This window comes from Geodermatophilus maliterrae, assembly GCF_041018925.1.
Lineage (GTDB): Bacteria > Actinomycetota > Actinomycetes > Mycobacteriales > Geodermatophilaceae > Geodermatophilus > Geodermatophilus maliterrae.
This window is the reverse complement of the sequence record NZ_JBFNXQ010000029.1, coordinates 1-51,308: the sequence shown is the minus strand read 5'-3', so window position 1 is coordinate 51,308 and position 51,308 is coordinate 1. Positions and strand designations below refer to the sequence as shown.

48 protein-coding genes, 1 other RNA gene and 1 pseudogene are annotated in these 51,308 nt (G+C 75.3%); 34 read left to right on the top strand and 16 right to left on the bottom strand.

Annotation, left to right across the window (positions count from 1 at the left end; translation table 11 throughout):
- Positions 1 to 93 precede the first annotated feature (93 nt).
- The 14 genes from ABQ292_RS11275 to ABQ292_RS11210 all read left to right on the top strand — a co-directional run bounded on the left by ABQ292_RS11275 (position 94) and on the right by ABQ292_RS11210 (position 17,257).
- Positions 94 to 1,353, top strand: a complete 1,260-nt coding sequence (locus tag ABQ292_RS11275) for a four-carbon acid sugar kinase family protein (protein ID WP_369206278.1) — start codon at positions 94 to 96, stop codon at positions 1,351 to 1,353.
- Between the two features lie 32 nt (positions 1,354 to 1,385).
- The gene (gene pdxA, locus ABQ292_RS11270) at positions 1,386 to 2,432 is read left to right on the top strand and encodes a 4-hydroxythreonine-4-phosphate dehydrogenase PdxA (RefSeq protein ID WP_369206276.1); all 1,047 of its coding nucleotides are present in this window, start codon (positions 1,386 to 1,388) and stop codon (positions 2,430 to 2,432) included.
- A 10-nt stretch (positions 2,433 to 2,442) separates the two neighbouring features.
- Positions 2,443 to 3,315 (top strand): GntR family transcriptional regulator, encoded by an 873-nt coding sequence (locus ABQ292_RS11265; protein WP_369206274.1) that lies wholly within the window; start codon positions 2,443 to 2,445, stop codon positions 3,313 to 3,315.
- A 42-nt stretch (positions 3,316 to 3,357) separates the two neighbouring features.
- A complete protein-coding gene (locus ABQ292_RS11260) occupies positions 3,358 to 4,239 on the top strand; it encodes an SCO6745 family protein (protein ID WP_369206272.1) in 882 nt (293 codons plus the stop codon).
- Entirely contained in the window at positions 4,236 to 4,769 is a 534-nt protein-coding gene (locus ABQ292_RS11255; protein ID WP_369206270.1) for a carboxymuconolactone decarboxylase family protein, read from the top strand. The genes ABQ292_RS11260 and ABQ292_RS11255 overlap by 4 nt, the downstream gene beginning before the upstream one ends.
- A gap of 44 nt (positions 4,770 to 4,813) precedes the next feature.
- Complete coding sequence (locus tag ABQ292_RS11250; protein ID WP_369206268.1) at positions 4,814 to 6,427, top strand: SLC13 family permease; 1,614 nt, start codon at positions 4,814 to 4,816, stop codon at positions 6,425 to 6,427.
- A gap of 272 nt (positions 6,428 to 6,699) precedes the next feature.
- Entirely contained in the window at positions 6,700 to 7,848 is a 1,149-nt protein-coding gene (locus ABQ292_RS11245; protein WP_369206266.1) for a magnesium and cobalt transport protein CorA, read from the top strand.
- A gap of 141 nt (positions 7,849 to 7,989) precedes the next feature.
- Positions 7,990 to 8,363: a transfer-messenger RNA gene (gene ssrA / locus ABQ292_RS11240) on the top strand.
- Positions 8,364 to 8,675: 312 nt separating this feature from the next.
- Positions 8,676 to 10,070 (top strand): glycosyltransferase, encoded by a 1,395-nt coding sequence (locus ABQ292_RS11235; protein ID WP_369206264.1) that lies wholly within the window; start codon positions 8,676 to 8,678, stop codon positions 10,068 to 10,070.
- On the top strand, positions 10,070 to 10,633 hold the full coding sequence (locus ABQ292_RS11230; protein WP_369206262.1) for an acyltransferase: 564 nt from the start codon (positions 10,070 to 10,072) through the stop codon (positions 10,631 to 10,633). The genes ABQ292_RS11235 and ABQ292_RS11230 overlap by 1 nt, the downstream gene beginning before the upstream one ends.
- 44 nt (positions 10,634 to 10,677) lie before the next feature.
- Positions 10,678 to 11,514 (top strand): class I SAM-dependent methyltransferase, encoded by an 837-nt coding sequence (locus ABQ292_RS11225; protein WP_369206260.1) that lies wholly within the window; start codon positions 10,678 to 10,680, stop codon positions 11,512 to 11,514.
- Positions 11,511 to 12,689 carry a glycosyltransferase gene (locus tag ABQ292_RS11220; protein WP_369206258.1) on the top strand — a complete coding sequence of 393 codons (1,179 nt, stop codon included), beginning with the start codon at positions 11,511 to 11,513 and terminating at the stop codon, positions 12,687 to 12,689. The genes ABQ292_RS11225 and ABQ292_RS11220 overlap by 4 nt, the downstream gene beginning before the upstream one ends.
- A gap of 147 nt (positions 12,690 to 12,836) precedes the next feature.
- Positions 12,837 to 15,605, top strand: coding sequence for an ATP-binding protein (locus ABQ292_RS11215; RefSeq protein ID WP_369206256.1), 2,769 nt, complete (start codon positions 12,837 to 12,839; stop codon positions 15,603 to 15,605).
- Between the two features lie 77 nt (positions 15,606 to 15,682).
- Positions 15,683 to 17,257: an FAD-dependent oxidoreductase gene (locus ABQ292_RS11210; RefSeq protein WP_369206254.1), complete on the top strand. Its 1,575-nt coding sequence runs from the start codon at positions 15,683 to 15,685 to the stop codon at positions 17,255 to 17,257.
- A gap of 84 nt (positions 17,258 to 17,341) precedes the next feature.
- On the opposite strand, the gene ABQ292_RS11205 is transcribed toward ABQ292_RS11210, so the two are convergent.
- The 3 genes from ABQ292_RS11205 to ABQ292_RS11195 all read right to left on the bottom strand — a co-directional run bounded on the left by ABQ292_RS11205 (position 17,342) and on the right by ABQ292_RS11195 (position 19,435).
- A complete protein-coding gene (locus ABQ292_RS11205; RefSeq protein WP_369206252.1) occupies positions 17,342 to 17,587 on the bottom strand; it encodes a hypothetical protein in 246 nt (81 codons plus the stop codon).
- Between the two features lie 17 nt (positions 17,588 to 17,604).
- A complete protein-coding gene (locus ABQ292_RS11200) occupies positions 17,605 to 18,510 on the bottom strand; it encodes an LCP family protein (protein ID WP_369206250.1) in 906 nt (301 codons plus the stop codon).
- 526 nt (positions 18,511 to 19,036) lie between these two features.
- Complete coding sequence (locus tag ABQ292_RS11195; protein ID WP_369206248.1) at positions 19,037 to 19,435, bottom strand: winged helix-turn-helix transcriptional regulator; 399 nt, start codon at positions 19,433 to 19,435, stop codon at positions 19,037 to 19,039.
- A gap of 88 nt (positions 19,436 to 19,523) precedes the next feature.
- On the opposite strand from ABQ292_RS11195, the gene ABQ292_RS11190 reads away from it, so the two are divergent.
- Positions 19,524 to 20,381 (top strand): NAD(P)H-binding protein, encoded by an 858-nt coding sequence (locus ABQ292_RS11190; RefSeq protein ID WP_369206246.1) that lies wholly within the window; start codon positions 19,524 to 19,526, stop codon positions 20,379 to 20,381.
- Position 20,382: 1 nt separating this feature from the next.
- Here ABQ292_RS11190 and ABQ292_RS11185 read toward each other — a convergent pair whose 3' ends face one another.
- Positions 20,383 to 21,543, bottom strand: a complete 1,161-nt coding sequence (locus ABQ292_RS11185) for an acyl-CoA dehydrogenase family protein (RefSeq protein ID WP_369206244.1) — start codon at positions 21,541 to 21,543, stop codon at positions 20,383 to 20,385.
- Between the two features lie 69 nt (positions 21,544 to 21,612).
- Between ABQ292_RS11185 and ABQ292_RS11180 the strand changes: the two genes are divergently transcribed.
- Positions 21,613 to 22,317 carry a winged helix-turn-helix transcriptional regulator gene (locus ABQ292_RS11180; protein ID WP_369206242.1) on the top strand — a complete coding sequence of 235 codons (705 nt, stop codon included), beginning with the start codon at positions 21,613 to 21,615 and terminating at the stop codon, positions 22,315 to 22,317.
- 292 nt (positions 22,318 to 22,609) lie between these two features.
- On the top strand, positions 22,610 to 22,792 hold the full coding sequence (locus ABQ292_RS11175) for a hypothetical protein (RefSeq protein ID WP_204693246.1): 183 nt from the start codon (positions 22,610 to 22,612) through the stop codon (positions 22,790 to 22,792).
- A 13-nt stretch (positions 22,793 to 22,805) separates the two neighbouring features.
- Here the strand turns inward: ABQ292_RS11175 and ABQ292_RS11170 are convergent, their stop codons facing one another.
- A complete protein-coding gene (locus tag ABQ292_RS11170; protein WP_369206280.1) occupies positions 22,806 to 23,858 on the bottom strand; it encodes a potassium channel family protein in 1,053 nt (350 codons plus the stop codon).
- Between the two features lie 79 nt (positions 23,859 to 23,937).
- On the bottom strand, positions 23,938 to 25,692 hold the full coding sequence (locus tag ABQ292_RS11165; RefSeq protein ID WP_369206240.1) for a class I adenylate-forming enzyme family protein: 1,755 nt from the start codon (positions 25,690 to 25,692) through the stop codon (positions 23,938 to 23,940).
- Positions 25,693 to 25,793: 101 nt separating this feature from the next.
- Here ABQ292_RS11165 and ABQ292_RS11160 point away from each other — a divergent pair, with 101 nt between their 5' ends.
- The 3 genes from ABQ292_RS11160 (at position 25,794) to ABQ292_RS11150 (ending at position 28,726) form a co-directional block, all read left to right on the top strand.
- The gene (locus ABQ292_RS11160) at positions 25,794 to 26,645 is read left to right on the top strand and encodes a patatin-like phospholipase family protein (protein WP_369206238.1); all 852 of its coding nucleotides are present in this window, start codon (positions 25,794 to 25,796) and stop codon (positions 26,643 to 26,645) included.
- A 122-nt stretch (positions 26,646 to 26,767) separates the two neighbouring features.
- On the top strand, positions 26,768 to 27,910 hold the full coding sequence (locus ABQ292_RS11155) for a glycerophosphodiester phosphodiesterase (RefSeq protein WP_369206236.1): 1,143 nt from the start codon (positions 26,768 to 26,770) through the stop codon (positions 27,908 to 27,910).
- Between the two features lie 108 nt (positions 27,911 to 28,018).
- Complete coding sequence (locus tag ABQ292_RS11150; protein WP_369206234.1) at positions 28,019 to 28,726, top strand: DsbA family oxidoreductase; 708 nt, start codon at positions 28,019 to 28,021, stop codon at positions 28,724 to 28,726.
- 9 nt (positions 28,727 to 28,735) lie between these two features.
- On the opposite strand, the gene ABQ292_RS11145 is transcribed toward ABQ292_RS11150, so the two are convergent.
- The 4 genes from ABQ292_RS11145 to ABQ292_RS11130 are packed head-to-tail and all read right to left on the bottom strand — an operon-like array spanning position 28,736 to position 31,878.
- Positions 28,736 to 29,131 carry a type II toxin-antitoxin system VapC family toxin gene (locus ABQ292_RS11145; protein ID WP_369206232.1) on the bottom strand — a complete coding sequence of 132 codons (396 nt, stop codon included), beginning with the start codon at positions 29,129 to 29,131 and terminating at the stop codon, positions 28,736 to 28,738.
- A gap of 1 nt (position 29,132) precedes the next feature.
- Positions 29,133 to 29,366 carry a FitA-like ribbon-helix-helix domain-containing protein gene (locus ABQ292_RS11140; protein WP_369206230.1) on the bottom strand — a complete coding sequence of 78 codons (234 nt, stop codon included), beginning with the start codon at positions 29,364 to 29,366 and terminating at the stop codon, positions 29,133 to 29,135.
- Between the two features lie 47 nt (positions 29,367 to 29,413).
- Positions 29,414 to 30,979 carry a long-chain-fatty-acid--CoA ligase gene (locus tag ABQ292_RS11135; RefSeq protein ID WP_369206228.1) on the bottom strand — a complete coding sequence of 522 codons (1,566 nt, stop codon included), beginning with the start codon at positions 30,977 to 30,979 and terminating at the stop codon, positions 29,414 to 29,416.
- 53 nt (positions 30,980 to 31,032) lie between these two features.
- Complete coding sequence (locus tag ABQ292_RS11130) at positions 31,033 to 31,878, bottom strand: class I SAM-dependent methyltransferase (protein WP_369206226.1); 846 nt, start codon at positions 31,876 to 31,878, stop codon at positions 31,033 to 31,035.
- Positions 31,879 to 32,007: 129 nt separating this feature from the next.
- Between ABQ292_RS11130 and ABQ292_RS11125 the strand changes: the two genes are divergently transcribed.
- Genes ABQ292_RS11125 through ABQ292_RS11115 form a run of 3 tightly spaced genes read left to right on the top strand, consistent with a single transcriptional unit; the run spans position 32,008 to position 35,107 of the window.
- Positions 32,008 to 33,231, top strand: a complete 1,224-nt coding sequence (locus ABQ292_RS11125; protein WP_369206224.1) for an acyl-CoA dehydrogenase family protein — start codon at positions 32,008 to 32,010, stop codon at positions 33,229 to 33,231.
- Positions 33,228 to 34,220 carry an acyl-CoA dehydrogenase family protein gene (locus ABQ292_RS11120; RefSeq protein WP_369206222.1) on the top strand — a complete coding sequence of 331 codons (993 nt, stop codon included), beginning with the start codon at positions 33,228 to 33,230 and terminating at the stop codon, positions 34,218 to 34,220. The genes ABQ292_RS11125 and ABQ292_RS11120 overlap by 4 nt, the downstream gene beginning before the upstream one ends.
- Positions 34,217 to 35,107: an enoyl-CoA hydratase-related protein gene (locus tag ABQ292_RS11115; RefSeq protein ID WP_369206220.1), complete on the top strand. Its 891-nt coding sequence runs from the start codon at positions 34,217 to 34,219 to the stop codon at positions 35,105 to 35,107. Before ABQ292_RS11120 ends, ABQ292_RS11115 begins: the two co-directional genes overlap by 4 nt.
- Before the next feature lie 30 nt (positions 35,108 to 35,137).
- On the opposite strand, the gene ABQ292_RS11110 is transcribed toward ABQ292_RS11115, so the two are convergent.
- Complete coding sequence (locus ABQ292_RS11110; protein WP_369206218.1) at positions 35,138 to 35,650, bottom strand: cupin domain-containing protein; 513 nt, start codon at positions 35,648 to 35,650, stop codon at positions 35,138 to 35,140.
- A gap of 211 nt (positions 35,651 to 35,861) precedes the next feature.
- Positions 35,862 to 36,374: a MarR family winged helix-turn-helix transcriptional regulator gene (locus ABQ292_RS11105; protein ID WP_369206216.1), complete on the bottom strand. Its 513-nt coding sequence runs from the start codon at positions 36,372 to 36,374 to the stop codon at positions 35,862 to 35,864.
- Between the two features lie 89 nt (positions 36,375 to 36,463).
- On the opposite strand from ABQ292_RS11105, the gene ABQ292_RS11100 reads away from it, so the two are divergent.
- From ABQ292_RS11100 to ABQ292_RS11075, 6 genes are all read left to right on the top strand, one after another.
- A complete protein-coding gene (locus ABQ292_RS11100) occupies positions 36,464 to 37,030 on the top strand; it encodes a YceI family protein (RefSeq protein WP_369206214.1) in 567 nt (188 codons plus the stop codon).
- Positions 37,031 to 37,237: 207 nt separating this feature from the next.
- A complete protein-coding gene (locus ABQ292_RS11095) occupies positions 37,238 to 38,476 on the top strand; it encodes an FAD-dependent monooxygenase (protein WP_369206212.1) in 1,239 nt (412 codons plus the stop codon).
- A complete protein-coding gene (locus tag ABQ292_RS11090) occupies positions 38,473 to 38,826 on the top strand; it encodes a hypothetical protein (protein ID WP_369206210.1) in 354 nt (117 codons plus the stop codon). Before ABQ292_RS11095 ends, ABQ292_RS11090 begins: the two co-directional genes overlap by 4 nt.
- A 374-nt stretch (positions 38,827 to 39,200) precedes the next feature.
- Entirely contained in the window at positions 39,201 to 41,090 is a 1,890-nt protein-coding gene (typA, locus tag ABQ292_RS11085; protein ID WP_369206208.1) for a translational GTPase TypA, read from the top strand.
- Positions 41,091 to 41,357: 267 nt separating this feature from the next.
- Complete coding sequence (locus ABQ292_RS11080; protein WP_369206206.1) at positions 41,358 to 41,855, top strand: DUF5994 family protein; 498 nt, start codon at positions 41,358 to 41,360, stop codon at positions 41,853 to 41,855.
- Positions 41,856 to 41,923: 68 nt separating this feature from the next.
- Positions 41,924 to 42,910 (top strand): NAD-dependent epimerase/dehydratase family protein, encoded by a 987-nt coding sequence (locus ABQ292_RS11075; RefSeq protein WP_369206204.1) that lies wholly within the window; start codon positions 41,924 to 41,926, stop codon positions 42,908 to 42,910.
- Between the two features lie 202 nt (positions 42,911 to 43,112).
- Here the strand turns inward: ABQ292_RS11075 and ABQ292_RS11070 are convergent, their stop codons facing one another.
- The 4 genes from ABQ292_RS11070 to ABQ292_RS11055 all read right to left on the bottom strand — a co-directional run bounded on the left by ABQ292_RS11070 (position 43,113) and on the right by ABQ292_RS11055 (position 46,736).
- Positions 43,113 to 44,129, bottom strand: coding sequence for a sulfite exporter TauE/SafE family protein (locus tag ABQ292_RS11070; protein ID WP_369206202.1), 1,017 nt, complete (start codon positions 44,127 to 44,129; stop codon positions 43,113 to 43,115).
- 311 nt (positions 44,130 to 44,440) lie between these two features.
- Positions 44,441 to 45,442 (bottom strand): inorganic phosphate transporter, encoded by a 1,002-nt coding sequence (locus tag ABQ292_RS11065; protein ID WP_369206200.1) that lies wholly within the window; start codon positions 45,440 to 45,442, stop codon positions 44,441 to 44,443.
- Between the two features lie 5 nt (positions 45,443 to 45,447).
- A complete protein-coding gene (locus ABQ292_RS11060; protein WP_369206198.1) occupies positions 45,448 to 46,065 on the bottom strand; it encodes a DUF47 domain-containing protein in 618 nt (205 codons plus the stop codon).
- A gap of 104 nt (positions 46,066 to 46,169) precedes the next feature.
- Positions 46,170 to 46,736, bottom strand: coding sequence for a sigma-70 family RNA polymerase sigma factor (locus ABQ292_RS11055; RefSeq protein WP_369206196.1), 567 nt, complete (start codon positions 46,734 to 46,736; stop codon positions 46,170 to 46,172).
- 67 nt (positions 46,737 to 46,803) lie between these two features.
- Between ABQ292_RS11055 and ABQ292_RS11050 the strand changes: the two genes are divergently transcribed.
- The 5 genes and pseudogenes from ABQ292_RS11050 to ABQ292_RS11030 all read left to right on the top strand — a co-directional run.
- Complete coding sequence (locus tag ABQ292_RS11050; RefSeq protein ID WP_369206194.1) at positions 46,804 to 47,451, top strand: zf-HC2 domain-containing protein; 648 nt, start codon at positions 46,804 to 46,806, stop codon at positions 47,449 to 47,451.
- Complete coding sequence (locus tag ABQ292_RS11045) at positions 47,448 to 49,253, top strand: copper resistance CopC/CopD family protein (protein WP_369206192.1); 1,806 nt, start codon at positions 47,448 to 47,450, stop codon at positions 49,251 to 49,253. The genes ABQ292_RS11050 and ABQ292_RS11045 overlap by 4 nt, the downstream gene beginning before the upstream one ends.
- Before the next feature lie 31 nt (positions 49,254 to 49,284).
- Complete coding sequence (locus ABQ292_RS11040) at positions 49,285 to 50,034, top strand: YcnI family copper-binding membrane protein (RefSeq protein ID WP_369206190.1); 750 nt, start codon at positions 49,285 to 49,287, stop codon at positions 50,032 to 50,034.
- Entirely contained in the window at positions 50,031 to 50,696 is a 666-nt protein-coding gene (locus ABQ292_RS11035; protein WP_369206188.1) for an SCO family protein, read from the top strand. Before ABQ292_RS11040 ends, ABQ292_RS11035 begins: the two co-directional genes overlap by 4 nt.
- Positions 50,697 to 50,698: 2 nt before the next feature.
- Positions 50,699 to 51,308, top strand: a pseudogene (locus ABQ292_RS11030) (hypothetical protein); the annotation flags it as partial.

Here is a 51,308-nt window from a genome sequence, read left to right as displayed (position 1 = left end):
CACCGGCGGGGCCACGGCCGGTGCCACCGCGCCGGACGTCCGGGACGGTGCCGGCCGCCCGGGGCGGGACGACGGCGTCCAGGGGCCGTCGGCGTGAGCGGCGTCGGGATCGTCGCCGACGACCTGACGGGGGCGAACGACACGGCCGTGCAGTTCGCCCGCGAGGGCTGGCCGACGCTGCTGAGCCTCCGGCCCGACGGCCGCCCGGCACCGGTGGACGGGGTGCTCGCCGTGTGCACCGACGCCCGGGCGCTGGGCGACGAAGCGGTGGACGTGACCGCGGCTGCGGTCGAGCGGCTGCGGGACGCCGGGGTCGGCCGGCTCTACCTGAAGCTGGACTCGACCCTGCGCGGCTCGGTCGCCGGCCAGGTCGAGGGCGCGCTGAGGGCCTGGTCGGCGCGGCACCCCGACGCCGTCGCCGTCGTCTGCCCCGCCTACCCGGCGATGGGCCGGGTGGTGGCCGACGGGGTCGTGCTGGCCGGCGGCCGGCGGCTGGAGGACGGCCCGGCCGGCCGGGACCCGGTCACCCCGGTGCGCACGTCGCTGCTGGCCGACCTCCTCCCGGGGTCGGTCCACGTCCCGCTGCCCCCCGGCGGCGACCCGGGTGCCCTGGCCGACGCGCTGGCGCGGGCCGGCGCCGCGGCACGCGTCCTCACCGTGGACGCCCGTGACGACGCCGACCTCGCGCGGGTCGCCGGGGCCGTCACCCGCCTGGGCCCCCGGGTGGTGCCGGCCGGGTCCGCCGGGCTGGCCCTGGCGCTGGCTCCCCGCTGGTACCCCGGGTCCGGTGCCCCGGGGGCCGGTACGGCGCCCCGCCCGGTCGCCGACGGCCCGGTCCTGGTCCTGGTCACCTCGCTGCACCAGGTGGCCCGCGAGCAGGAGGAGCGGCTGCGCGTCGAGTGGGGCAGCGCCGCACTGCACCTGGCCCCGGCGACGGCGGACCTGCGCGACGCGCGGTCGCTGGCGGCGTGGTCCGCGGCGCACGTGCCGGACGGACCCCTGCCCGAGGTGGTCGTCGTGACCGCCCCGCTGGAGCGGGCCGAGGGACGTGGGGACGCGGGCCGGACCGTGGCGGCGGCGCTGGCCGACCTGGTCGCCGCGCTGCACGCCGCGCACCCCGCGCGGGCCGTCGTCGTGACCGGCGGTGACGGGGCGCGGGCCCTGGTCGACCGCTGGGGCTGCACCGGGATCGCGGTGCACGGTGCGGTCGTCGAGGGCGTGCCCCACGGCCTGCTCGTCGGCGGAGAGGCCGACGGGCTCCCGATCACCACCAAGGCCGGCGGGTTCGGTGAGCCCGGCACCCTGGTCCGCGCCGTCGCCGCGGCGGCCGCCGTCCGTGCGCCGTCCCGTTGAGACACCGGAGCACCACCCAGAGAGGACACACCGTGGACAAGCCAACGCTCGCCGTCACCATCGGGGACGTGGCGGGCATCGGTCCGGAGATCACCGCCAAGGCTCTGCTGGGCCACGACGACCTGCGGCGGGAGTGCGTGCCGGTCGCCGTCGGGGACGTCGGCGTCCTGCGCCGCGCGGTCGCGGCCGTCGGCGGCGACCCGCAGGCCGTCCGCCCCGTCGAGGACCCCCGGGCAGCGACCAACGAGCCGGGCACCATCGAGGTGGTCCAGGTCGGCGACCCGATGCCGCAGGTGCCGCTCGGGAAGCTCAGCGCGGTGGCCGGTGACGGCTCGTACCGGTTCGTCGTCGCGGCCTGCGACCTGGCCAAGGCCGGCGGGGTCGACGGCATCGTGACCGCGCCGCTGAACAAGGCGGCGATGCACGCCGCCGGGCACGCCTGGCCGGGGCACACCGAGCTGCTGGCCCACGAGTTCGGGGTGGAGAACTTCAGCCTCGTGCTCTCGGCGGGCGACCTGTACCTGTTCCACCTCACCACGCACCTGTCGTTGCGGAACGCGATCGCGGCCGTGACGCCGGAGCGCACCGCGGCGGTGCTGCGCCTGGCCGGCGCCTTCACCCGCACCCTGGGGCGCCCGGACGCCGAGGTCGCGCTGGCCGGGCTCAACCCGCACGCCGGGGAGAACCGGATCTTCGGCGACGAGGACGCCGACGTCCTGGAGCCCGCGGTGGCGGCGGTGCGCGCCCAGGGCGTCAACGCGGTCGGTCCGCTCCCGGCCGACGCGCTCATCCCCGCGGCCGTGCAGGGCCGGTACCAGATGGTCGTCGTCTGCTACCACGACCAGGGGCACGCGCCGTTCAAGGCCGTCTACGGGGACAACGGCGTCAACATCACCGTCGGTCTGCCGGTCGTCCGCGTCTCGGTCGACCACGGCACCGCCTTCGACATCGCCGGCAGGGGCGTCGCCCGCGAGGCGAGCCTGGTGCTGTCCTGCCGCCGGGCGGCGGCGCTCGCCCCGGGCTGGGACCTGGTGTGGCGGACCGCCCGCGAGTCCGAGGCCCAGCTGGCCGGCAGCTAGGTTCGCAGGCGTGTCAGCCGTCGACCGGAGCGCGGGTCCGCCCCTGCACGTGCAGGTGGCGGCCGAGCTGCGCGACGAGATCCGCGACCACCGGCTGCCTCCCGGCTCGGCGCTGGCCAGCGAGGCCGCGCTGCAGGCGCGCTTCGGCGTCGCCCGCTCGGTGGTGCGCCAGGCACTGGCGACCCTGGTCGCCGAGGGGCTGGTCGAGCGGGGCCGGGGCCGGGGCAGCGTGGTGGCACCGGCCCGGGAACACCACCGGCTGGTCCAGCGCGCCAGCGGCTTGTTCCAGCAGATGGCGGCCGAGGGCCTGACCGTCACCACCGAGGTGCTCGAGCTGGTCGAGGAGGACCTGCCGGCGGAGGCCCGCTGGCTCGGCGGCTCACGAGCGCTGCGCCTGGAGCGGCTGCGCCGGGTCGGCGGACGGCCGCTGGCCCGCATCCGCACCTGGCTGCCCCTCCCGCGGTGCGCCGGCGTGACCGCCGAGGAGCTCACGGACGCGTCGCTGCACGACCTCCTCGCCCGCAGGCTCGGGGCGCGCGCCACCGGGGGACGCCGCCAGGTGCGCGCCGTGGCGGCCGACGCCGAGCTCGCGGCCGAGCTGGCCACCGCGCCGGGAGCCCCGCTGCTCCTGCTGGAGGGGCAGACGGTCGACCAGCACGGCCGGCCGCTGGAGGTGTTCGCCACCTGGCACCGGGCGGAGGAGATGGCCTTCGACGTCGAGGTCGTCGAGCAGCCGGCTGCCCCGGACGAGCGCGCCCCGGCGCCCGCCGGCGCGCCGGAACACGGCGCGACCGCGCGACCGGCGTCGCTCGCCGAGGCGGCCGAGCAGGCCCGGCGCCTGGCCGAGGTGCTGGCCGACCTGGCGGGGGCCGGGGACTCCTGACGTGCCGGCCGGTGCGGTCCACCCGGCCCCTAGGCTCGCGGCATGGTCAGCGTCGATCAGCCCGCGTCCCCGGACCCCGCCGCCGTCGGCCGCGCGCACCGCGCGGTCGAGCCGCTGCACAACCACGTGTACTTCGTGCCGGAGACCGAGCAGCACCTCACGGCGGCCGGGCTGCGGCCGGGACGGATGGTCTACTTCGCCGGCCGGTCGGCCCCGATGGGCGCCGTCGGCCCGGGCGTGGTGACGGCGACCTTCGCCAACTTCTCCCCGGCGGTCGTGGCCCGGCACGTCCCGCGGGCCTGGACCCTGGCCTCGCCGGAGCAGGTGGTGACCGCCCGCCTCGCCGCCGCGCGCGCGTCCCTGACCCGGCTGCTCGGCGGCGAGGAGGCCGCGGCCGCGCCGGAGGTCACCGAGCTGGGCGACCTGCTCACCGAGGCCTGCACCGTGCTGACGCCCGAGGGCCGCCCGCTCTACGCCGGGCACGCCGACCTGCCCTGGCCCGAGGACCCGGTCGGCCGGCTCTGGCACGGCGCCACGCTGCTGCGCGAGTGGCGCGGCGACGCGCACGTCGCCGTCCTCGTGCGGCACGGGCTGTCGGGGATGGAGGCGCTGCAGACCCACGTCGCCACCGGCCGGGCCTTCCTCGAGCCGGTCGCGCAGACCCTGCGCGGGTGGACCGACGAGGAGTGGGCCGCCGGCTGGGCACGGCTGGCCGAGCGCGGCCTGGTCACCGACCGCACCCTCACCGAGGCCGGGCAGCGGCTGCGGGCCGACCTGGAGTCCGGGACCGACGCGCTGTCCACCGCGCCCTGGGCGCACCTGGGGCCCGAGCGGACGGCGCGCGTGGTCGAACTCGGCAAGCAGCTGTCGGGCACGGTCGTCGCGGCCGGCGCCTACCCCGCCGGGGTCTTCGCCGGCCGGTGAGCGCCCGCCTGCCCGAGGCCCCCGACGACGGGCCGGCCGCCGACCTGCTGCGCACCCGCCGGGGCGGCGTCCTGACCGCGCTCGACCGGCTGCTGCTGCACAGCCCGCCGGTGGCCGAGGGCTGGAACGCGCTGCTCGGTGCCCTGCGCGGTGCCACGACGCTGCCGGCCGACCTGCGCGAGCTGGTGGTCCTGCGGGTCGCCGTCCTCAACGGGGCGGAGTTCGAGTGGACCTCGCACGCGCCGATCGCCCGCCGCGCCGGGCTCACCGACCTGCACCTGCGGGTGCTCCGGACCGACGACGCCCTCGCCGAGCCGGTCTGGTCCCCGGTGCAGGCCGCGGTCCTCGCCTTCACCGACGCCTCGACCCGCAGCGTCGCCGTCCCCGACGCCGTGTTCACCGCGCTGCGCGCACACCTCGACGACCGGCAGGTCGTGGAGCTCGCCGTGCTGGTCGGCGGCTACGCGATGGTCTCGCGGTTCCTCGTCGCCCTCGACGTCCCGCCGTCGGACGGAGAGGTTCCCGGCTGAGCCGATCTTCCCTATGGTCTGGATCACAGTCCACGGGAGGCGTCATGACGACCACCGATCGAGGGACCGGGAGCGGCCGGCGGACCGACGTCGACGCCGCTTTCCGCGGCTCGGCCACCTACCGCAGCCTGGGTGAGCAGCAGCTCAGCCCCGCGGAGGAACGCTTCGAGAAGGGACGCCGCACGGTCGGGCTGTTCCTCGCGCCCGTCGTGACGATCGTCTTCGCGCTGCTGCCGCTGGACCTGCCGCGCGACCAGCACCTGCTCGCCGCGGTCCTGCTGGGCGTCATCGTCCTGTGGATCACCGAGCCGGTGCCCATCCCGATCGGCGGGCTCATCGGGGTCGGCGCCATCGCCGTGCTCGGCGTCGTGCCGGCCGACGACGCGGTCGGCCCGCTCGGGTCGACGACGGTGTTCACCTTCATCGGCGCGTTCATCCTCGCCGCGGCGATGCTCAAGCACGGGGTGGCCAGGCGCTTCGCCATGGTGATCCTGTCGATGCGCTGGGTCGGCGGCTCGACGGCGCGGGTCATCATCGCGTTCGGCCTGATCACCTGCCTGCTGTCGGCGTTCGTCTCCAACACCGCCACGGTCGCGATGCTGCTGCCCACGGCGATCGGCATCCTCTCGGTGATCGCCAAGCTGCTGCAGGACAAGGGGATGGTGGCACCGGACTTCGACCCGCTGCGGCTGCGGGTGGGTGTCGCGCTGATGCTGATGCTGGCCTACGGCGCGAGCGTCGGCGGGCTCCTCACGCCGGTGGGCACGCCGCCCAACCTGATCGGCCGCGGGCTGATCGAGGAGGCGACGGGGGAGCGGATCGGGTTCCTCCAGTGGATGCTCATGGCGCTGCCGATCTGCGCGCTGATGTTCGTGGCACTGGCCGCCGTCCTGCTGCTGCTCAACCGGCCGGAGATCAAGCGCATCGAGGGTGTGCACGAGTACGTGCAGCAGGAGCGCTCGACGCTCGGCCCCGTCTCGCGGGCGGAGAAGAACACGCTGGTCGCCTTCGGCGTCACCGTGGCGCTGTGGATCTTCCCCGGCGTCATCGCCCTGACCGCCGGCACCGAGTCCGACCTCTACACGACCTTCAGCGACCGGATCGACGAGGGCATCGTCGCCGTCCTCGGGGCCTCGCTGCTGTTCCTGCTGCCCACGGACTGGAAGCGCCGCGAGTTCACCCTCAACTGGTCCGACGCGGCCAAGATCGACTGGGGCACGATCCTGCTGTTCGGCACCGGGATCATCTTCGGCTCGCTGCTGGCCGACACCGGCCTGGCCGAGACCATCGGGAACGCCTCGGCCGACAGCCTCGGGCTGACGAGCACCTTCGCCATCACGATCTTCGCCGTGATCCTCGCCATCATCATCTCCGAGACCACGAGCAACACCGCGTCGGCGGCGGTCGTGGTGCCGATCATCATCCCGGTGGCGGTGGCCGCGGGGATCAACCCGTTCGTGCCGGCTCTCGCGGCGACCTTCGCGGCCTCCTTCGGGTTCATGCTGCCGGTGTCGACGCCGCAGAACGCGATCGTGTACGGCTCCGGCGTCGTGCCGATCACCAAGATGATCCGCTCGGGGATCTCCTTCGACGTCCTGGGTGCCCTGCTGATCGTCGTCCTGCTGCCGGTGATGGTCGGCCTCGTCCTCGACGTCTGACCGGGGGGTGAACGGAGAGGGAAGTCATCCTCTCCGGACGGGCCGGGTCGACGCGCGCGTGTCACGATGGTCGACGGCCCGCGGGACGACGCCGGCCACCGCCGACGGGAGGGAGGGCGAGCGCCGTGCGCAGCGAACCGCCCAGTCCCAGTCCCGAGTAGAAGGACCCCGCTGCCCCCCGCCCCTCGCAGGCTCGCGGCGGGACCCTGCAGCGGGGCCGCTGGATGCGCCACTGCTGCGCCCTCGCCGTCCAGCGTCCCCGGGAGCCCGTCATGGCCGATCGTCGCCTCGCGCCCCTCACCGCACTGTCCACCCTCGGGCGCCGTCCCCGTCCGGCGGCGCCCCACCGGGTCGTCGTCCCCGCGCCGCCGGCCGAACCGGCGCCGGAGCGGTCGTCGCGGATGGTCGTCGACAACGCCGTCTACGCCGGTGGCCGGCGCATCGCCACTCCGGCGTCGACCGCCGAGAGCCACGACTGGCTGACCGAGGGCTTCGACGACCGGATGGTCTGGCTCGGGCTCTACCGGCCCGAGCCGGCCGAGCTGGGCGAGCTGGCCGAGCAGTACGAGTTGCCCGAGCTGGCCGTCGAGGACGCCATCCAGGCCCACCAGCGGCCGAAGTTCGAGCGCTACGGCGACACGCTGTTCGTCGTCCTCAAGGCCGCGCGGTACCTCGACGCCGCGGAGCAGGTCGAGTTCGGCGAGCTGCACCTGTTCCTCGGCCGGCAGTTCGCGATCACCGTGCGGCACAGCGAGTCGCCCGACCTGGCCCGCGTGCGGCGGCGGCTGGAGAGCGAGCCGGCGCTGCTGGCCAAGGGCAGCGAGGCGGTGCTGTACGCGATCCTCGATGCCGTCGTCGACGGGTACACCCCGGTGGTCCTGGGCCTGGCCAACGACATCGAGCAGATCGAGACCCAGGTCTTCCGCGGTGACCCCGGCGTCTCGCGGCGCATCTACGAGCTCTCGCAGGAGGTGCTGGAGTTCCAGCGCGCCGCGCGGCCGCTGACCGGCATCCTCGCCGCGATCACCGCCGGGTTCGACAAGTACGGCGTCGACGAGGAGCTGCGCAGCTACCTGCGCGACGTCGCCGACCACGTCGTCCAGGTCAACGAGCGGGTGGAGGGCTTCCGGCAGCAGCTGCGCGACATCCTCACCGTCAACGCCACGCTGGTGGCGCAGCGGCAGAACGAGGAGATCCGCGAGCTGACCGAGGCCTCCATCGCGCAGGGCGAGGAGGTCAAGAAGATCTCCGCGTGGGCGGCCATCCTGTTCGCGCCGACGCTCGTGGGGACGGTCTACGGGATGAACTTCGAGGACATGCCCGAGCTGTCGTGGCACCTCGGCTACCCGTTCGCGCTGGTGCTGATGGTGGGCGTGAGCCTGACGCTGTACGCCGTCTTCAAGCGCCGCGACTGGATCTGAGGAAGGACCCCCAGCCCCCCACCGCTCGCCGGCTCGCGGCCAGCCCCTGCAGGGGGCCGGGGACGGGCCGCGGCGGGGTCCCGGGGTGGCGCGGGAACAACGGGCTGGTGGTCCCGGTTACGATGGGTGCACAACTGCACAGGGGGTGAACGGTCTCGACTGCGGTCGGGTGACCAGGGGAAGCGAGCCGAGGAAGCCGACGATGAGCTCGTTAACCACGCGTCGGAAACAACACAAGCGCCGACTCCAGTCAGCGCGAGTTCGCCCTCGCTGCCTAAGTAGCGAGGCGACTCTGTCAGCCCGGGTTCGTCATCGGCCCGGATCCTGGCATCAGCTAGATGACTGACCGTGTGCGCCGGTCGCGGGCGCACACGGGACACCGAACAGTGACTGGGCCCGTCACATCGACTTGTTCGTGAGATCGATGGGGCCGAGCAGAGACAGAGCGGACTGCGCTCGGAGAAGCCCTGGTGATGCGTCGCAGGACGCGGGTTCGATTCCCGCCACCTCCACCCCTGGTCCTCCCCGAGGAGCCGGGTTCGTCTCCCCGAACCCGGCGCTCGGGGAGGACCCTCAGGTGAAGCCCCCGTTCGAGCACGCAGGGCCCGGTCAGCCGACCGGGCCCTGCGTGCGTTCGCGCCAGGGGACGACCGCCGCCCACTCCACCCGGCCCGTGGCCACACACCCGCCGCCGGCCGGGGAGCGGTCGGCCGCCGGGACACTCCGGTGGCCGGGGCACGCCCGGATCGGGCGCACGACGGTGCTGCTCCGACGTCCGGGCACGCGCACCGCGAGGTGAGGCCTGGCCACAGCGCCCGGTGACGGCGATGATCGCTCGACTGCCCGGCCGCCGCCGCGACACCTCGACGGCGGTCGACGGCCCGTTGCACGCCAGCAGGGCCGGGGCATGCGGGGAGGGCGAGGTGCCGGTGGGCCGACTGCGCGTGGGGCTGGTCTGCGGACATTTCGATCCCGCGCGCGACGGCGTCGCCGACTACACCCGTCACCTCGCCGGGCAGCTGCGGGCGGCCGGGTGCGAGTCCCTGATCTGCACCGCGCACCGGTACGCACGGACACCGGGCGAGGAGATCGTCGGCGTGACCGACCGCTGGGACGTCCGCGGTGTCCGCCGAGCCGCCCGCACCATCTCGCGGCTGCCGCTGGACGTCGTGCACGTCCAGTTCGCGCCGTCCGCCTTCGGCTTCTCCCGGGCGGTGGGCCTGTTACCCCTCCTCCTCCCGGCCGGCACTCCGCTCGTGGCCACGTTGCACGAGTACGGCGTCTGGACGGCGGATGGCGCCGGCGGAGGACTCCGCTCCGCTCTCTGGTCCGTGCTGGAGCGGCAGCAGCGCGCGGACCGCGAGGCGTTGGTGCTCACGGTGGAGGCGGACCGGCTGCTCGTCACCGCACCCGAGCACGCCGACGTGGTGCACGCCCGCTTCGCCGACCGCCGGCTCGAGGTGACACACGTCCCGATCGCGCCGAACGTCCCCGTCGCCCGGCTCGACGGGGAGGACGTCCCGTCGGCGGTGCGGGCGTCGCTCGGCCTGCCACCGGACGCACGCCTCGCCGTCTTCTTCGGCTTCCTCCACCCGGTCAAGGGCCTGGCGGGCCTCATCGAGGCGGTCGCCGCCGTCCGCCGGGTCATCCCCGGTCTCCGGCTCGTCATCGCCGGCGGCGGTGAGAGCCACTCCGTGCACGGGGGTGCCGCCGACGCCATGCGCCGGGACCTGGAGGAGGCCGCACGCCACCACGGTGTCGAGCCGCACGTCGTCTTCACGGGCTACCTGCCAGAGGACGACGTGTCCCGCCTGCTGCGCGCCGCGGATGTGGCGGTGTTCCCCTTCGACGCCGGAGTGACCGCCAAGTCGGGGTCCCTCCTCGCCGCGCTCGCGCACGGCGTACCGACGATCGCGACCTCACCTCCCGGCGCGCTGGACCGGCCGACGGAGGTCGAGGGCGTCCTCCGTGTGCCACCGCGGAACACCGCTGCTCTGGTCGACGCACTGCTCCTCGTGCTGTCCGACCGTGCCCTCGCGACGAGGCTGGCCGCGGCCGGACGCGCGTGCGCCGACCGATGGACGTGGCCGAGGATCGCGGAGTACCACGCGCGCATGTACGCCGAGGTGCTCCGCCGAGCCGATCGCGACGAAGGTCATGGCCTCCGCTGGAGGGCGGTGGCACGCTCCGGGATCCGCCGTCGCGGCAGGAAGGAGCCCTGATGTCTCTGGTCGATCGCGCGATGAGGGCCGTTCGTGCACGTGGACTCGCCCTCCTCTCCGACAACCACCCCGACGGGAAGCCTCCGGGGGCACGGGACACCGAGGACCCCGCACTGTTCCGGCCGCTCGTCTACGGTGACCCCGACCGTCTGCACGTCGACCCGACCGCGATCCTGAACAACGCCCTGATCAACCTGTCCTCGGGGACCGTGACGATCGGCGAGTACGCGTTCTTCGGGCACAACGTCTCGGTCCTCACCGGCACGCACGACTGGACCAAGTTCGGCGCCGAGCGCCAGGTGGCCGTTCCGCCGTCCGGTCGGGACGTGGTCATCGAGGAGGGCGCCTGGGTCTCCAGCCACGTCGTCATCGTGGCTCCCTGCCGGATCGGCGCACACTCCGTCGTAGGCGTCGGGTCCCTCGTGCTCGGCGACGTCGAGCCCTACACCGTCGTCGCGGGCAGTCCGGCCAAGGTCCTCCGGCAGATCCCCAGGCCGGATGGGCAGGCCGCCGCCCCCGCCGATCCCGACGCAGGGGAAGCCGGCAGGGTGGGCGCGGGATGAGCCCGAGCGCCGCTCGGGACGGATCCCCGCCGCAGGCGCGAGAGGTGGACCTCGAGCGCCAGGTGGCGAGCCTGAGCCGTGCCGTCGACGAGCTGGGCCGACTGGTCCGGGACACCCAGGACCGGCTGCAGTCGGTGGAGGTCGAGCTGCGGACCCTGCAGGCGAGGGGCGGCAGCCACGACGTCGACGGATGGGGCCCGCGGTTCGCCGCGATCTACGCCGACTTCACCGAGCACTTCCGCGGCTCGACCGCCGAGGTCAGCGCCAAGCTCGAGGGCTACCTGCCCGACGTCCACCGGCTCGCCGGCCCCGGCGGCGTCGTGGACCTGGGCTGCGGCCGAGGCGAGTGGCTGGCCCTGCTCCGCGCTGCGGGGGTGACAGCCCGGGGCGTCGACGCCAACCCCGCGTTCGTGGCCGCGGGTCGCGCGCGCGGGCTGGACATGGAGCTCGGCGACGCCCTGGGCTACCTGGAGGCGCTGCCGCCGGACTCGATCGACGTGGTCACGGCCTTCCACGTGATCGAACACCTGGCCACCGAGGACCTGCTGGCGCTGCTGGAAGCGGCGAGAGCGGCGCTGCGCCCGGGCGGCTGCCTGCTGCTCGAGACGCCCAACCCCACGAACCTGGTCATGGCCGCCTGCGACTTCTACAACGACCCGACGCACCGGTCACCGCTTCCCCCGGCCCTGACGGAGTACCTCGTGTCCACGCAGGGTTTCGGGGACGTCGAGGTCCGGCCTCTCCATCCGAAGGCCTCTCCGCTGGTGCCCACCAGGGATGCGGACGCCGTCACCGAGCTCCAGGAGTACGTCGTGCAGGCGCTCTTCGGGCCACAGGACTACGCCGTCCTCGGCTACAGACCGCCCGCGGAGGAACGATGAGGCGGGAGACGGACCGCGACGCGTGCCGGGTGCTCTACCTCGACGGCTACACGGTGCCCGACCCGAAGGCAGGCGTTCCGTCCAGTGACGCCATCGGGTACGGCATCACGGCGTCCTCGGCGATCCGCGACGGACTGGCGGCCTCCGGACTCGACGTCGTCCGTCCCCGGCTCGACCCGTCGCCGACCGGTACCGGAGGAGGTCCCGAGGCGCGGCTCTCGTGGGTCCTCGCGAACTACCACAGCGTGCTCCACACCCTCCTCGAGGACCCTCCCGACGTCGTCTTCTGCTTCCACGTCTTCTCGGTCTTCCCCGTCGAGATCAGGCGGATGCTGCTCGACCTCGGCATGTCGATCCCCATCGTCGGCTACACGCACGGCAGTCACTGGGACCCGACCGACACCTTCCGCACCGAGACCTATCCCGGGATGGAGGTGCTGGACCTGGCCAACCTGCACGTCCTCGACCGCGTGCTCCTGGTCTCCGAGTACATGCGGACGACGTTGCGGACCACGATCGGCGCCGTCAACACCCCCCTGGCCGAGCAGATCGACGCCCACGCCGCGGTGGTCGGGTTGCCTCTCGACGTCGACCGGATGGACGCCTGCCGGTCCGACCGCCGGTTCCCCCGCCCGACCGTGGTCTTCAACCATGCCCCGGTGTCCAGCAAGGACCCCGAGCGGTTCGCCCGCGTCATGGCCCGGGTGCTGCCGCACCACGACGTCGGCGTCCTGATCACCCGCGACTTCGCCCCCTGGCAGCCGGGCGGCGAGGCGATCGCGGAGCTCGCGAGACGGTTCCCGGACCAGGTGGTCCTCGGCCGGGACATGCCGCTGGACGAGTACTACGAGGCGCTGTGGGCGGCCGACCTGCAGGTGTCGACCGCCACCCACGAGAGCCTCGGCGTGTCGACGCTGGAGGCGATGTACACCGGGAACTGCTGCGTCCTCCCGCGGCTCGGCAGCTACCCGGAGATCTGCGGCGGCCACCCGGACGTCCTGTACGAGCCGGGTGAGGGGCCGCTGGAGGAGCGGCTGCGCTGGTTCCTGGAGCATCCCGAGCACCGGCGTGCCGTCGCGGCCGACCTGCAGCAGATGTCGGCCAGGTTCCACCCGCGTGCCGTCGTCCGGAAGATCGCCGCAGAGGTGCTGGACGTGGCCTTCGGCGGCCCGTGACGGCGCCCCTCTCGTCCCGGCAGGTGACGGCGCGTTCAGGCGGTCGTCGTCGGTCGGGTGGGTGGCCGGGAGAGGCGCATCGAGTCCGATCGAGCCGGCGGGCGGGGATGCGGTGACACGGTGCCGCACGGGGCGTATGACGTGGCGGTGGACGCGGCGCCGCTGGTCGGGCGGGCGGCGGCCGTGGCCGCCGTGCGATCCGCCGTCACGCGCGCCGCGGAGGGTGGCGGCGGGATCCTGCTGGTCGTCGGCGAGGCCGGGGTCGGGAAGTCCCGGCTGCTCACCGAGGCGGTCCGGCTGGCCCGCGGCCACGGGCTGCAGGTCCTGTGCGGCCGGGCCACGGAGTCCGGCGGGGCCCATCGGCCCCTGATCGAGGCGCTGCTCCGGGGCGGCGCGGACGACCTCGACCCGGGGACGGTCCCGGCACCGTACGCGGCTGCGCTGGGTCGCCTGCTGCCCAGCTGGGCCACCGGCGTGGTGGACGGCCCGGAACCCAGCATCGACCCGGTGCTCGTCCTGGGCGAGGCCCTCGTCCGCGTGCTGGAGGCGCTCGTCGGCGGGCCGTGCCTCCTCGTGCTGGAGGACCTGCACTGGGCCGACGCCGACACGCTGGCGGTGCTGGAGTACCTCGCCGACCGCCTGGGCGATCGACCGGTGCTCGTGGCGGCGTCCGCGCGCGACGACGAGCCGGGGTCCGCGGCGGTGGACCGGCTGACCGCCGGCCCCGGGGTCCACACCCTGACCCTGTCCCGGCTGGGTCCGGCGGAGCTCACGGCCCTCGCCGGTGCGCGGGCCACCGGTCGCCTGCGTGCGGACGAGCTCGCCGCTCTCGTCGCGCGGGCCGACGGACTGCCCCTGATGGCCGAGGAGCTCGTCGACGAGGCGGTGCGCACGGCCACCACCCCGACGTCGACCCCCGTTCCCCGCACGATGACCGCGCTGGTGCGCCGTCGGCTCTCCCTCCTCGATCCCGTGGCGCACAGGTGCCTGCGCGCGGCCGCCGTGGCCGGGACGGACCCGGACTGGGAGCTGCTCCCGGCGGTGGTCGGGCAGCCGGAGGAGGTCGTGCTCGCCGCCGCCCGGGTCGCCGCGGACGCCCACCTGCTGCGCGAGGACGCCGGCCGGCTGCGCTGGCGGCACGCGCTGATGCGCGAGGCCGTCGTCACGGGCCTCCTCCCGCCGGAACGGGCCGCCCTGGCGCGGGGGGTAGCCGAGGCGCTGCTGGCCCGCGGCCGGCCCGAGGACGTCGCCCGCGCCGCCGAGCTGCTCGCCGCGGGCGGCGAGGGCGAGCGGGCCGCGACCCTCTTCCTGGAGCTCGCGCGTCAGGATCGCGGAACCGGCGCGCTGCGGCGCGCCGAGCAGCTGCTCGACCAGGCGGCACGCACGGGCGCCCTCCCCGCGGCGGTCGCGATCGAACGGATCACCGTGCTGACGGCCACCGGTCGCGTCGACGACGCGCTGAGCGCCGGCGTGGCGGCCCTGCCCTCCGCGACCGGCGAGCTGCACGCGGAGCTGTGCCTCCGGATGGCCCGCACGGCGGTGACCGCCCGGCGCTGGAGGGACGCCGAGGCCCACGTCGAGCGGGCCGGACGCCCGGACGACCCACGCTCGCTCCTGCTGACCGCCGACGCCGCGTTCGGCGCCGGCGACGTGGAGCGCGCCGGCCCGCTGGCCGCCGCGGCCGTGACCCGCGCGGAGCGCTCGGGGGTGCCGGCCGTGCTGTGCGAGGCCCTGGACGTCGCCGGCCGGGTGGAGCGGCTGCGCAGCCCCCCGGCCGCGCGGGCCGCCTTCTCCCGTGCGGCGCAGGTGGCCGGCGAGCACCGGCTGGTCCCGCAGCAGGTCGCGGCCCTGATCGGGCTGGGGACCGTGGAGCTGCTCGAGCGCGAGACCTCCGAGGCCCTGCCGCAGGCCATGGAGCTGGCCGCGGCGGCGGGACTGCTCGGCCAGGCCAGCGCCGCGGAGGTGATCCTGTTGGACTCGACCGTCGTGCAGCGCGGTCCGCGCGCCGTGGAGGCGCCGGCGCGGGTGCTCCTCGACCGGGGGGCGTGGCTGCACATGCCGGAGGTGCAGGCCGCCAGCGCGTTCGGCGTCGCGCTCGCCCGAGCCGCATCGGGGGACCCCGCCGGCACGGAGGCGGCCCTGGCTCGGATCCCCGTGTCCGCCGCCTGGCCGGACGCGGGACCCCTCGCGGCCGCCGTCCGTACCCTGCCCCTGCTGCTGGCGCACGACCTCCCCGGCGCCAGCGCGACGCTCGACGCGGGCGTGAGCGGGCTCGTGGAGCACCGGGTGGCCGCCCCGCTGCACCAGTTCGGGTTGTGGGCGCTGCTGCGCACGGTGGTCGACGACCGCGGTGCAGCGGCGCGGGACGTCCTGCGCGGGTTACCGGCGGCGCTGCGCCCGGCCAACCGCGGAGCGCTGCACTACGCCGACGCCGTCGCCGCGGGGCGCGGCGGCCGACCCGACGATGCCCTGGCCCTGTTCGCACGCGGGGAGGCCGAACTCGCTCGCGTGCCCTGGCTGCACCGGCTGCTCCGCCTCCTGGTCCTCGAGGCCGCGGTCGCCGACGGCTGGGGCGACCCGGTCCCGCTGCTGCGCCGCGACCTCGCCGAGCACGAGCGCGCCGGCGACTCCCAGCTGGCCCGCACCTGCCGCGACCTGTTGAAGCGGGCCGGCGCCCCGACGAGGCGCGGTCGCGGTACGACACCCGTGCCGGGCGCCCTCCGCGCCGCGGGTGTCACCAGCCGCGAGATGGACGTCCTCACCCTCGTGTCCACCGGATCGACCAACGCGGAGATCGCCGTCCGGCTCTTCCTCTCGCCACGCACGGTGGAGACCCACGTGGCCAGCCTGCTGGCCAAGCTCGGCGCCTCCCACCGTGGTCAGCTCCGCAGCCGGGTCGCGGCGCTAACTCGGTAGGCGGTACGGATCCTCCGCCGGACCGGGAGCGCGACCGTGAGGGCGGACACCCGTTCCCGGACCGAGGAAGCCCTCCCATGACGCCACACCCCGAGACGTACGACGTCCTCGTCGTCGGTGCCGGCCCCGCCGGCCTCACCACGGCCGCCGGCCTGGCCCGTGCCGGCATCCGGGTCCTGGTCGTCGAGAAGCACCCGGGCACCTCGATCTTCCCGAAGGCGGCCGGCGTCCGGCCGCGGACCATGGAGATCCTCCGGTCCTGGGGCCTGGACCAGCGCGTCTCCGCGGCCGGTCAGGACGTCCGGCTGGAGCTGGGGATCTCCCCGGTGCTGGCCGCTCCGGTGGTGGCGGTGGAGTCGCTGGGCGCGCCCGCCGCCCAGTACGTCTCCACCATGAGCCCCTCGCCGTTCGCGTTCGTCCCGCAGGACCACCTCGAGCCGGTGCTCCTCGAGCACCTGAGGGACCGGGGCGGGCACGTGCGGTTCGGGACGGAGCTGGTGGGCTTCGAGGTCGACGGCGACGGCGTGCGCGCGAGGCTGCGCCGGCGGTCGGGACCCGCGCCGGAGTACCCCGTCCGTGCCCGGTACCTCGTCGGCGCGGACGGTCCGCGCAGCACCGTCCGCGCCACCGTCGGCATCGAGGTGGAGCACCTCGGTTCGGAGGGGCGGCAGCTGACGTACCTGTTCGCCGCCGATCTCGACGGGGTGGTCCCCGACCCGCCGTTCGCCCTGCACTGGGTCACGAGCCCGGGGGCCGAGGGGCTGTTCGTGGCGTCGGGACGGCACCGGTGGGGGTACGGCTGGGAACCGGGGGACGGCGACCCCGCCACACCCACGGCCGAGCAGGTGGTCGCCCGGATCCGCGCCTCGGCCGGCATCCCGGATCTCGACGTCGAGCTGCAGGGCGCGTTCGAGTGGACCTTCGGTGCCGAGATCGCCGCCCGGTTCCGCAGCGGCCCGGTGTTCCTGGTGGGTGACGCGGCCACCCGGACGTCGCCGCGACGGGCCACCGGCATGAACACGGGCATGGCCGCGGCGCACGGCCTGGCGTGGAAGCTCGCCTGGGTGCTGCGCGGATGGGCCGACGAGGCCCTGCTCGACACGTACGAGGAGGAGCGACGCCCGGTGGGGCTGGCCAACGCGCTGCGGTCACTGCAGCCGCGCGAGGGAGCCCACGAGGCGTCGGGCCTCGAGGACTTCGGCGTCACCTACGTCTCCGCGGCCGTCGCGCCCACGGAGCACGTGGAGCCGCCGGCGACCGTCGGCGAGCGCGCCGCCCCCGGGCGCCGCGCGCCGCACGCCTGGCTGGACACGACCGGTCGACGGGTCTCGACCCTCGACCTGTTCGACGGCCGGCTGACGCTGCTCACCGGCCCCGGGGGCAGCGACTGGTGCGCAGCCGCGGACCGGCTGGCGCCGGGTGACCCGCCGCTCGCGGTGCTCCGCTTCGGGCCGGACCTGCCCGACCCGGACGGCTCGCTGGCCCTCCGGTACGGCGTCGGGGTGCGCGGAGCGGTCCTCGTCCGTCCCGACGGGTTCGTGGCGTGGCAGGCCCCCTGTCCCGCAGGCGATCGGGTGGGGTTGCTCCGCTCCGCGGTCGACCTGGCCACGGGGCGCTCGGGTGCGGCGGACGTCGCCGACCTGTCGGCCTGACCCCGGCCGGTCGGCGGAGACAGCCGTGTGGCCCCCGGCCGGCCCGACGCCGGGACAACGGCTCGCACGGTGCGGGAGGGCGGCTCAGGTCGTCGGCTCGTCCGTCCTGCCGTCCGGCGGGTCCCGACGACCGCGCACCTGCCGGCGCACGTCGATGCCGAGCAGCAGCGCCGCGAGGAGCGCGACGGCACCCGACAGGACTGCGACGGGTGTGCCGAGCGAGCCGCCCACCCCCGCCCAGAACACGGCGGCCCACACGTCGAGGACGACGACGAGCAGCAGGACGGCGTGGAGGGGGACCGTCAGCCACAGCGGCCGAGGGCGGGGCACCGGGCCACGGGCGGCGGTCAGCGGAACTCGCTGAGGTGGCCCGCCAGTGCGTCGTTGCGCAGGTACTCCCACAGCAGGCCGGCGCGCCCGCCGTCGAGGTACTGCACCGGCCGGCCACCCTCGGTGCCCGGGCCGCCGACCGGGGCGGACACGAACTCCAGGGTGTGCGCGCCCCGGAACTCCCACGCGATCGCGACCAGGTCCCCGTCCGCCAGCGGGTCGTCCACGCGGAGCGCGCCGGTCATCGAGTCCAGGAGGTCGGCGAGCCGGCCGAGGTCCGAGAAGGCCCCCTGCGCCTCGATGCTGCGGAACAGCGCCTGCACGACCCGCTGCTGGCGGGCGGGTGCCGCGGCCCGCGTCTCGGGGCCTGCATCCCGCACGAAGGCGACCGCCTCGGCCCCGTCCATCTGCTGCGGTCCCGGCGCGAAGTCGTGGCCGCGGCTGCTGTAGGGCTCGGGCACGTCGACGGTGATGCCGCCGAGCGCGTCGGTGACCGTCGCCAGGCCGGAGAAGTCGAGCTCGGCGTAGTGGTCGATGCGGACGTCGGTCAGCGTCTCCGCCGCTTGCACCACGCCCTGCGGCCCGCCGGAGCCGAAGGCGCCCTCGAGCGTGCTGCCCCAGCCGCCCACCCAGGTGTCCAGCGGGAAGGAGACCACCTGGACGTGCTCCCGGTCGCCGGTCAGCCGCACGAGCAGGACCGCCTCCGCCCGGGTCGCACGGGTCTCCTCGTCGGCCGGGTCGACGCCGACCACGAGGAAGGTCAGCGCCTGCTGCGCAGCCGGAGGGACGTCCGGGCGACCCCCCTCGGCGGGGAGGGCCGCACCGATGCGGTCGACGTCCTCGGCGACCCCGGCGACCTGCCAGGTGCCCAGCCCGATGGCCAGCCCCGTCACGACGACGAGCGTGCCGAGGAGGGCGGGCACGACCATCCCCGGTCGGGACCGGCGCGCACGGTGCTGCCCCCGGCGGCGCCCGGACCTGGGCGCGGTCACCGCCGGCCGGGGCACCGGCGGGGTGCCGGGAGGCACGAGGGCGGTGGCGCCGGGCTCCTCACGCTCCATGTCCCCGACCTCGGCAGGGCCGGGACTGCGCGCCACCGTGCATAGCCAACCCCCCACGCCCGCCGACGAGGCCCGCCCCGTTCTGCGGACACGTCAGGTCGGAGGATCATCCTCCGGTCGGGAGACGTCGTGGAAGTGGGTGCTGCGGCGCCGGGCGAACCGCCGGTGCCCGCGCGGTGGCGCCGCCCACTCCACGGGTCGATCGGGTGGCGCAACTGATCGAGGTCAGCGGCCTCCAGCTCGCCCCGGCCGAGGTCGTCGACCGGGCGGCGCAGCGGACGGCGGGCCACGAGCGCCCCGCCGAGCTCACCGTCGTCGACGCCGTGCCCCGGTCACCGGCGGGCGACATGCCGGTCCCGCCCCGGCGGGAGGAGCCCGCCGCACGGCGTCAGCGCGCGCGGCCGGGGTGCTCCTCACGGGCCCGCTCGACCTCGGGTGCGGCCTCCTCCAGCAGGTCGGCGAGCGCCCGCAGCCGGCCGGCGACGCGCTGCCCGAGCGGGGTCAGCGCGTACTCGACCCGCGGCGGGATGGCGGTGACGACCTCGCGGGTGAGGAAGCCGTCGCGCTCGAGGGCCTGCAGGGTCTGGGACAGCATCTTCTCGCTCACCCCCTCGACCCGGCGGCGCAGCGCGTTGAACCGGTAGCCGCCCTCGTGCAGGGCGAGCAGGGTGAGCGAGGCCCACTTCGCGGTGACGTCCTCGAACGCCGAGCGGGAGGTGCAGTCGCGGGCGAAGACGTCACTGACCAGGTCGGACGGGGGCCCCTCGTCGGGTAGCGGCTCGGGCACGGCAGGAGCGTACGACCGATGGCGGAATGGACGGCGCTTACTCCGGGTTAGCGGCCTCGACCGAGTTCCCGATCGAGGAGTCCCCGCCATGACCGTCTACGCCGTCACCGGAGCCACCGGCCACCTCGGCCACCGCGCCGTCGAGGAGCTGCTCGACCGCGGCGTCCCCGCCGCAGACGTCGTCGCCGTCGTCCGCCGTCCCGAGGCCGCCGCGGACCTGGCCGCCCGCGGCGTGCAGGTGCGCGAGGGCGACTACTCGCGGCCGGACACGCTGCCCGCCGCGCTCGCCGGCGTCGACCGGCTGCTGCTGGTCTCCGGCAGCGAGGCCGGTCAGCGGGTGGCCCAGCACCGCGCGGTGATCGAGGCCGCGGCCGCGGCCGGCGTGCAGCGGGTCGTCTACACGAGCATCGCGCAGGCCGACACCTCGACCAACCCGCTGGCCGAGGAGCACCGCCGCACCGAGGAGGTGCTGCGCGAGGTCGGCGTCCCGGCCACCGTGCTGCGCAACAGCTGGTACGCCGAGAACTACGCCTCCCAGCTCGACACCTACCTGGCCACCGGCGAGGTCCTGGGTGCCGCGGGTGAGGGCCGCGTCTCGATCGCGCCGCGCGCCGACTACGCCGTCGCGGCCGCCGCCGCGCTGCTGGCCGACGACGAGGGCAGCGTGGTCCGCGAGCTCGGCGGCCCCGGTGTCACGCTGGCCGACCTCGCCGCCGCCGTCACCGAGGTCACCGGCACGACCGTCCGGTACCGCGACCTCCCGGCCGACGAGTTCGCCGCCGCCCTCCAGGCCGTGGGCCTCGACGCCGGCACCGCCGGGTTCGTCGCCGCCATCGACACCTCGATCGCCCGCGGCGAGCTCGACACCGGCGACGCCGACCTCGCCGCCCTGCTCGGCCGCCCGGTGACCCCGCTGGTCGACGCCGTCCGCGCCGCGCGGGTCTGACTCAGGCCCGCGCGGCCGCCAGCGCCGCCTCGCCGACCGTGGTCAGGGTCAGCTCGGGGGTGAGCGGGTGGAACGGGCCGCCGCGCACGTCGCGGTAGGCCTGCTCCAGCGGCGACCGGCGGGAGAACGCCGGGCCGCCGACCACCTGCAGCGCCAGGTCGGTGACCGCGACCGCCTCGAGCACCGCGTGCCGCTTGGCGGTCATCAGCGTGGCCAGCACGCCGTGGTCGGGGCCGAAGGTGTCGCCGGTCTCCTCGACGGCGGCCAGCAGCGCCCACCGCGCCACCCGGATCCGGGCCTGCATCTCGCCCAGCTGTCGGACGGTGGACGGGACGACCTCGGCCTTCGCCGCCACCTGGCGGAGCGCCTCGTCGTAGGCGCCCTGCGCCACGCCCAGGTACACCGCCCCGGCCACCGGCGCGAAGTACGACGCGGCCAGCAGCAGCGGGCCGGCCAGCACGCCGTAGGGACGGCGACCGGTCACCCGCTCGGCGGGGACGAACACGTCCTCGAGGACGACGTCGTGGCTGGCGGTGCCGCGCATGCCCAGCGGGTCCCAGGTCTCGACGATGCGCACGCCGGGGCTGGACATGGGGACGCCGGCGTGCAGCACCTCGGCGTCCGGGCCCGGCTCGCCCAGCACCGCGGAGGTGCTGATCACCGTGGCGACCGGCGCCTGCGTGCAGAAGCCCTTGCGGCCGGTGAAGCGGAACCCGCCGTCGACGGCGACCGCGGTGGTGGTCGGGCACACCCAGTCCGAGCCGCCACTGGTGGCCATGACCAGCCCCTCGGTGGCGATCCGGCGCAGCGCGGCCTCGGCGTCGGCGAAGCCCTTCGCGTACCGGAAGCGCTGGACGAAGGTCAGGTACAGGTGCATCGCCGCGGCGAGCGCGGAGGCTCCCGACCAGCGGGCCAGCTCGTGCTCGGCCAGCACGACCTGTCTCAGCGTGGCTCCACCGCCGCCGAGCTCGGCGGGTACGGCCATCGCCAGGTAGCCGGTCTCGGCCATCGCCGCGTAGGCCTCGGTGACGAAGCTGGCGTCGCGGTCGTGGGCGGCGTCGGCCGGTGCGGCGCGCCGTCCGATCTCCGCGGCGAGGGCGACGAAGCGGTCGTCCGCGGTGGAGGGGTCGGTGGGGGCTGGGGGAGTGAGGGTGCTCGTCATGGCACTGACCCTCGGGACCGCGCGCACCGACCACTAGTCCTCGATCTGGACCGCTGGGACCCTGGCGCGATGGCGCGCTACGGCCAGTACTGCCCGATCACCCGCTCCCTCGAGCTGCTCGGCGACCGGTGGACGCTGCTGATCGTCCGCGACCTGCTGCTCGGCGCCGAGCGCTTCAACGAGCTGGCCCGCGGACTGCCCGGCCTGTCCCGCAGCCTGCTGTCCAAGCGGCTCGACCACCTCGAGCGGGCCGGCCTGGTCGACCACGCCGACGGCCGCTACCACCCCACCCCGGCGGGGGAGGACCTGCGCTCGGTGGTGTTCGGCCTGGCCGAGTGGGGCTCCCGCTGGGCCTTCGGCGAGCCGCGGGCCGACGAGCTCGACGCCACGGTGCTCATGTGGTGGATCCGTGGCGGCCTGGACCCGGCCCCGTTCGGCGACCGCGAGCGGGTGGTCCTGTACGTGCACTTCCGGCAGGGCGGACGCCGGCGGTTCTGGCTCGTGGCGACCCCGTCGGACGTCTCGCTGTGCTCCACCGACCCCGGCTACGACGTCGACCTCGTCCTCGACGCCGACCTCGACGCGCTCTACGAGGTGTGGGGCGGGCGGATGGAGTACGGCTGCGCCGTCCGCGACCGGCGGCTGGTGGTGAGCGGTCCGACCGACCTGGTGCGCGCGCTGCCGCAGTCGCTCCGGTTCAGCCCGATCGCGCACTACGTGCGGCAGGCGATGACACGGGAGGCGACGACACGGGCGACGCCCGTCGCCCGGTGACAGGCGACGGTGCGCGCCCGGGCCGCGTTCCCCGACCCGGGTACGGCGCCCGCGCACACCGTCGCGGCGGCAGGACGCCGCGACGGAACGGTGCTCGTGGGCGATGAGCCAGCGGCCGTCCACCCGGCGGCGGCCTCGGCGTCGGCCGCGCGGACGGCTCCGGCCCGCACCGCCGACCCCGTCGCCGCCGGGGTCCCGGCCCGTGCCCCCTCCGAGGGGTGAGGTGTGCCCCAGCGCTCCAGGTCCGCGTCGTCCGTGCCGATCCCTGCTGCACGGACGACAGGAGAGACCCATGAACCCCATCGCGTGCCGCGCCGTGGCGCAGGCCGGCCTGGTCGCGGCGACCGCCTCGGCCGACGACGAGCAGCCCTGGCCGCTGCTGCTGGTGGCCGGCTGGCACACCACCGCCGTCGACCTCGTGCTCCAGGACGGCCGGCTGGCCGACGCCCTGGCGGAGCTGGAGCTGCGCGTCTGACCGTGTCGCGCGGCTAGGCGCGCGCGAGGGAGTAGCTACCGTCGGGGCCGTGCGAGCGCACGACCACGAGCACGTCCTCGCTCTGCAGCGTGCCGATCAGCGGGTCGTCGAAGCGCAGCGTGCGTCCACCGCGGGTCACCGAGAGGACGACGTCGCGCAGGTCGCGCGGGCCCAGCCCGACCTCGCCGGAGGTGACGACGCGCTGGGAGAGGTCCAGCCCCTGCCCGCCGGTCAGCAGGTCCTCGACGACGGAGACCACCCTCGGGCTGTCGGTGGACAGGCCCAGGAGCCGGCCCGACGTCGCCGAGGTGGTGATCACCGTGTCGGCGCCGGACTGGCGCAGCAGCTGCGCGTTCTCCTCCTCGCGGACGCTGGTGGTGATCGGCACGCTGGGGTTGAGCTGGCGCACGGTGAGCGTGATGAGCACCGACGCGTCGTCACGGTTGGCCGCCACGATGACTGCCCGCGCCCGCTCCACGTGCGCCCGGCGCAGCACGTCGGTGCGGCCGGCGTCGCCCACGATGCCGTTCAGGCCGATGGAGTTCGCCTCGTCGATGGCCCGGGGGTCGGCGTCGACGATGACGATGGTCTCCAGCGGGGTGCCGGTGGCCCGCAAGGACCGGACGGCGCTGCGCCCCTTGGTGCCGTAGCCGCACACGATGACGTGCTGGCGCACGCGGGACCTCCAGCGTCGGATGCGGAACTCCTCGCGCGAGCGCGCGGTCAGCGCCTCGAGCGTCGTCCCGATGAGCACGATAAGGAACATGACGCGCAGCGGTGTGATGAACAGGATGTTCACCAGCCGCGCGCTCTCGGTGAGTGGGGTGATGTCGCCGTACCCGGTGGTCGAGAGGGTGACCGTGGAGTAGTAGAAGGCATCGAGCAGGTCGATGCCGATCTCGTCGCCGTCGCGGTAGGCGTCGCGGTCCAGCCAGACGATGAAGACCGTCAGCGCCAGGAAGAACGCCGCCAGTGCCACCCGCCACAGCACCTGGCGCACCGGGGACTGCTCGACGTGGGCGATCTGCACCCCGGTGTGCGGGTCCTCCGCCCCTTGTCCGCCCATCACGACGCGGACGATAGCGAGCGGGAGGCGTCCGCACCCCGAGGTGGGCGGGACGCCACCCGCTCGAGTCGCCGGGAGCTCAGGCCCCGGCGGCCTCCCGCTCCCGCGCGGCCAGCTCCCGCTTGAGCACCTTGCCCGCCGCCGACACCGGGATCGCGTCGATGAAGACGACGTCGCGCAGCCGCTTGTAGGGGGTGACCCGGTCGTTGACCGCGGCCATGACCGACTCGGCGGTCAGCGCCCGGCCCGCGTCGTCGTCCCGGCGGACCACGTAGGCCACCGGCAGCTCGCCGGCCGCCTCGTCGGGCCGGCCGACGACGGCCGCGCCGGCCACCCCCGGGACGCCGAAGAGGACCTCCTCGAGCTCGCGCGGGAACACGTTGTAGCCCTTGTAGAGCAGCATGTCCTTGGTGCGGTCGACGATGGACAGGTAGCCGTCCTCGTCGAGGACGCCGACGTCGCCGGTGTGGAACCAGCCGTCGGGGTCGATGCTCTCCGCCGTCGCCTCGGGCCGGTGGGCGTAGCCGCGCATGACCTGCGGCCCGCGGATGCACACCTCGCCGCGCTCGCCGGCCGGCAGCGGGTCGCCGCCGCCGAGCGGGCGGATGGTGATCTCGGTGTCGAACACCGGCACACCGACCGTCCCGGCCTTGCGGGTGCCCGAGCGGAACGTGGGGTTGCCGGTGGCCTGCATGGTCACCTCGGTCAGCCCGTAGCCCTCGCCGATGACGGCGTTCGGCAGGAGCGCCTGCAACCGCTCGATCAGCGGCACCGGCAGCGGGGCGGCGCCACTGGAGATCCCGCGGACGTGCGAGAGGTCGGCGTCCTCGATGCCCGGCACCTGCAGCAGCGCGACGAACACCGGCGGGGCGCCGCCGATGCTGGTCACCCGGTACCGGACGGCGTCCTCGACGTACCTCACCGGGTCGAACCGCATGTGGATGACGGTCGTGGTGCCGCCCATGACCATGCCGTTGAGGTAGCCGATCGCCCCCATCGCGTGGAACCACGGCGTCAGGTTGACCAGCCGCGCCTCCCCGAGCCGGACCGGGTACTCGTCCTCGCCGAGCACCTGCCGGAGGGTCACGTCGCCGGCCTCGTCGAGCTCCGGGAGCGATCCCGACGTCCAGCACGCCGACTGCAGCACGTTGGTGACGACGTTGCGGTGCGGCAGCTCCACGCCCTTGCTCACCCCGGTGGTGCCGCCGGTGTAGGCCAGGTGCGCGAGGTCGGCGGCCGGGTCGACGGCGGCGTCGAGCCGGCGGTCCTCCGGGTCGGCGGCCAGCAGGTCGGCGAGGTCGACGTCGGTGGCCTCCAGGCCGTCGAGGCGGGCCGAGAAGTCGAGGGTGTGCGCCTCGCCGGTGACGACCACGGTCTGCACCGGGGTGGCCGCCAGCGCCGGGCGGACGAACGGCAGCACCTGGTCCCAGGTCACCAGGACCCTCGCGCCGGCGTCGGTGAGCTGGGCGGCGAGGTCGGCCGCGGGCAGCAGCGGGTTGGTGGGGGAGAAGACCGCGCCGGCCATCACCACGCCGTAGTAGACGGCCGGGTACTGGCGGCAGTTGGGGATGTGCACCGCGACGACGTCGCCGCGGCCGATGCCGGCCTCGGCCAGCCAGTTGGCGACCGCGGCGGCCCGCCGGCCCAGCTCCTCGAAGGTCAGCTCGACGTCGTGGTCGACGAACGCCGTCCGCGTGCCCCACCGGCGCACCGCCGCCCGCAGGATCGACCCGACCGGGACCAGGGGGTACTCCAGCGAGCGCGGCAGCCCGGGCGGCCAGCTGGCGGCGGCCGGCCCGTCCGTGGGGGTGGGTGCGGGCTGCGTGGCGGTCATGCGCGTCCTTCCGTCCGGGTCCGTCCGGACAGCGTGGCCCAGCTCACAGCCCGCTGTCGAGCAGGTGCGGGCCGCTGCGACGCGGCTGTCAGGATGGCCGGGTGAGCGACCAGCGCAGGGCTCTCGTCCTCGGCGGGGGCGGCATCACCGGCATCGCCTGGGAGATCGGCCTGCTGGCCGGCCTGGCCGAGCGCGGCGTCGACCTCACCGACGCCGACCTCGTCGTCGGCACGTCGGCCGGCAGCGTGGTGGGCGCACAGCTGACCAGCGGTGCCGACCTGGAGACGCTGTACGGCCGGCAGCTCGAGCCCCCGGCGGCCGAGCGGGCCGCCCGGATGCGGAGGTCGGCCCTCGCCTCCCTCGGCTGGGCGGTGCTGCGCAGCCGCGGCGACGACGCCGCCTTCCGCCGGCGGGTGGGCGCGCTCGCGCTGCGGGCCGAGGCCGCCGGGCTGACGCCGTCGGAGCAGGAGCGGCTCGACGTCATCGGCTCCCGGCTGGTGTCGCGGGAGTGGCCCGCGCGGGCGCTCACCGTCACCGCCGTCGACGCCGCCACCGGTGAGTTCCGCGCCCTCGACCGCGACTCCGGGGTGCCGCTGGTGACGGCGGTGGCGGCCAGCTGCGCGGTCCCCGGGGTGTACCCGCCGGTGACGGTCGACGGGCGGCGCTACGTCGACGGCGGCATGCGCTCGGCGGCCAACGCCGACCTGGCCACCGGGTGCGAGCGGGTCGTGGTCCTGGCGCCGATCGTGCGGGGCGTGGGCCCGATGGCCAGCGTCGACGCGCAGGTCAGCGGCATGGTGGCGCGGGTCGCCGTCGTGTCGCCGGACGGGGCCGGCCGCCGGGCGATCGGCCGCAACGTGCTCGACCCGGCCGCCCGCCGTCCCTCGGCCGAGGCCGGCCGGGCGCAGGCGGTGTCGGTGGCCGAGCAGGTCGCCGCCGCCTGGACCGGCTGAGGGCGGCTGTCGAGGGGTTCACCGGTCGTTCGGTCGACGGTCCCGGTCGCGGCCACGTCGCCGGGCTGGGATCGTCCGGGCCGTCGGCGACGGTCGCCGTCCGAGCCCGGGGGAGTGCACCCATGTCACGTGCCCACTGCCGGACCGCCGCGCTGAGCGCCGCGGTCCTCGCCGTCCCGCTGTTCCTGACCGGCCCGGCCGCGGCCGCCCCACCGCCGGAGGTGGACGGAACCCGCGCGGACGAGCTGCTGGTCATCGGGCACCGCGGCGCCTCGGGCTACCGGCCCGAGCACACGCTCGCCTCCTACGAGCTCGCGGCCCGGATGGGGGCCGACTACATCGAGGCCGACCTGGTGAGCACCTCCGACGGCGTGCTGGTCGCCCGCCACGAGAACGAGATCTCCGGGACCACGGACGTCGCCGAGCACCCCGAGTTCGCCGACCGGCGCGCCACCAAGGTGATCGACGGGGTGGAGATCACCGGCTGGTTCACCGAGGACTTCACCCTCGCCGAGCTGCGCAGCCTGCGGGCGGTGGAGCGGCTGCCCGAGCTCCGCGAGGAGAACACGATCTACGACGGGCTCTACCGGGTGCCGACCCTCGATGAGGTGCTGGAGCTGCGGGAGGAGCTCAGCCGGGAGCTCGACCGGGAGGTCGGGGTCTACGTCGAGACCAAGCACCCCACGTACTTCGACTCGATCGGGCTCTCCCTCGAGGAGCCGCTGGTCGAGTCCCTGGAGGCGGCCGGCCTGACCGCCGAGGACGCGCCGGTGTTCCTCCAGTCGTTCGAGACGACGAACCTGCAGGAGCTCGACGAGGTGGTCGACGTGCCGCTCGTCCAGCTGCTCTCGGCGACCGGTGCGCCCGCCGACCTGGTGGCCGCCGGTGACCCGCGCACCTACGCCGACCTGTCCGGCGCGGCGGGGCTGGTCGAGGTGGCCGGGTACGCCGACGGGGTCGGGCCGGAGAAGGCGCAGGTCATCCCGCGGGATGCGGCGGGGGACCTCGGTGAGCCGACGGCGTTCGTGGCCGACGCGCACGAGGCCGGGCTGCTGGTGCACCCGTACACGTTCCGCAACGAGAACGAGTTCCTCCCCACCGACCTGCGCGACGCGGGCGAGGAGCCCGGGGACTACGGCCGGGCGATCGAGGAGCAGTTGGCGTTCTGGGCGACCGGCATCGACGGGATCTTCACCGACAACCCCGACACCGGCGTCGTCTCCCGGGAGCTGTTCGAGGACGAGGAGGACCAGGCCGCCGCCTGAGCACCCCCTGGTGACCACGGCGCCGTGACCACGGCCGGAGCCCGCGGGGTGGTCGCGGCGCCGTGATCGCCGGGAAGACCGGTCGCCGGGCGTGGTGTTGGAGCGGCCGTGAAGGTCGAGATCTGGTCCGACGTCGTCTGTCCCTGGTGCCACATCGGCAAGCGCCGCTTCGAGGCCGCCCTGGCCCGCTTCCCGCACCGCGACGCGGTCGAGGTGGAGTGGAGGGCCTTCGAGCTGGACCCGGGCGCGCTCCCGGCCGCCGCGGGTGACGAGGTCTCGCCGACCGAGTACGCCGAGCGGCTGGCCCGCAAGTACGGCACCTCGGTGCCGAGCGCGCAGCAGATGACCGACCACATGACCCAGCAGGCCGCCGCCGAGGGGCTGGACCTCCGGTTCGACCGGGCGGTGCGCGCCAACACCTTCGACGCCCACCAGGTCGTCCACCTGGCCGGCGAGCGCGGGGTGCAGGACGCGGTCGAGGAGCGGTTGCTGACCGCCTACTTCAGCGAGGGCGAGGCCGTCGGCGACCGCGAGACCCTCGTCCGGCTGGCCACCGAGGCCGGGCTGGACGCCGACGAGGTGCGCGCGGCGCTGGCGGACCAGCGGTACGCCGGGGCGGTGCGGGCCGACGAGGCCGAGGCGCAGGCGCTGGGCATCAGCGGCGTCCCGTTCTTCGTCGTCGACCGGAAGTACGGCGTCAACGGCGCGCAGCCGGCCGACGCGCTGCTCCAGGTGCTCGAGCGGGCGTGGGCCGAGCGCACCCCGCTCATCCCGGTGATCAGCGGCGGCGAGGTCTGCGGCCCCGACGGCTGTTAGGAGGACCCCTCAGGGGAGGTGGCGTCGCTCGCACCGCGGCCCCGGTGCTGTCGCGAGCCCGCGGTCACTGGTGACGAGTGGGCACCCCAGGCTCTCGGCGAGGGCCGCGTACGTGGCGTCGTAGGCGCTCAGGTTCGCGCGCAGCTGCCAGATCCGCGGCAGCAGCGGGGTGTGCGGGTACCGCTCGATCCCGAGGACCGCCAGGTCGGCAACGGCCTCGGCCGCCCGGCCGCCGTCGACGGACCCGACGGCAGTGAGTCTGCGCAGTCCTGAGACGACCTCGACGTCGAACAGTGCCGGTGCGTGGAGGTCCTCGGTCGCGACGATCGTCCCGAGGTCGTCGGCGACCGAGCCGGTCTGCAGGAGCAGTCGCAGCACCACCGAGGCGTCCACGACGAGGGACACGTCAGCGCGCGTCGCGCTCGGCGTGGAGGGCGGCCACGATCTGCTCGGTGTCGACCGCCGCGTCCTCCCGCGCCGTGACGCGCGCCAGGAACTCCTCCGCCGTCGGGCGCCGGGCGAGCCCGCTGACCTCCCTGCGCAGGTACTCCGACAGTGACAACCCGGCGCGGGCAGCCCGGACACGCAAGACCTCGTGGACGTCCTCCGGGACGTCACGGACCTGGATCGTCCTGCCCATGCGTGCACCCTACCTGCACTGCATGCACAGTGCATGGTGTTGGCAGGTCACACCACCGGCTCGGCCACCAGCGAGCCGGCCGAGTGCTCCTCCCGCAGCCGGGTCTTGAGCACCTTGCCGCTGGGGTTGCGTGGCAGCGCGGGGACCACCGAGTACTCCCGCGGGTTCTTGTAGCGCGCCAGCCGCTCGCGGCACCACGCGGTGAGCTCCTCCGGCGTCGGCGCGTCGGCGGGGTCCCGCGGGGCGACGACGGCCAGCGGCGCCTCGCCGAAGCGGGTGTCCGGGACGCCGATCAGCGCGACCTCGGCGACCTTCGGGTGCGCGGCCAGCACGTCCTCGACCTCGGCGCAGTACACGTTCTCGCCGCCGGTGATGATCATGTCCTTCTTGCGGTCGACGACGTAGAGGTAGCCGTCCTCGTCCTGGCGCACCAGGTCCCCGGAGTGGAACCAGCCGCCGGCGAAGGCCTCCGCGGTCGCCTCGGGCTTGCCCCAGTACTCCTCCATCACCATCGGGCTGCGGTAGACGATCTCGCCCACCTCGCCCTGCGGCACGTCCTCCATCGCGTCGTCGACCACGCGCACCTCGACGTTGAGCATCGGCGTCCCGACCGAGCCGATCTTGCGCACCGAGTCCTCGCCGCGCAGGAGGCAGGTCACCGGGCTGCACTCGGTCTGCCCGAACGCGGTGACGACCTCGGCCTGCGGGAACGTGTCGATCATCGTGCGCAGCAGCGTCGTCGACGCCGGGGCCGCGCCCCAGGAGATCCGGCGGAGCGAGGACAGGTCGCGGGCGGCGATGCCGGGGACGGCGACGATCGCGGCCCACATCGCCGGCACCAGGAAGATGCTGCTCACCCGCTCCCGCTCGATGAGGTCGAGCGTGGCGACGGGGTCGAAGCCGCCCGAGCGCAGGATCACGTGGGTGCCGCCGAGCAGCAGCGGCGGCAGACCGCCGGCCAGCCCGGCGATGTGGAACAGCGGCGCGCCGGGGACGGCGACCCGGTCGTCGGGGTCCCAGCCGAGGTGGGTGACCTGGCTGAAGACGTGCATCAGCAGGTTGCGGTGGGTCAGCACGGCGCCCTTGGGGCGGCCGGTCGTGCCCGAGGTGTACATGATGAACGCCGGCGCGGACTCGTCGACCTCGACGTCCAGCGGCTCGCCGCCGGCCTCGGCCGCCGCCGCCTCGAACTCCTCGCCGATGGTCAGCACCGTGGTGACGCCGGGTGCCTGCACGCGGGCCTTGGCGCCCACCTCGGCCAGCGCGGCGTCGACCACCAGCGCGACCGCACCGCTGTCGGTGAGCACATGGGCCACCTCGTCGGCGACCAGCCGGAAGTTGACCGGGACGACGATCGCGCCGAGCCGCACACCGGCCAGGTAGGTCTCCCACGTCTCGAGGCCGTTGAGCGCGAGGACGGCGACCCGGTCACGGGTGCCGACGCCGCGGGCGGCCAGGGCGCGCGCCAGCCGGGTCACCCGCTCGTCGAGCTCGCCGTAGGTGCGCCCGGTTCCGTCGAAGCGCAGGGCGACGGCGTCCGGCGTCCGGCGGGCCCAGCGGGCGAGCTGGTCCGACGCGGTCATGCCGCGGCCGGCGAGGGTGGGGACGTCCACGGGGCCTCCTCAGGGTGTGACCCGCGTCATGCTGGCCGGGGCGCCGGGGAGGGTCAACCTCCGCCGTCCGGCGTGCGCGCGACGGCGCCGACGACCAGTGGGTTGACCAGGACGGCGTCGTGCTCGGCGGCCTGTGCCCGCAGCCGCTGCTCGAAGGTCTCCGGCCCGATCTCCTCGCGCGTGGCCACGCCGGTGCGCTCCATGACGGGCAGCAGGCCGGCGACGTCCCCGGCCACGACCGACCAGCCGACCGCGTCCCCGCCCCGCTCGAGGGGCGCCGCGGCGGTGAGCACCGGGTCGGGCAGCCCGGCGGCCCGGAACACACCGGTCAGCCGCAGCGCCATGTCGACCGGCCGGCCCGAGCGCGTGAACGTCCCGAGCAGCCAGGCGTTGAAGGCGGTCAACAGCGGCAGCTCCGGCTGGGCGGCGCGGGTGGACAGGGCGACGTCCGCGAACGCCACGACCCCGCCCGGACGCACGGTGCCGGCCAGCCGGGCCACCTGGGCGACCGGGTCGGGCAGGTGCACCAGGATCAGCCGGCCGACCACCGCGTCCACGGGCGCGGGCGGGCGCCAGCGGGTCACGTCGGCCTGCTCGAAGGAGACGTTGCGCAGCCCGGCGGCCGCCGCGCGGGCGCGGGCGAGCTCGAGCGGGCGCGGCGCGGCGTCCAGACCCAGCACGGTCCCGGTGGGACCGACCCGTTCGGCGGCCGCCAGGCTGACGTCCCCCGGTCCGCAGCCCACGTCGACCACGGTCGCGCCCGGCCGGAGCCCGGCGCTGTCGAGCCAGGCCGCGGTCACCGGCCCGTAGACCTCCGAGAGGGCCGCCAGTCGGGCCATCTCCCGGTCGGTCGAGCCCAGCACGTAGCCGCCCGCCGCCGGGGCGGAGCCGTCGTCCATGGCGCCCCATGCTGGCCCGGCGGACCCCACCGCGGTACGGGTCGGCGCGCGCCGGGGCCCGCGTTGACCACGTGCAGTGACCGCTGTCACGCTGCGGGCGACCCCGCTGGACGACGAGAGGCGCTGCCCGTGGACTTCGACGACACCCCCGAGGAGGCCGCCTACCGGGCGCGCGTCCGGGCCACGCTGGAGGAGCGCGACGCCGACCTGCTGCACGTGCGGCCGGGGCAGTCCGCCGACGCCCGCCGGTACGAGGCGGAGCTGCGGGCCACCGAGCGGGTGCTGGCCGAGGCCGGGCTGGTGGGCGTCACCTGGCCGCGGGAGTACGGGGGGCAGGGCGGGACGCTGGTGCAGCAGGCGATCGTGGCCCAGGAGCTGGCCCGCGCCCGCGTGCCCACGCTGGTCAACCACATCGGCATCGGCATGTGCGGGCCCACCGTCATCGCCCACGGCAGCGACGACCAGCGGCAGCGCTACCTCGCCCGGCTGCTGCGCGCCGACGACGTGTGGTGCCAGCTGTTCAGCGAGCCGGCGTCCGGGTCGGACCTCGCCGCGCTCCGGACCTCGGCCGTCCGCGACGGCGAGGACTGGGTGGTCAACGGCCAGAAGGTGTGGACGACGCTCGCCCACGTCGCCGACTACGGCATCCTGCTCACCCGCACCGACCCGGAGCGGCCCAAGCACGCGGGGCTGACGATGTTCGTCGTCGACATGCACGCCCCCGGCGTCACCGTCCGGCCGCTGCGCCAGATGAGCGGGGACGCCGGCTTCAACGAGGTCTTCTTCGACGACGTTCGCATCCCCGACGGCGAGCGGCTCGGCGAGCCCGGCGAGGGCTGGCGGGTCGCGCTGACCACGCTGATGAACGAGCGGGTCGCCATCGGCGGCGCCGGCAGCGACATCGGCCAGTCGGCCGAGGCGCTGGCCGCGCACGCCCGCGACCGGCTGCCCGCCCTCGGTGCCGAGCAGCAGGTGCTCGCCCGCCAGGCGGTGGGCCGGGCGCTGGTCGCCTCCCTCGCCACCCGCTACACCGGCTACCGCCGGTTCACCACCCTGAGCCAGGGCGGGGTGCCCGGTCCGGAGGCCAGCGCCGGCAAGCTCGGCGGCACCGCCGCGGCCCGGCTGGTGGCCGACGCCGGCGTCCGGCTGCTCGGCGACGAGGCCGTCCTCGGCGCCACCGCCGACGGCGACGAGACCTGGCAGCGGGCCCAGGCCTACGTGCCCGGCGTCGCCATCGCCGGCGGCACCGACCAGGTGCTGCGCAACATCCTCGGCGAGCGGGTGCTCGGCCTGCCGCCGGAGCCGCGCACCGACAAGGCCGCCCCCTTCTCCTCCTCCGGAGCACGCCGGTGAACTTCGACCTGTCCGACGACCAGCGCGACGCCGCCGCCGGCGCCCGCGCCTTCTTCACCGGCTCGGCGTCGCCCGCCGCCGCGCGGGCGGCCCTGGAGGGCACCGCCGCCCCGGCGCCCGGGCGCAAGGCGCTGGCCGACATCGGCTTCCTCGGCATCACCGTCCCGGAGTCGGCCGGGGGCGCCGGCGGCAGCGTGCTCGACCTCGCCGTCGTCGCCGAGCAGGGCGGCGCGGTGCTCGCCGGGCCCTCGCTGGTCAGCGCCGCGCGGGCGGCGGTACTGCTCGAGGGCACGCCCGAGCTCGCCGCGCAGCTGGCCGACGGGTCGGCCGCGATCGCCGTCCTCGACGGACCGGTGACCGGCTCGGCGCCCTCGGTCGACGCCGCCGACGCCACGCTGTTCCTCGGCCTGGACGGCGGCGCGCTCGTCGCCGGGGAGGGCGAGGTCGTGCCGGGCACGCCGCTGGACGCCACCCGCGGGCTGGCCCGGGTGCGGATGACCTCGCGCCGGGTGCTGGTCGAGGACGCCGCGGAGCTGTGGGCGCGGGCCCGGCACGTCGGGGCCGTCGTCATGGCCGCGGAGGACCTCGGCGCCGCCGACCGGGCGGTGCTGATGGGCGTCGACTACGCGCAGCAGCGCGAGGCGTTCGGCCGGGTGATCGGCTCCTACCAGGCGGTCAAGCACATGCTCGTCGACGCGTGGGTGGGCGTGGACCAGCTGCGCTCGCTGGTGTGGTGGGCCGCCTGGGCCGCGGACTCCGCGCCCGCCGAGCTGCCGCTGGCCGCCTCGGCCGCCAAGGCCTACGCCGCGGAGGCGTTCGAGCGGGCTGCGGAGACGGTGGTGCAGGTGCACGGCGGGATCGGCTTCACGTGGGAGCACGACGCGCACCTGTACTGGCGCCGCGCCAAGGTCGACCGGCTGCTGCTCGGCGACGCCGCCGAGCACCTCGACGCCGTCGCCCGGCTGGCGGTCGCCGGCGCCCTCGGATGACGCCGACCCAGCTGCGCTACGAGGTGGCCGACCGGGTCGCCACGATCACGCTGTCGCGGCCCGAGCGGCTCAACGCCTTCACCCCCGTGATGGCCGCCGAGCTCGCGCAGGCCGCGGCCGCCGCCGACGCCGACGAGGCGGTGCGGGTCGTCGTCGTCACCGGGGCGGGGCGGGCCTTCTGCGCCGGCGCCGACCTCGGCGCCGGCTCCGGCGGGCTGGGCGACCGCTCCCGCGGCGACACGGCCGGGGCGCCCGGCCGGGGCTCGGTGGACGGCGTCCCGCGTGACTGGGGCGGGGTGGCGTCGCTGCCGTTCGCCGCGCTGCGCAAGCCGGTCATCGCCGCGGTCAACGGCCCGGCGGTCGGCATCGGCGCGACGATGACGCTGCCGATGGACGTGCGGATCGCCGCGGAGTCGGCCCGCTTCGGCTTCGTCTTCGCCCGCCGCGGGATCGTCCCGGAGGCCGCCTCGTCGTGGTTCCTGCCGCGGGTGGTCGGCATCAGCCAGGCCGTGGAGTGGGTGGCCACCGGGCGGGTGTTCGACGCGGCCGAGGCGCTGCGCGGCCGGCTGGTCTCGCGGGTGGTGCCCGACGCCGACCTGCTGCCCACCGCCCTCGGCCTCGCCCGCGAGATCGCCGACAACACCTCCGGGGTCGCGGTGGCCGCCGCCCGGCAGATGCTGTGGTCGATGCTGGGCGCGCCCTCGCCGTGGGACGCCCACCGGGTGGAGTCCCGCGCGCTGGCCGAGCTGGCCCACGGCCCCGACGCCGCCGAGGGCGTGGCCGCCTTCCTCGCCAAGCGGGACGCGGACTTCGCCACCCCGCTGGGCGACGGCGCCGTCGCCGGGGTGCCGCGCTGGCCGCAGCCGCCGGCCGACGTCACCGGCTGAGCGCGCCCGCGCCACCGCGGTGCCGGTGGGTCAGCCGTCGACCCACCAGGTGTCGTGGCGCGCGTAGAACTCGGCCATCTCCTCGTCCGACGGTCGCCGGCCGCCGGCCGCCAGGTGCGCGAGCCCCTCGAAGTACGCCTCTCTCGGCGCTCCGGGGGAGAACAGGATGAGCATCGAGGCCGGTTCCCCGGACTCGTTGCGGAAGCCGTGCACGCCCCCTTCCGGCACGAGGACGAAGTCGCCGGGGGCGGCGTCGGCCCAGCCCCGGCCGTCGTGGATGCGCACCCGCCCCTCGAGGACGAAGAAGGACTCCGAGATGCTGCGGTGCAGGTGGGGTCCCGGACCGCTGGGCTCGGGACCCATGTTCCAGCGGTACAGGCCGTAGTCGCCCCGGGTGCCGGCACCGGTGGCCAGGTAGTCGCACGAGCCGCTCGCCGTGACCAGGTCGTGCGGGGCGTCGGCGCGGCGCCATCGCGCCGAGACCTCGCCCTGGCCGGAGTGCCGGTCCGGGGGATAGGGGTGCGGCGGCGGGAAGAAGGACACGGGACCTCCTGTCGACTCGCTGCGCTCCGCGCAGCGGCTCGGGGAGGACCAGTGGACCACCTCCGTCGGCGGTGATCACGGCGCACCACACCGTGGCGATCGCGGCGACCGGTGCGGTGCGAGCGGCCCGGCAGCACCGAGGCCGGCAGCCCGGCGACGGTGGCGACGCCGACGATGCCGCCCACCTGCAGCCACGGGAGGCCGACGCCGGTCAGTCGGGGTCGAGGTGGCGCAGCAGCGTCTCGCCGAGGTCGCGCATCGCCTCCACCTGAGCGGGGGAGAGCTGGTCGAACAGGTGGGTGCGCACGCCCTCGACGTGGATCGGGGCGGCGGCCTCCAGGGCGGCGAAGCCCTCGTCGGTGAGCACGGCGAGCAGGCCGCGCCCGTCCTCGGCGCACTCCTGGCGGCGCACCCAGCCGCGCTCCTCGAGCCTCGAGACCGCGTGCGAGAGGCGACTGCGGGAGGACAGACAGCGGTCGGCGAGCTCACTCATCCGCATCTGGCGGCCGGGTGTCTCGGACAGCTGCACCAGGATCTCGTAGTAGGCGTGCGGGATGCCGGTGGCCCGCATGAGCTCCCGGTCGAGCCGGTCGTTGAGCAGCTGGCTGCTGTAGAGCCACGCCCGCCAGGCGCGCTGCTCGTCGCCGTCGAGCCAGCGCGGCTCGCCGGCGGGGAGCCCGACGGCGTCCGGCGTGCGCCCCCCGCGTGACACCTGCCTCGTCATGGTCCCAGGGTACTTGCGGAATAGATGAGTGCTCAACTATGCTCTAGCCGGCAGAAGGTCAAACGCTCAACCATCGAGAGGTACCTGTCATGACCAGCAGCACCGCCGTCCAGATCCCCGGCTACCTCGCCGGTACCTGGGACATCGACGCCGCCCACTCCACCGTCGGCTTCTCCGTCCGCCACATGATGGTCAGCAAGGTTCGCGGCTACTTCACGGAGTTCTCGGGCGAGATCGTCACCGCCGAGGACCCGGCGCGGTCCACCGTGACCGCCACGATCGACATGGACTCGATCGACACCCGCCAGGAGCAGCGCGACGCGCACATCCGCTCCGCGGACTTCTTCGACGTCGGCAACCACACCGTGATGACCTTCCGGTCGACCCGCGTGGTGGGCCTCGACGGCGGCGACTGGACCCTCGAGGGCGACCTGACCATCAAGGGCATCACCAAGCCGGTCACCCTGGAGCTCGAGGTCAACGGCTTCGGCCCCGACGCCTACGGCGGCACGCGCGCCGGCTTCAGCGCCAAGACCTCCATCTCCCGCAAGGCCTACGGCGTCGACATCGACCTGCCGATGGACGGCGGGGGTGTCGTCGTCGGTGACAAGATCGACGTCGAGCTCGAGATCGAGGCCGTGCTCCGCACCGCCTGAGCCAGGACCCTCCTCCCCCACCCCTCGCACGCCCGGGGCGGTGCCCTGGAGGAGTCCGCTGCGAGGGCCCCGGGCGTTCCGCTCGGGGCCCTCGGCGCGTCCCGGGAGCCGCGGGGTCGTGGGAACCCCGCCGCCCTCTCCCGCGTCTCCGGTTCACACCGGGGAGCGCGGCGGCCGGTCCCGCGCGCCACGCGGCGGGAAGGGGGCGTGGCCGTGCGGATCCTCGTCGTCGGAGCCGGGATCGCCGGGCTGTCGGCCGCTCTGCGACTGCGCCAGCTCGGTGGGTCCCCGACGCTGGTGGAGGCTGCGCCCGGGCCCCGGGGCCGTGGCTACATGATCGACTTCTTCGGGCCCGGTGTCGACGCAGCCGACCGGCTGGGGCTGCGACCCGCGCTGGAGCGCATCCACGCCCCGGTCGAGCGGCTGGTGTTCGTCGACGGATCCGGTCGATCACGGGTCACCGTCAGCTACCCGGCGCTGCGCCGCCGCGTGTTCGGTGGGCAGCACTACAACTTCCTGCGCGGCGACCTGGAGGCCCAGCTGCACGCCGCAGCGCGGGACGCCGGGGTCGAGCTGTCCCACGGTCGCGAGGTGAGCGGCGTGCAGCAGGCCGAGGCGGCCGGGGACCCGGTCGTGGTGCGCTACGCCGACGGCGCCGAGGAGGAGTGGGACGTCGTCCTGGGGGCCGACGGGATCCACTCCCGGGTCCGCACCGACCTGCTGGAGCCGGACGAGTGGACCACCCGCGACCTCGGTCATGCCGTCTGGGCCTTCATCCTGGACGGCGGCGTGCCGGGAGTGCGACGGGAGGACTTCCTCACGCTCGCCGCACCCGGACGCATGGTGGCGGCCTATCCGGTCGACGAGGGACGCACCGCCGTCTTCTTCGTCCACCGGTCACCCGACGGCGGGGGTGAGCCCGGTGCCGACCTCCCCGGCACGCTGCACCGCCGCTTCGGTGATCTCGGCTGGCTCGTTCCCGAACTGCTCGCGAGGGCCCCCGCGGCCGTGGACCGCTACACCGACCGGACGGTGCAGGTCCGCTCGCGTGTGTGGCACCGCGGCCGGGTCGCCCTGCTCGGTGACGCGTGCTGGTGCGTCTCCCCGCTCGCCGGCCAGGGAGCGTCGCTCGCCCTGGCCGGTGGTGTCGCGGTGGCAGAGGCGCTGGCGACGGCGTCGGCTGTCGCCGACGTCCCCGTGGTGCTGGACCAGGTGCGCGATCGACTCGGGCCCGTCGTGGCGCGGCGCGCCGACGCGGGCGCCCGGACGGCGTCCTGGTTCGCGCCGGAGGAGCGGTGGCGGATGGCCGTGCGGGACGTGTCGCTGCGCGCATCGGCGTGGGGGTCGTCGGCCCGGTGCTCGGCCGGCGGCTCGGCCTGGTCCGTCCGGCCGCGTAGCCCTGCACCGCGTGCACCTGGACGCGGCCGGGGAGACTGGACGGCATGACGAGCTCGACCCTCACCCGCGCGCGCACCCGCACCCCCTCCGCCCTCCTGGTCGCCGTCGGTCTCGCGGCCGGCTTCGGCGTCGCGCAGGGCACCGGGATCCGGGCGCTCGGCGGCGCGGTCTTCGCCCTCGGCGGCCTGGGGGCCGCCTGGCTGTGGGTGCAACACCGTGGCTGGGCGGTGGCCCTCGGCCTCGGCGCCCTCTACGTCGGCGCCTTCGTGCTCGCCCACGTGCTGGCGCTCGGCGTCGGGCTGGCGTCCTGCCTGGCGGTGGCCCTGGTGACGCTCGCCGCCGCCGGGGTCACGTACGCGGTGGCCGACCGGCCGCGGTCCGGGGAGCTCACCCGCTGACGCGTCCCGGCTCGGGACGGCGCGTCGCACCGGTCGTCGGCCAGGGGCGGGTGGGGCTGGTCACACGCCTCCGGCCTGGCCCTCGCCGGCGGTCTCGGGGCGGTGCGGGAGCACCGCCGTCTGCGGACCGCCGGCCGGCTCCTGGCCTTGCTCGGGCAGCACCTCGCGCACGCCTGAGTGGTGAGCCTGCTCACGGATCGCCGGTCGGCCCCCTGCAGGGTCCCGCCGCGAGCCTGCGAGCGGAGGGGGGCAGGGGGTCCCTCTACTAGCATGGGAAGGTCGCCGGGCCGGCGGCTGTTGACCCTGGCGTCTGGGCGCTCCGCAACAGAGACGGACGCGCCGACCCCCTGATCTCCCCCGAGGTGCCCCTCCGCATGCCCACCCGTGACGACCTGCGCAACGTGGCGATCATCGCCCACGTCGACCACGGCAAGACCACCCTGGTCGACGCCCTCCTCCGCCAGGCGGGCGCCCTCGGGCGCGCCAAGGGCGAGGGGACGGACAACGACTCCACGCAGGACCGCGTCATGGACTCGATGGACCTCGAGCGCGAGCGCGGCATCACCATCCTGGCCAAGAACACCGCGATCCACCTGGCCGACGAGAACGGCAACCCGGTCGTCGTCAACATCGTCGACACCCCCGGCCACGCCGACTTCGGCGGCGAGGTCGAGCGCGGCCTGTCGATGGTCGACGGCGTCGTCCTGCTCGTCGACGCCTCCGAGGGCCCGCTGCCGCAGACCCGCTTCGTGCTGCGCAAGGCGCTGGGCAAGGGGATGCCCGTCATCCTCGTGGTCAACAAGACCGACCGCTCCGACGCCCGCATCGGTGAGGTCGTCGACGAGACCTACGAGCTGTTCATGGAGCTGCTCGAGGACTCCGGCATGGACGTCGACACCCTCGACTTCCCGATCGTCTACAGCAACGGCAAGACCGGCCAGGCCTCGCTCACGCGCCCGGCCGACGGCACCTCGCCCGACAGCCCGGACCTCGCGCCGCTGGTGAAGACGCTGCTCGACACGATCCCGCCGCCGGTCTACGACGCCGAGGAGCCGCTGCGCGCGCAGGTCACCAACCTCGACGCCTCGCCCTACCTCGGCCGGCTGGCGCTGCTGCGCATCCACTCCGGCACGATGAAGAGCGGCCAGACGGTCGCCTGGTGCCGGACCGACGGCAGCATCAAGAACGTCAGGATCACCGAGCTGCTGGTCACCGAGGGGCTCACCCGCACCCCGGCCGAGAGCGCCGGCCCCGGTGAGCTGGTGGCCATCGCCGGCATCGAGGACGTCATGATCGGCGACACCCTCGCCGACCCCAACGACCCGCGCCCGCTGCCGCCGCTGACCGTCGACGAGCCGTCGATCTCGATCACCATCGGCATCAACACCGCGCCGCTGTCGGGCCGCTCGGGCAAGAAGCTGACCGCGCGCCTGATCAAGAACCGCCTCGACCAGGAGCTGGTCGGCAACGTCTCGGTGCGGATGCTGCCCACCGAGCGCCCCGACACCTGGGAGATGCAGGGCCGTGGCGAGCTGGCGCTGGCCATCCTCGTCGAGCAGCTGCGCCGCGAGGAGTTCGAGCTCACCGTCGGCCGTCCGACCGTCGTCACCAAGGTCATCGACGGCAAGCTGCACGAGCCGGTCGAGCGGGTCACCATCGACACGCCCGGTGAGTACGTCGGCACGCTGACCCAGGCGCTGGCCACCCGGCGTGGGCGCCTGGAGAACCTGGTGCACCACGACACCGGCTGGGCGCGGATGGAGTACATCGTCCCCTCGCGCGGCCTGATCGGGTTCCGCACCGAGTTCCTCACCGAGACCCGCGGCACCGGCGTCCTCAACCACAACCTCGAGGGCTACGAGCCGTGGCTGGGCGACATGCGTGCCCGGCCGACGGGCTCGCTGGTCGCCGACCGCCAGGGCGTGGCGACGACGTACTCGATGTTCTCGCTGCAGGAGCGCGGCCAGCTCATGGTCCAGCCGGGCACGGACGTCTACGAGGGCATGATCGTCGGTGAGAACTCCCGTCCGGACGACATGGACGTGAACATCACCAAGGAGAAGAAGCTCACCAACATGCGCAAGTCCACCTCCGAGGAGCTGGAGCGGCTGATCCCGCCGCGCATCCTGAACCTGGAGCAGGCGCTGGAGTTCTGCGCCGAGGACGAGTGCGTGGAGGTCACCCCGGCCGCCGTCCGCATCCGCAAGGTGGTGCTCGACCAGACCGAGCGCGGCAAGGCGAAGAACCGCAAGCCCAAGCCCTGAGGGAGGACCTCCCTGCCCCCACCGCTCGCAGGCTCGTGGCGGGCCCCTGCAGGGAGGCCGCCGTCCGGTTCGCCGGACGGCGCCGCTGTACAGCTCCGCGGAAGTGCACCGCGTGCGTCGTGACCGGATCGTGACCGCTGGTGATGACCGGCCGGAGGGCGTCGACAGGCCCGGCCGGTACACGTGGGGGCGCGCCGGGACGCCGACCTACGGTCGTCGCGTGGACCCGGACGCGGGCCCGCGGAGACGAGCAGAAGGCAGACGCTGATGACGACGACCCGGGTGGTGCGGGGCCCCGAGGGCTTCCGCGGTGGCATCGACGTCCGTGTGAGCCTGCGTGCGGACGTCGGGTCGGGGGAGAACACCTTCGACGGGGCCTGGTACCCGCGCAGCCGTGACCTCGCCGTCGAGGTGCCCGAACTGGTGGCGGCGCTGGACCGGCGCGGCCTGCGCATCGAGCGCTTCACCTACCCGCTCGGCCCGTGGCAGCCGGCCCCGCGCAAGCTCGTCGTCGACGACCGGGTCGTCCGGACCGGCGGGTTCAGCAGCATGGACCCCGGCGTGGTCTGCCTGAGCTGGGCCGGCGGCAACCGGCTCGCGAACCTGCTCGTCGTCCCGCCGGAGACCGACGTCATCACCGGCGTCCGTGCGCTGCGGCTGTGCACCCGGCGCGGGCTGCCCCGCTCGCCGCAGATGGTGATGGCCGCCGCGCGGTCGCAGCCGCTGCCGCAGGTGCCCGACCTCCCGGTCACCCGGGCGGTCTGAGGGAGGACCTTGCGCTGACCGCGGAACCGGCTGGACGGCGGGGGAGCGGCTCGGCTGGGGTGGGTGCCATGCGACTCCTGGTCCTCGGCGGCACCCACTTCCTCGGCCGGTACGTGGCGACGGCGGCGCTCGACCGCGGCCACGAGGTGGCGACGTTCACCCGCGGGGTCAGCGGCCCGCCGCCGTCCGGCGTCCGCGCCCTGACCGGTGACCGCGACGACCCCGGCGCCCTCCCGCGCGCCCTGGACGGCTGGACGCCGGAGCTCGTCGCCGACACCTCCTGCCAGACCCGCGCCGCCGCCGTCCACGCCGCCGCGGCCCTCGGCGGGGACGCGGGCGTGCGGTCCTACGCCTTCGTCAGCAGCCTCAACGCCTACACCGGCTGGCCGCCCGGGCCCATCCCGAGCGAGGACGAACCGGTCGGCGAGAGCGCGGGGGACGAGTACGGGTCGACGAAGGCCGAGGCCGAGCGGGTACTGGGTGCCGCGTTCCCGGGCCGCTTCCTCACCGCCCGCGCGGGCCTGATCGCCGGACCGCGCGACATCGTCCACCGGATCGGCTGGTGGCTGGAGCGGATCGCCCGGGGCGGGCGGGTCGTCGTCCCCGACGCGCTCGACCAGCCCATGGCGCTGGTGGACGTCCGCGACCTCGCCGGCTGGCTGGTCGTGATGGCCGAGCAGGGCGAGACCGGCGCGGTGAACGCTACCGGCCCGGCCGGCATGACGACCTACGGCGACCTGCTGGTGCTGTGCCGGGAGGTCACCGGCGGCGATGCGCAGCTCGTGCCGGTGCCCGAGGAGGACCTGCTGGCCGCCGGCGTGGAGCCGTGGCGGCACCTGCCGCTGTGGCTGCCCCGCGAGATGGCCCGCACCGCCTGGGACGTCGGCACCGCGCGTGCTCGCGCACTCGGCCTGCCCAGCCGCCCGGTGCGCGAGACGCTCGCCGACACCTGGGCCTGGCTGCAGGCGACGCCGCACCGGCCGCCCCCGCCGCACGGCCTGCCCGAGCCGGGCCTGCCCGCCGAGCTCGAGGCGGCGCTGCTGGCGTCGCGATGACCAGGTGACCTGATCGTGCGGTGTCCTCCCTGACCGCTGACCGTGCGGGAGGACGCCCGGGCATCAGGGTTCCTCGTCGTCGCCCACCGGGACGCCGGGAGGCCCCGCCCGGCAAGCGACGGACGGGGCTCCCCCGTGGTCTCCGGTCCCGTCCCGGGCCAGGCCCCGAGCGTGCGAGGGAGGCCCGGCAGGGGGTCCTTCGTCAGTCCTGCGGGGCGCTGGGGCGGCCGGCCCCGATGCTCCGCTCCAGGTCGGCGACGTCCGCGGCGTCGGCCGGCGGGATCGCGTGCCGGCCCGCCCCGTCCTCGGCCAGGCGGGCGGCCTCGGCGGCCAGGGCGTCGGCCGACTCCTGCGCGCGGTCCCTGCGGTACTGGCGGTAGGAGTGGACGACGGCGGCGGCCCAGACGGCGTAGATCACCGCGTAGACGGCGTAGCGGACCGGGTCGGAGGCGTCGATCCAGTCGCTGCGCAGCAGCGTGCGGCTGTTGGTGAGGATGATCATCCCGCCGACCAGCGAGCCGAGCATGCGCGGCGGGACGTGGTGCACCAGCCAGGCCGCGATGGGGGCGGCGACCAGGCCGCCGGCGAGCAGACCCAGCGCCCACAGGAAGTTGATCCCCTGGGACCCGAGGGCGATGAGGAAGCCCAGGCTGGCGGCGAGGGCGACGAGGAACTCGGAGGTGTCGATGGAGCCGATGACCTTCCGCGGCTCCATCCGGCCGCTGGCCAGCAGCGCCGGCGTGCCGACCGGACCCCAGCCACCGCCACCGGTGGCGTCGACGAAGCCGGCCACCAGGCCGAGCGGGGCGAGGAAGCGCTTGCGCGCCGGCTTGCCGAGGTTGCGGCGGTCGATGCCGCGCAGGGTGAAGCGGACCACCAGGTAGACGCCGAGCGACAGCAGGATCAGCGACATCACCGGGGCGGCGACCTCGGTCGAGAGGCTCGACAGCACGTGGGCGCCGACGAACGCGCCGATCGCGCCGGGGAAGCCGACCTTGGCGACGACCTTCCAGTCGACGTTGCCGAAGCGCCAGTGCGCCACGCCCGACATCAGGCTGGTGCCGATCTCGGCGAAGTGGACGGTGGCCGAGGCCGCGGCGGGGTTGGTGCCGAAGGCGAGCAGCAGCGTCGTGGAGGTGACGCCGTAGGCCATGCCGAGGCTGCCGTCCACGAGTTGCGCGCCCAGGCCGGCGAGCGCGAGCACGATGAGGGTCTTCACGGGGCTGACTCCGGGGAGGGAGACGCCGGGCGCGCGGGGGCGTGGCTTCCGGCGAGGACGAGCGGGGGGACGGGGCGCGCACGGAGCGCGGGACCCAGGGGGCGCCGGGGACGGCGCGGGGGTCAGCAGCCCGGACAGGCGGCGGTGCAGACACGCAGCAGGTCGACGTGGATCCGCCCCACCAGGAGCACCCTCGTCACCGCCACGGGTCCTATGTCTACCAGATCGATCGACAATTGCCGACCCGGGCCCGGCGGGCCACCGGTCGACCCACGGGGACCGGCGCGGACGGCGGGCCGGTCGGCGCCGGCTCAGCCGACGACGAGGTCCGTCAGGAAGTAGGCCATCGCCGCCACCGCGCCGGCCGCGGGGAGCGTCACGACCCAGGCGACGACGATGTTGCCGGCCACGCCCCAGCGCACGGCCGACAGCCGCCGGGTGGACCCCACGCCCATGATCGACGTCGTCGTGATGTGCGTGGTGGAGACCGGGACGGCGAACACCGTCGCGGTGGTGACCATGACGCCGGAGGCGACGGTCTGCGCGGCGAAGCCACCGGCCGGGGTGAGCTGGATGATCCGCCGGCCCATGGTGCGCATGATGCGGAACCCGCCGGCGTAGGTGCCCGCGCTGATGGCGCCGGCCGCGGCCAGCACGACCCACAGCGGCACCTCGAAGCTGTCGATCTCACCGGCGGTGAACAGCGCCAGCGTGATGATGCCCATCGTCTTCTGGGCGTCCTGCAGGCCGTGGCCGAGGGCCATGGTGGCCGAGCTGACGATCTGGGCGTAGCGGAAGCCGCGGTTGGCACGGGTGACGTTGGACCGCCGGAAACTCCAGAGGATCACCAGCATGAACAGGTAGCCCAGGCCGAAGCCGACCAGCGGCGAGAGCACCATCGGGATGACGACCTTGTCGAGGATCCCCATCCACTGCACCGAGTGGGCCGCGGCCAGCGCCGCGCCGACCAGGCCGCCGATGAGCGCGTGCGACGACGACGAGGGCAGCCCGAAGTACCAGGTGATCATGTTCCAGGTGATCGCCCCGATCAGTGCGGCGAAGACGATCTCCAGGCCGCCGCCGCCCTCCGGGGGGTCGATGATCCCGGCGCCGACGGTCTTCGCCACCTCGGTGGACAGCACCGCGCCGACCAGGTTCATCACCGCCGCCAGGGCCAGCGCGACCCGCGGGGTCAGGGCCTTGGTGGAGACGGCGACCGCGATCGCGTTCGCCGCGTCGTGGAAGCCGTTGGTGTAGTCGAAGGCCAGCGCGACGACGACGATGACGACCAGCGCGACGAAGGCCGCGTCCACGGGGGTCAGGACTCCTTGACCGCGATGGTCTCGACGACGTTGGCCACGTGCTCGAAGGCGTCGGCGGCCTCCTCGAGCTGGTCGGCCACCTCCTTGAGCTTGAGGATCTCCAGCGCGTCGAACTCCCCGCTGTAGAGCCGCGAGAGCAGCCGCCGGTAGAGCTTGTCGGCCTCGTTCTCGATGCGGTTGACCTCGATCCAGTACTCGGAGAGGTCCTTGAGCGTGCGCAGCCGTGGCATCGCCTCGGCGGTGGTCTGCGCGGCCCGCTGCAGCAGCGCCGTCTGCTGGCTCATCTCCGCCGGCAGGGTGCCCAGGCCGGTGAGGACCACCAGGTCGGCGGCGGCCTCGACGAAGTCCATGACGTCGTCGAGGTCGCTGGCCAGCCGGTAGATGTCCTCCCGGTCGAAGGGCGTCACGAAGCTGGAGTTCAGCTGCCGGAAGATCGCGTGCGTCGACTGGTCGCCGATGTGCTCGAGCTCGCGCAGTCGCTCGGCCAGCTCCTCGCGGCGCGCGTGGTCGTGGATGAACTCGCTCAGGACGTCGGTGGCCGTCACCAGGTTCTCCGCCGAGGCGGTGAACAGCGGGTAGAAGCTCGAGTCCTTGGGGGTCAGGCTGAAGGGCACGCGGGGCTCCCGGTCGGCAGGTGGGGCGGTCGCCTGCCGCGGGGGAGCGGTGGAACGGCCGCCGGGCAGCATAGGTACCCGTTCGCGTTCCGTTCACCTCGCGGTCAGGCGCGCGCCGCGTCGGCTCCCGTCGCGTCCTCCGCGCCGGCCCCGTCCAGCGCCGCGACGAGGTCGGCACGGGCCCGCGCGACCCGCGAGCGGATCGTCCCGACCGGGCACCCGGCGACCTCCGCCGCCTCGGCGTAGGACAGCCCGAGCAGCTGGGTGAGCACGAAGGCCTCGCGGCGCTCGGGGTCCAGCCGGGCCAGCAGGTCGGTGACGGCGGCACCCTCGCCCACCCGGTCGGCACCGTCGATGCGGCCGAGCGCCTCCAGGTCGGCGTCGTCGCGGACGAGGGTCAGCCGGCGCCGGCGGCGCGACCGGACGGCGTCGGCGCAGACCCGCCGGGCGATGGCCAGCAGCCACGTGCGCAGCGAGGAGCGGCCCTCGAAGCGGTGCAGGGAGGCGAAGGCGCGGGCGTAGGTCTCCTGGGTGAGGTCGTCGGCCGACTGCCGGTCGCCGAGCGCCGCGCACAGCCGCCAGACGTCGGACTGGGTGGCCCGGACGAGGGTGGCGGCGGCCAGCGGGTCGCCGTCCACGGCGCCCGCCGCGGCCCGCTCCAGCTCGTCCACGTCCCTCCTCCGTGCGGGGTCCCCGCGAGCCGGGAACCGGACGGCCCTCCGCGACGACTACTGCTGCATGCAGTGTGCACCGTTCCGTGAGGCGGCCTCGGCGCGTCTCGACGGCGAGCCGCTCGGCATGCCGGCCGCCGAACTCGACCGCCACCTGGCCGTCTGCCCCGACTGCGCAGGCTGGGCGCAGGCGGCCGGGCAGGTCACCCGCCGCACCCGGCTGGCCCCCGTGCCCGCTGTGCCCGATCTCACCGCTGCCGTCCTCGCCGCCCTGCCCCGGTCGCTGCCCGGCGCGGCCGCGGCCGCCCGCAGCCGGCTGGTGCGGTCGGCGCTGCGGCTGGCCCTGCTGGCCGCGGGCGTGGCACAGGCGGGACTGGCCTGGCCGGCGCTGGCCGGCGGCAGCGCGGCCATGAGCGCGCCCGTGCACATGGCGAACGAGGCCGGCGCCTGGAACCTCGCCGTCGCCGCGGCCTTCGTCGCCGTCGCGGCGCTGCCGCGGCTGGCCGCCGGTGCCCTGCCGTTCCTCGCGACGTTCACCGTGCTGCTCGCCGTCACCACCGTGCGCGACCTGCAGGCCGGGCACGTGCACGCCGACCGGGCCGCCGCGCACCTGCTGCTGCTGGCCGGCGTGGTGCTGATCGCCGTCATCGCCTGGCGGCAGCGGCCGCGTCGCCGGCCGGCCGGGGTGCTGGGCCGGGAACGGGTGCCGGCGTGAGCGAGCTCGCCCCGCGGCGGCGCCCGTCGCTGCTGCTGCTCGTGCTGCTCGCCGGCTGGCTCGGCCTCGGTGTCGCCACCGCCGGCCCGGCCGCCGCGCACGCCGAGCTGGTGTCCACCGACCCGGGGGAGGGTGCCCGCCTCGACGCGGCGCCCGACGCGGTGACCCTGCGCTTCACCGAGGGCGTCTCCCTCGGTGCCGGCTACGCGCGCGTGCTCGGTGCGGACGGCGAGCGGGCCGACACCGGGGCGCCGTCGGTGGACGGCGGCACGGTCACCGTCCCGCTGCGCGAGGACCTGCCCGACGCCGGCTACGTCGTCACCTACCGGATCGTCTCGGCCGACTCGCACCCGATCAGCGGGGCCTACGCCTTCGTCGTCGGTGACGGCGAGCTGGCCGACGCCGCCGCGGTGGCCGACGACGCCGACGTCGACCCGCTCGTGGCCGCGGCGCTGCCGGCCGCGCGGACCCTCGGCTTCGCAGGGCTGGCCGTCGGCCTCGGTGTCCCGGCGTTCCTCGCGCTGTGCTGGCCGGCCGGGTGGGCCTCGCCGCGGATGCGCCGGCTGACCACCGCGGGCCTGGTCGCCGTCGCCGTCGGCGCGGTGCTCACCGCCCTGCTGCAGGGGCCCTACGCGGCCGGGGCCGGGCTCGGTTCGCTGCTCGACCCGGCGCTGGTGGCCACCACCGGCTCCTCGGCCTTCGGGCTGACCACCCTGGGCCGCGGGGCGCTGGCGCTGCTGCTGGCCGCGCTGCTGGTCCCGCTGTGGCGCCGCGCCGGCGCGCCGACGGCACAGGAGTCGGCCGGTCTGGCGGTGCTCGCCGGCGGCGTCGTCCTCACCACCGCCGCGGTGGGGCACCCGGTCGCCGGGCCGCTGCCGGTGTTCGCCACCGCGGTCACGGCCGTGCACGTGGCGGCGATGGCGCTGTGGCTCGGCGGGCTGGCCGCGCTGCTGGCGGGGCTGGTCCGGCGCGGCGCCGAGGCCGGCGAGCTGGCCGGCGCGCTGCCGCGGTGGTCGCGGATCGCCTCGGGCTCGGTGGCCGCGCTGGTGGTCACCGGCGTCGTCCAGTCGGTGCGCGAGGTCGGCTCGCCGACGGCGCTGGTGTCGACGACCTACGGCTGGGTGCTGCTCGCCAAGCTCGCGCTGGTGCTGCTGCTCCTCGCCGCCGCCGGGGTCTCGCGGGTGTGGGTGCAGCAGCACCTCGGCGTCGCCCGGCCCCGGCCGGGCGGGCGCCGGCGGGTGACCGCGCACGCGTTCGCCGCGCCGGCCTCCGGCGCCGACGAGCAGGCCGACGAGGGCACCGTCGCCGCCGCCCGGGTGCGGGCGGCCGCACAGGCGCGCGGAGCGGTCGAGGACGTCGGGCCGCTGCGCCGCTCGGTGCTGGTCGAGGCCGCCGTCGCCGCGGTCGTGCTCGCGCTGTCGGCGGTCCTGGTCGGCACCCCGCCGGCCCGCGCCACCCTCGCCGAGCCGGTCGACGTCACGCTGCCGCTGCGGTCGGCGGCGGGGGAGTCCGGCAGCGTGCAGCTGTCGGTCGACCCGGCCCGTCCCGGCGCCAACACCCTGCACCTGTACCTGTTCGACGACGCCGGTCAGCTCGCCCAGCCGGCCGACCTGCGCGTCACGCTCACCGAGCCCGAGCAGGAGATCGGCCCGCTCGAGGTCGACCTCGAACCCGCCGGACCCGGCCACTGGGTGGCCGACGGGATGTCGATCCCGGGCGCCGGCACCTGGACCGTGGCGGTCAGCGTCCGGCTCGACGAGTTCACCGCCACCACCGCCAGCACCGACTTCCCGGTGCGCTGAGAGCTCGTCAGAGCGAGCGAGAAGGAGAACCGTGTCCCACCCCATCCTGCGACCGCTGGCCCGCGCCGGCGTCGTCCTGGCCGCCGCCCTGGCCGCCCTGGTCGCGTCCGTCGTGGTCGCGACCGGCGCGTCGGCCCACGTGACGGTCTCCTCGGACGACGCCGTCGCCGGCGGCTACGGGAAGCTCACCTTCCGGGTGCCGAACGAGAGCGACACCGCCAGCACCGTGGCGCTGCGCATCTCGGTCCCCGCGGACGCCGCGATGGCCTCCCTGCAGGTGCAGCCGGTGCCCGGCTGGACGGTCTCGACGACCTCCGCGCAGCTCGACGAGCCGGTGACCGTGCACGGGCAGGAGATCGGCGACCACGTCTCCGTGGTGGAGTTCCGCGCCGACGCGGGCGGCGGCATCGCACCCGGCCAGTTCCAGGAGTTCTCGCTGTCCGGCGGCCCCTTCCCGGACGCGGACTCCCTGAGCTACCCGGTGGTGCAGACCTACAGCGACGGCACCGAGTCGGCCTGGATCGAGCCGACCGTCGACGGCGAGGCCGAGCCCGAGAGTCCCGCGCCGGTCCTGTCGCTGACGGCGGCGGACGGTGACACGGCGGACGGCGACACGGCGGCGGCCACCGGCACCGCGGCCGCCGACGGGCACGCGCACGGCGACCCGGTCAGCGACCAGCCGGCCGGCCTGGCGCTGTTCCTGGCCATCCTGGCGCTGGCCGTCGGTCTCGCGGGCGTCGTCCTCGGCTACCGCGCGGGCCGACGTACCGTGTCCTCGTGACCTCCCCCGCGCGCGGCCGGCTCGCCGCGCTGCTCCTCGCCGTCGGTCTCGCGGTCAGCGCCTGCGGGGCCGACGGCGAGTCCGCCTCGGCCGACGAGGGCCACGACCACTCCGGCGGCGCGGCCGCCTCGCTGGAGGGCCCGGGCGACGAGTACGCCGGCATCGACCTGCGCGACCCGTACCAGCGGCCCTCGTTCACCCTCACCGACACCTCCGGCGCGGCCTACGACTTCGCGTCCGCGACGGCGGGGCGGCCGACGCTGCTGTTCTTCGGCTACACGAACTGCCCCGACATCTGCCCCACGACCATGGCCGACGTCGCCCTCGCCCTGCGCGACGTCGACCCGGCGCTGGCCGAGCAGGTGCAGGTGGTGTTCGTCACCACTGACCCGGCAGCCGACACCCCGGAGGTGCTCGCGGAGTACCTGGCCCGCTTCGACGCCGACCTGCCCACCCGCTTCATCGGGCTGACCGGCGCGCAGGACGCGATCGACCAGGCGCAGCTGTCGGCCGGGGTGCCGCTGGCGGAGGACGCCGGCCGGCTGCACAGCTCGCTGCTGCTGCTGTACGGCGCCGACGACCACGCGCACGTCGCCTTCGACGCCGGCAACACCTCCCGCGACATCGCCGGCGACCTGGACGCGGTCGCCTCCGCGGCGTAGCCGTGGTGGGCCCGTCCCCGACGGCGGCCGGGCGGCTGGCCGTCGTCGTCCTCGGGGTGCTGGCCTGGCTGACCCTGGCCGGGCCGGCCGCGGCGCACGTCGGCGGGGGGGCCGCCGGCAGCGACTTCGACGGCCGGGTGACCTCGGTGCAGCCTGCGGTGCCCGGGGTGGGCGTGCGGGTGCTGCAGTTCGGCGACGAGCTCGAGGTGGTCAACACCACGGGCACCGAGGTGACCGTGCCGGGCTACTCCGACGAGCCCTACCTGCGGATCGGCCCGGACGGCGTCTGGCGCAACGCGCACAGCCCGGCCACCTACATCAACCTCGACCGCTACGGCCGGGTGACCCTGCCGCCGGAGGCCGACCCGGCGGCCGAGCCGGAGTGGGTACGGGTGTCCACCGAGCCGCAGTACGTGTGGCACGACCACCGCACGCACTGGATGAGCGAGGGTCAGCTGCCCCCGGTGGTCGCCGCCGACCCGACGCGGTCGCACACCGTGTCGGAGTGGACCGTGCCGATGGCGCACGGGACGACCGCGGTGACCGTGCGGGGCGAGCTCACCTGGAGCCCGCCGCCGGCGCCGGCGCTCACCTGGTCGCTGCACCTGGCGC

Bases quoted from the DNA above. Each gene is read 5' to 3' on its own strand.
- ABQ292_RS11260 (WP_369206272.1), top strand. From the start codon at position 3,358: ATGGTCAGCGTCGATCAGCCCGCGTCCCCGGACCCCGCCGCCGTCGGC.
- ABQ292_RS11250 (WP_369206268.1), top strand. From the start codon at position 4,814: ATGACGACCACCGATCGAGGGACCGGGAGCGGCCGGCGGACCGACGTC.
- ABQ292_RS11245 (WP_369206266.1), top strand. From the start codon at position 6,700: ATGGCCGATCGTCGCCTCGCGCCCCTCACCGCACTGTCCACCCTCGGG.
- ABQ292_RS11235 (WP_369206264.1), top strand. From the start codon at position 8,676: ATGATCGCTCGACTGCCCGGCCGCCGCCGCGACACCTCGACGGCGGTC.
- ABQ292_RS11230 (WP_369206262.1), top strand. From the start codon at position 10,070: ATGTCTCTGGTCGATCGCGCGATGAGGGCCGTTCGTGCACGTGGACTC.
- ABQ292_RS11220 (WP_369206258.1), top strand. From the start codon at position 11,511: ATGAGGCGGGAGACGGACCGCGACGCGTGCCGGGTGCTCTACCTCGAC.
- ABQ292_RS11210 (WP_369206254.1), top strand. From the start codon at position 15,683: ATGACGCCACACCCCGAGACGTACGACGTCCTCGTCGTCGGTGCCGGC.
- ABQ292_RS11190 (WP_369206246.1), top strand. From the start codon at position 19,524: ATGACCGTCTACGCCGTCACCGGAGCCACCGGCCACCTCGGCCACCGC.
- ABQ292_RS11185 (WP_369206244.1), bottom strand. From the start codon at position 21,543: ATGACGAGCACCCTCACTCCCCCAGCCCCCACCGACCCCTCCACCGCG.
- ABQ292_RS11180 (WP_369206242.1), top strand. From the start codon at position 21,613: ATGGCGCGCTACGGCCAGTACTGCCCGATCACCCGCTCCCTCGAGCTG.
- ABQ292_RS11175 (WP_204693246.1), top strand. From the start codon at position 22,610: ATGAACCCCATCGCGTGCCGCGCCGTGGCGCAGGCCGGCCTGGTCGCG.
- ABQ292_RS11170 (WP_369206280.1), bottom strand. From the start codon at position 23,858: ATGGGCGGACAAGGGGCGGAGGACCCGCACACCGGGGTGCAGATCGCC.
- ABQ292_RS11165 (WP_369206240.1), bottom strand. From the start codon at position 25,692: ATGACCGCCACGCAGCCCGCACCCACCCCCACGGACGGGCCGGCCGCC.
- ABQ292_RS11155 (WP_369206236.1), top strand. From the start codon at position 26,768: ATGTCACGTGCCCACTGCCGGACCGCCGCGCTGAGCGCCGCGGTCCTC.
- ABQ292_RS11140 (WP_369206230.1), bottom strand. From the start codon at position 29,366: ATGGGCAGGACGATCCAGGTCCGTGACGTCCCGGAGGACGTCCACGAG.
- ABQ292_RS11130 (WP_369206226.1), bottom strand. From the start codon at position 31,878: ATGGACGACGGCTCCGCCCCGGCGGCGGGCGGCTACGTGCTGGGCTCG.
- ABQ292_RS11115 (WP_369206220.1), top strand. From the start codon at position 34,217: ATGACGCCGACCCAGCTGCGCTACGAGGTGGCCGACCGGGTCGCCACG.
- ABQ292_RS11105 (WP_369206216.1), bottom strand. From the start codon at position 36,374: ATGACGAGGCAGGTGTCACGCGGGGGGCGCACGCCGGACGCCGTCGGG.
- ABQ292_RS11100 (WP_369206214.1), top strand. From the start codon at position 36,464: ATGACCAGCAGCACCGCCGTCCAGATCCCCGGCTACCTCGCCGGTACC.
- ABQ292_RS11090 (WP_369206210.1), top strand. From the start codon at position 38,473: ATGACGAGCTCGACCCTCACCCGCGCGCGCACCCGCACCCCCTCCGCC.
- typA (WP_369206208.1), top strand. From the start codon at position 39,201: ATGCCCACCCGTGACGACCTGCGCAACGTGGCGATCATCGCCCACGTC.
- ABQ292_RS11080 (WP_369206206.1), top strand. From the start codon at position 41,358: ATGACGACGACCCGGGTGGTGCGGGGCCCCGAGGGCTTCCGCGGTGGC.
- ABQ292_RS11075 (WP_369206204.1), top strand. From the start codon at position 41,924: ATGCGACTCCTGGTCCTCGGCGGCACCCACTTCCTCGGCCGGTACGTG.
- ABQ292_RS11050 (WP_369206194.1), top strand. From the start codon at position 46,804: ATGCAGTGTGCACCGTTCCGTGAGGCGGCCTCGGCGCGTCTCGACGGC.